Annotated in this window: 43 protein-coding genes and 2 pseudogenes; 22 read left to right on the forward strand and 23 right to left on the reverse strand. The window is 69.6% G+C overall.

Annotation, left to right across the window (positions count from 1 at the left end):
• From ACRDTB_RS14255 to ACRDTB_RS14270, 4 genes and pseudogenes are all read right to left on the reverse strand, one after another.
• Window positions 1–2,219: pseudogene (locus tag ACRDTB_RS14255) on the reverse strand (hypothetical protein); the annotation flags it as partial.
• Window positions 2,220–2,708: 489 nt separating this feature from the next.
• Window positions 2,709–2,786 (reverse strand): 50S ribosomal protein bL37, encoded by a 78-nt coding sequence (locus ACRDTB_RS14260; protein ID WP_431430748.1) that lies wholly within the window; start codon window positions 2,784–2,786, stop codon window positions 2,709–2,711.
• A 78-nt stretch (window positions 2,787–2,864) separates the two neighbouring features.
• A complete protein-coding gene (locus ACRDTB_RS14265; protein WP_431430702.1) occupies window positions 2,865–3,527 on the reverse strand; it encodes a response regulator in 663 nt (220 codons plus the stop codon).
• Window positions 3,524–4,651 carry a histidine kinase gene (locus tag ACRDTB_RS14270; RefSeq protein ID WP_431430703.1) on the reverse strand — a complete coding sequence of 376 codons (1,128 nt, stop codon included), beginning with the start codon at window positions 4,649–4,651 and terminating at the stop codon, window positions 3,524–3,526. The genes ACRDTB_RS14265 and ACRDTB_RS14270 overlap by 4 nt, the downstream gene beginning before the upstream one ends.
• 299 nt (window positions 4,652–4,950) lie before the next feature.
• On the opposite strand from ACRDTB_RS14270, the gene ACRDTB_RS14275 reads away from it, so the two are divergent.
• Window positions 4,951–5,286, forward strand: a complete 336-nt coding sequence (locus ACRDTB_RS14275) for a DUF6223 family protein (protein ID WP_431430749.1) — start codon at window positions 4,951–4,953, stop codon at window positions 5,284–5,286.
• 4 nt (window positions 5,287–5,290) lie between these two features.
• Here ACRDTB_RS14275 and lepB read toward each other — a convergent pair whose 3' ends face one another.
• A complete protein-coding gene (gene lepB, locus ACRDTB_RS14280) occupies window positions 5,291–6,256 on the reverse strand; it encodes a signal peptidase I (protein WP_431430750.1) in 966 nt (321 codons plus the stop codon).
• Between the two features lie 536 nt (window positions 6,257–6,792).
• Between lepB and ACRDTB_RS14285 the strand changes: the two genes are divergently transcribed.
• Window positions 6,793–7,140: a hypothetical protein gene (locus ACRDTB_RS14285; RefSeq protein ID WP_431430704.1), complete on the forward strand. Its 348-nt coding sequence runs from the start codon at window positions 6,793–6,795 to the stop codon at window positions 7,138–7,140.
• 63 nt (window positions 7,141–7,203) lie between these two features.
• On the opposite strand, the gene ACRDTB_RS14290 is transcribed toward ACRDTB_RS14285, so the two are convergent.
• The 4 genes and pseudogenes from ACRDTB_RS14290 to ACRDTB_RS14305 form a co-directional block, all read right to left on the reverse strand.
• Window positions 7,204–8,229, reverse strand: a complete 1,026-nt coding sequence (locus ACRDTB_RS14290; protein WP_431430705.1) for a putative sugar O-methyltransferase — start codon at window positions 8,227–8,229, stop codon at window positions 7,204–7,206.
• 19 nt (window positions 8,230–8,248) lie between these two features.
• The gene (locus tag ACRDTB_RS14295; protein ID WP_431430706.1) at window positions 8,249–9,346 is read right to left on the reverse strand and encodes a hypothetical protein; all 1,098 of its coding nucleotides are present in this window, start codon (window positions 9,344–9,346) and stop codon (window positions 8,249–8,251) included.
• Window positions 9,347–9,357: 11 nt separating this feature from the next.
• Window positions 9,358–9,603 (reverse strand): annotated as a pseudogene (locus tag ACRDTB_RS14300) (UGSC family (seleno)protein); the annotation flags it as partial.
• 12 nt (window positions 9,604–9,615) lie between these two features.
• On the reverse strand, window positions 9,616–9,927 hold the full coding sequence (locus ACRDTB_RS14305) for a hypothetical protein (RefSeq protein WP_431430707.1): 312 nt from the start codon (window positions 9,925–9,927) through the stop codon (window positions 9,616–9,618).
• A gap of 191 nt (window positions 9,928–10,118) precedes the next feature.
• Here ACRDTB_RS14305 and ACRDTB_RS14310 point away from each other — a divergent pair, with 191 nt between their 5' ends.
• The 12 genes from ACRDTB_RS14310 (at window position 10,119) to ACRDTB_RS14365 (ending at window position 23,582) form a co-directional block, all read left to right on the forward strand.
• A complete protein-coding gene (locus tag ACRDTB_RS14310) occupies window positions 10,119–11,492 on the forward strand; it encodes an MmgE/PrpD family protein (protein ID WP_431430709.1) in 1,374 nt (457 codons plus the stop codon).
• A 50-nt stretch (window positions 11,493–11,542) separates the two neighbouring features.
• The gene (locus ACRDTB_RS14315) at window positions 11,543–12,781 is read left to right on the forward strand and encodes a CaiB/BaiF CoA transferase family protein (RefSeq protein ID WP_431430710.1); all 1,239 of its coding nucleotides are present in this window, start codon (window positions 11,543–11,545) and stop codon (window positions 12,779–12,781) included.
• Entirely contained in the window at window positions 12,778–13,917 is a 1,140-nt protein-coding gene (locus tag ACRDTB_RS14320; RefSeq protein ID WP_431430711.1) for an FAS1-like dehydratase domain-containing protein, read from the forward strand. The genes ACRDTB_RS14315 and ACRDTB_RS14320 overlap by 4 nt, the downstream gene beginning before the upstream one ends.
• A gap of 144 nt (window positions 13,918–14,061) precedes the next feature.
• Entirely contained in the window at window positions 14,062–15,075 is a 1,014-nt protein-coding gene (locus tag ACRDTB_RS14325; RefSeq protein ID WP_431430712.1) for an isocitrate/isopropylmalate family dehydrogenase, read from the forward strand.
• 75 nt (window positions 15,076–15,150) lie between these two features.
• Window positions 15,151–15,945: an IclR family transcriptional regulator gene (locus ACRDTB_RS14330; protein WP_431430713.1), complete on the forward strand. Its 795-nt coding sequence runs from the start codon at window positions 15,151–15,153 to the stop codon at window positions 15,943–15,945.
• A gap of 165 nt (window positions 15,946–16,110) precedes the next feature.
• Window positions 16,111–16,659, forward strand: coding sequence for a UGSC family (seleno)protein (locus tag ACRDTB_RS14335; RefSeq protein WP_431430714.1), 549 nt, complete (start codon window positions 16,111–16,113; stop codon window positions 16,657–16,659).
• The gene (locus tag ACRDTB_RS14340) at window positions 16,656–17,738 is read left to right on the forward strand and encodes a hypothetical protein (protein WP_431430715.1); all 1,083 of its coding nucleotides are present in this window, start codon (window positions 16,656–16,658) and stop codon (window positions 17,736–17,738) included. The genes ACRDTB_RS14335 and ACRDTB_RS14340 overlap by 4 nt, the downstream gene beginning before the upstream one ends.
• Before the next feature lie 88 nt (window positions 17,739–17,826).
• Window positions 17,827–19,479, forward strand: a complete 1,653-nt coding sequence (locus ACRDTB_RS14345; RefSeq protein ID WP_431430716.1) for a UGSC family (seleno)protein — start codon at window positions 17,827–17,829, stop codon at window positions 19,477–19,479.
• 155 nt (window positions 19,480–19,634) lie between these two features.
• On the forward strand, window positions 19,635–20,678 hold the full coding sequence (locus ACRDTB_RS14350; protein WP_431430717.1) for an ABC transporter substrate-binding protein: 1,044 nt from the start codon (window positions 19,635–19,637) through the stop codon (window positions 20,676–20,678).
• The gene (locus ACRDTB_RS14355; RefSeq protein ID WP_431430718.1) at window positions 20,675–21,517 is read left to right on the forward strand and encodes an ABC transporter ATP-binding protein; all 843 of its coding nucleotides are present in this window, start codon (window positions 20,675–20,677) and stop codon (window positions 21,515–21,517) included. Before ACRDTB_RS14350 ends, ACRDTB_RS14355 begins: the two co-directional genes overlap by 4 nt.
• A gap of 2 nt (window positions 21,518–21,519) precedes the next feature.
• On the forward strand, window positions 21,520–22,374 hold the full coding sequence (locus ACRDTB_RS14360; RefSeq protein WP_431430719.1) for an ABC transporter permease: 855 nt from the start codon (window positions 21,520–21,522) through the stop codon (window positions 22,372–22,374).
• Between the two features lie 2 nt (window positions 22,375–22,376).
• On the forward strand, window positions 22,377–23,582 hold the full coding sequence (locus ACRDTB_RS14365) for an acetyl-CoA hydrolase/transferase C-terminal domain-containing protein (RefSeq protein WP_431430720.1): 1,206 nt from the start codon (window positions 22,377–22,379) through the stop codon (window positions 23,580–23,582).
• Window positions 23,583–23,609: 27 nt separating this feature from the next.
• On the opposite strand, the gene ACRDTB_RS14370 is transcribed toward ACRDTB_RS14365, so the two are convergent.
• The 8 genes from ACRDTB_RS14370 to ACRDTB_RS14405 form a co-directional block, all read right to left on the reverse strand.
• Window positions 23,610–24,386, reverse strand: a complete 777-nt coding sequence (locus ACRDTB_RS14370) for an ABC transporter permease (RefSeq protein ID WP_431430722.1) — start codon at window positions 24,384–24,386, stop codon at window positions 23,610–23,612.
• 83 nt (window positions 24,387–24,469) lie between these two features.
• Entirely contained in the window at window positions 24,470–25,528 is a 1,059-nt protein-coding gene (locus tag ACRDTB_RS14375; protein ID WP_431430723.1) for an ABC transporter substrate-binding protein, read from the reverse strand.
• Window positions 25,529–25,581: 53 nt separating this feature from the next.
• Window positions 25,582–26,397 (reverse strand): ABC transporter permease, encoded by an 816-nt coding sequence (locus ACRDTB_RS14380; protein WP_431430725.1) that lies wholly within the window; start codon window positions 26,395–26,397, stop codon window positions 25,582–25,584.
• Window positions 26,398–26,459: 62 nt separating this feature from the next.
• Window positions 26,460–27,257 (reverse strand): ABC transporter ATP-binding protein, encoded by a 798-nt coding sequence (locus ACRDTB_RS14385; protein ID WP_431430726.1) that lies wholly within the window; start codon window positions 27,255–27,257, stop codon window positions 26,460–26,462.
• Window positions 27,250–28,971, reverse strand: coding sequence for a hydantoinase B/oxoprolinase family protein (locus tag ACRDTB_RS14390; RefSeq protein WP_431430727.1), 1,722 nt, complete (start codon window positions 28,969–28,971; stop codon window positions 27,250–27,252). Before ACRDTB_RS14390 ends, ACRDTB_RS14385 begins: the two co-directional genes overlap by 8 nt.
• Window positions 28,968–31,100 (reverse strand): hydantoinase/oxoprolinase family protein, encoded by a 2,133-nt coding sequence (locus ACRDTB_RS14395; RefSeq protein ID WP_431430729.1) that lies wholly within the window; start codon window positions 31,098–31,100, stop codon window positions 28,968–28,970. The genes ACRDTB_RS14390 and ACRDTB_RS14395 overlap by 4 nt, the downstream gene beginning before the upstream one ends.
• Complete coding sequence (locus ACRDTB_RS14400) at window positions 31,097–33,259, reverse strand: acetate--CoA ligase family protein (RefSeq protein WP_431430730.1); 2,163 nt, start codon at window positions 33,257–33,259, stop codon at window positions 31,097–31,099. Before ACRDTB_RS14400 ends, ACRDTB_RS14395 begins: the two co-directional genes overlap by 4 nt.
• Before the next feature lie 501 nt (window positions 33,260–33,760).
• Window positions 33,761–34,750 carry an HpcH/HpaI aldolase/citrate lyase family protein gene (locus tag ACRDTB_RS14405; protein WP_431430731.1) on the reverse strand — a complete coding sequence of 330 codons (990 nt, stop codon included), beginning with the start codon at window positions 34,748–34,750 and terminating at the stop codon, window positions 33,761–33,763.
• 115 nt (window positions 34,751–34,865) lie between these two features.
• Here ACRDTB_RS14405 and ACRDTB_RS14410 point away from each other — a divergent pair, with 115 nt between their 5' ends.
• From ACRDTB_RS14410 to ACRDTB_RS14420, 3 genes are all read left to right on the forward strand, one after another.
• On the forward strand, window positions 34,866–35,672 hold the full coding sequence (locus tag ACRDTB_RS14410; protein ID WP_431430732.1) for a glycosyltransferase family 2 protein: 807 nt from the start codon (window positions 34,866–34,868) through the stop codon (window positions 35,670–35,672).
• 107 nt (window positions 35,673–35,779) lie between these two features.
• The gene (locus ACRDTB_RS14415; RefSeq protein WP_431430733.1) at window positions 35,780–36,187 is read left to right on the forward strand and encodes a YciI family protein; all 408 of its coding nucleotides are present in this window, start codon (window positions 35,780–35,782) and stop codon (window positions 36,185–36,187) included.
• An 8-nt stretch (window positions 36,188–36,195) separates the two neighbouring features.
• Complete coding sequence (locus ACRDTB_RS14420) at window positions 36,196–37,341, forward strand: RNA polymerase sigma factor (protein WP_431430751.1); 1,146 nt, start codon at window positions 36,196–36,198, stop codon at window positions 37,339–37,341.
• A 51-nt stretch (window positions 37,342–37,392) separates the two neighbouring features.
• Here the strand turns inward: ACRDTB_RS14420 and ACRDTB_RS14425 are convergent, their stop codons facing one another.
• From ACRDTB_RS14425 to ACRDTB_RS14440, 4 genes are all read right to left on the reverse strand, one after another.
• Window positions 37,393–39,945, reverse strand: a complete 2,553-nt coding sequence (locus ACRDTB_RS14425; protein WP_431430735.1) for an AMP-binding protein — start codon at window positions 39,943–39,945, stop codon at window positions 37,393–37,395.
• A gap of 126 nt (window positions 39,946–40,071) precedes the next feature.
• Window positions 40,072–41,100, reverse strand: coding sequence for an ABC transporter ATP-binding protein (locus tag ACRDTB_RS14430; RefSeq protein WP_431430736.1), 1,029 nt, complete (start codon window positions 41,098–41,100; stop codon window positions 40,072–40,074).
• Window positions 41,097–42,665 carry an ABC transporter permease gene (locus tag ACRDTB_RS14435; protein ID WP_431430737.1) on the reverse strand — a complete coding sequence of 523 codons (1,569 nt, stop codon included), beginning with the start codon at window positions 42,663–42,665 and terminating at the stop codon, window positions 41,097–41,099. Before ACRDTB_RS14435 ends, ACRDTB_RS14430 begins: the two co-directional genes overlap by 4 nt.
• Window positions 42,666–42,672: 7 nt before the next feature.
• Window positions 42,673–43,683, reverse strand: a complete 1,011-nt coding sequence (locus tag ACRDTB_RS14440; RefSeq protein ID WP_431430739.1) for an iron ABC transporter substrate-binding protein — start codon at window positions 43,681–43,683, stop codon at window positions 42,673–42,675.
• 177 nt (window positions 43,684–43,860) lie between these two features.
• Between ACRDTB_RS14440 and ACRDTB_RS14445 the strand changes: the two genes are divergently transcribed.
• Window positions 43,861–45,021: an MFS transporter gene (locus ACRDTB_RS14445; protein WP_431430740.1), complete on the forward strand. Its 1,161-nt coding sequence runs from the start codon at window positions 43,861–43,863 to the stop codon at window positions 45,019–45,021.
• Between the two features lie 18 nt (window positions 45,022–45,039).
• On the opposite strand, the gene ACRDTB_RS14450 is transcribed toward ACRDTB_RS14445, so the two are convergent.
• Complete coding sequence (locus ACRDTB_RS14450) at window positions 45,040–45,891, reverse strand: nitroreductase/quinone reductase family protein (protein ID WP_431430741.1); 852 nt, start codon at window positions 45,889–45,891, stop codon at window positions 45,040–45,042.
• Between the two features lie 419 nt (window positions 45,892–46,310).
• Here ACRDTB_RS14450 and fadE16 point away from each other — a divergent pair, with 419 nt between their 5' ends.
• From fadE16 to ACRDTB_RS14470, 4 genes are all read left to right on the forward strand, one after another.
• Window positions 46,311–47,426, forward strand: coding sequence for an Rv1679 family acyl-CoA dehydrogenase (fadE16, locus tag ACRDTB_RS14455; protein WP_431430742.1), 1,116 nt, complete (start codon window positions 46,311–46,313; stop codon window positions 47,424–47,426).
• A gap of 21 nt (window positions 47,427–47,447) precedes the next feature.
• Window positions 47,448–48,260 carry an Rv1680 family SBP-like protein gene (locus tag ACRDTB_RS14460; protein ID WP_431430743.1) on the forward strand — a complete coding sequence of 271 codons (813 nt, stop codon included), beginning with the start codon at window positions 47,448–47,450 and terminating at the stop codon, window positions 48,258–48,260.
• Window positions 48,254–49,246: an Rv1681 family radical SAM protein gene (locus ACRDTB_RS14465; RefSeq protein WP_431430745.1), complete on the forward strand. Its 993-nt coding sequence runs from the start codon at window positions 48,254–48,256 to the stop codon at window positions 49,244–49,246. Before ACRDTB_RS14460 ends, ACRDTB_RS14465 begins: the two co-directional genes overlap by 7 nt.
• Window positions 49,247–49,512: 266 nt before the next feature.
• A complete protein-coding gene (locus tag ACRDTB_RS14470) occupies window positions 49,513–50,193 on the forward strand; it encodes a glutaredoxin domain-containing protein (RefSeq protein ID WP_431430746.1) in 681 nt (226 codons plus the stop codon).
• Here ACRDTB_RS14470 and ACRDTB_RS14475 read toward each other — a convergent pair.
• Window positions 50,168–51,505: hypothetical protein (locus ACRDTB_RS14475; protein ID WP_431430747.1), on the reverse strand; the 1,338-nt coding region annotated here is incomplete at its 5' end. The genes ACRDTB_RS14470 and ACRDTB_RS14475 overlap by 26 nt on opposite strands.

Here is a 51,505-nt window from a genome sequence, read left to right on the forward strand (position 1 = left end):
CCACCACCCAGGTCGCCACCGCCACCCAGGTCGCCGCCACCACCCAGGTCGCCGCCACCACCGAAGTCGCCGCCACCACCGAAGTCGCCGCCACCACCGAAGTCGCCGCCACCACCGAAGTCGCCGCCACCACCCAGGTCGCCGCTGAGGCTGCCTGAGCCGTCAGGGTTTTCGGAACCAAGGCTGTCCGAACCAAGGCTGTCCGAACCGCCGGAGTCGCTAATGGTGCCGTCCGCCGGCGCCTCGGACTGAACCTCTTGAGTGGGCGCCTCGGGCTGAACCTCCGGCGTCGGCGCGGGCTGAACCTCCGGCGCCTCGGGCTGAACCTCCGGCGTCGGCTGCTGGTCGTTGTCCGTCGAGGAGCTGCCGAAGGGGTTCAGCGAGCTGGCCGCGTCGCGCACGGATTGGTAGACGTCGCTCGCGGTCTGATAGACCTTGGCCGGGTCCACCGTGGCCTTGAAGCCGGTCTTTCCGCCGACCCCCAGGGCCAACCCAGCGTCAGCGCCGATGGTGTACTTGCCGTCCTCGGTCCGGCCGAACGTCGCGTTGGCCTCCGCGCCGACACCCGCCCATGCCTCACCCGTGACACCGGCGCTCAACCCGCCGACGTCGGCGTGCACTTCGCCACTGGCCCGCGCGCCGGCGAACGCGTTCGCACCCAACCGCGCCCCGTTGGGCCCGATCGAGCCGTTCACCCCGGCCTCGACGCCGACGTTGCCCTTGGCCGAGCCGCCCACCGCGACGGGGCCGTACTGCGCCGAGCCCTGCGCGGACACCTGCCCGAGGTAGGCGTTGACCGTGGCCTGCGCGTTGGCCCCGTCGTTGCTGTTGAAGCCCGCCCTCGCGGTCGCCTCGCCACCCAACGCCCTGGCGTCGGCACCGCCGGTGACGGTGACATCGCCGAGCTGGGTCGCGCCGGTCGTGCTCGCGTCGTACACGCTGCCCTGGACCTGGTCGCCGACAAGCGTGGCGTCGACGCCGGGGCTCGCGGGCTTGGCGGATTGCTCGCCCCACTGGCCGTACTGGGCGAACCGGCTGCCGGCCGCCTGCTGGCGCTCGGCCTTCTCGGTCCAGCTCTCGGACTGCCTGAAGTCTACGGAGACACCCGGCTGCACCTGGTCCAGTTGCACCTGCGCGGGTTCAGCCGGCTGCACCTGCTCCGGTTGGGCCGCCTGCTGGTCCGGAGAAAGCGGGTTCGTCCCGGGAGCGTTGACCGGCTGGACTTCGCCAGCCGAAACCTGCGGCTGCTGGCCATAGGTCGCCGGCAACGCGACCGGGGCCGCCATGGACTTCGGCACTCCGCGGACGATCCGACCCCGCGCGTCCGTCGGGTGGCCGCCGAAGTTGTCCCGCTCGGCCAGCTCGGCGGCGTTGTACTCCATGGCGGTCTGGTTGAACTGCGCGATCGCGGCGTCCTGGTCCTGCGTCGTCCTCGCGTTGTGGATGTCGTCGATGCTCTGGTTGAACCGGTCCCGGAAGCCGTCCCGGACGTCCTTGTTGTACTGGTCGTTCATGAAGGACTGGCGCATCTGCGCGTTGACCGCGTCCTTGTCCAGCGACCCGCGCACGTCCGCCGGCAATGTCGTGGCACGCAACGCCTTCGGCGAGAACTGGCTGACGTAGCCCGGCGGCTCCGCCTTGTCGATCACCTCCCGCAGCGCGTCGATCCGCTGTTCCGAATAAGGAAGATCGACGCCGGGGATGCTCGTCGCGCCGGGCTGCCTGGCCGACGGATCCTGCGGCTTGGGCGGTGTCGGCGCCGGCTGCGGCGCCAACGCCGGCGGCGTGGGATACAGCAGCTGCGGCCGGGCTTGTGCGACGTCCGTCGGCGGCAGGACCGGGATCGGCGCGAACGCCCCGGGGCTCCCGCTGACGGTCAGCCGGTATCCGTCGGGCAGCGAGTCGTTGCGGTCCGCCCCCTGCGGCAGGGTCGTGCCAGGGGCCGCCGACGCGATCCCCGGGACCACCATGCTGGCGGCCAGCGCCATTCCGGCTGCTGCCGCCGCCCGCTTGGACAGGAAACGACGCTGGCGACGATCCGGCTGGTCCTCGTCCTCGACGTCCGCGGCGACGTTGGTGGCGGTGTGGTCGCAGGCGATCCGGGGGGTGAGCCTGGCTTCGGTGGCCGGACCGGTGTCGGCCAGCATCTGGCTGGCGAACCAGTCCAGCCAGGTCTGGTTGACTGCGTCAGCCGCCGCGGGCCGTCGGTTGGCATTCATGCGGAGGTCCCTCCCTGCTCGGACACGACGAGTCCCCCCGGACCGGCTGGATCAGGATGTGGTCGGGCATCGCACCGGTGCCAACAGCCGGCGCGACCCGGAGACGACGCCACGGAATTCGGGCGCACACCTCGGCCTGATCAGGCCTTTTACCCCTGAGGATGTGCATGCCCGCTTCCCTCGTGCCGAAGCACGGACGTCGTGAGTAGTTGCCGCGACACGCGATGTTAAGGATGCGATCTTGGCCGGGTCAACGAACTTTCGGCGGGACTTTCCGGATTTCGCACGAACTCAACGACCGGCGGCTCGGCAGTACGCCTTCGTGGCGACCCGGACAGGCTGATCGACGCCTACCAGGATCACCCGTTCGACCCGCATGCGATCGCCGCCCTGCGCCCAGTCACCTACCGCCGCGCGGGTCACCATGTCCTATGTGGACAACCTGCTCGGCTGGGGGACGTGCTGTTACGCCGGCGCGCGGCGCGTCGGTCAGGAGCCGTTCGGGCGCTTGCCGTGGTTCGCCGACTTCTTGCGGCGGGTCGCTCGCTTGCTCGTGCGCTTGGACATCGTGGTCCTCCCGTGCGGCTTGGCTGTGGCGCAGCGTACGCGGGTTCGTGGGGGCGGTCCGCACCCGGACCGTGGGTATCAGACGTTGCGCGGGGCTATCAGGCCGGATTCGTAGGCGAGGACGACGAGTTGGGCGCGGTCACGGGCGTGGAGCTTGGTCATGGCTCGGTTGACGTGGGTTTTCGCGGTCAGCGGGCTGATCACCATGCGGGCGGCGAGCTGGTCGTTGGACAGGCCCTGTGCGACCAGGGCGACGGCCTCGCGTTCGCGGTTGGTCAGTTCCCCGAGCCCCTCGCCGGCGCCGGTGTTGAGCGGCTGGGTGACGTACCGGTTGATCAGCTTGCGGGTGATCGACGGTGCGAGCAGGGCGTCGCCGCGCGCGGCGACGCGTACGGCGTGCAGGAAGTCCTCCGGCTGGATGTCCTTGACGAGGAACCCCGCCGCGCCGGCGCGCAGCGCGTTGAACACGTACTCGTCCAAGCCGTAGTTGGTCAGGATGACGACGTGCACCGGAGCCAGGGCCGGGTCCGCGGCGATGCGCCGGGTCGCCTCGATACCGTCGACGACCGGCATCTGAACGTCGATGAGCGCGACGTCGGGCACGTGCTCCCTGGCCAGCGCCAGGCCCTCGCTGCCGTCGGCGGCCTCGGCCACCACCTCGATGTCGTCCTCTACGTCAAGGAGCGCGCGGAACCCGCTGCGAATGAGCGGCTGGTCGTCGACCAGCAGGACACGGATCATGACGACTGATCCACGGGAAGTTCGGCCTGGACGGTGAAGCCGCCCTCGCTGCGTGGTGCCGCCCGCAGGTGACCTCCGAGGGCGGTGACTCGTTCGCGCATCCCGAGCAGCCCGACGCCGGGTACCGGCGCGGTGTCCGGCGTGGCCTTGCCGTCGTCGTCGACCCGGATGACCAGGGCGTCGGGCCGGTAGTCGATCCGGACCGACGCGGTAGCGGCGGCGGCGTGCCGGGCGATGTTGGTCAGCGACTCCTGAACGATCCGGTAAGCGGTCCGGTCCACCGCGGCCGGCATGCCGTTTCGTTCTCCCTCGATCGTCAGCTTCGCCTCCAGACCGGCCGTCCGGGCCCGCGCCACCAGCTCCGGAACATCGTCGAGCCCGTGCGGCGGGTTCTTGTCGTCCGGGTTCTTGTCGTCATAGCGAAGCGCCTCCAGGGTTGCCCGCAGTTCCCGGGCCGCCTCACGACCGGCCTCGCGGATCGCCAGCAGGGTCTCCGGCACCTGTTCACCCCGCTTGCGGGCAAGGTGGACGGCGACTTCGGCCTGCACCTTGATCACCGAGATCTGGTGGGTGAGCGAATCGTGCAGCTCCCGCGCGATGTGCAGCCGCTCTTCGTCGGCGCGGCGCCGCGCGGTCTCCTCGCGGGTGCGTTCGGCCTCGTCCGCCCGCCGCTCGGCCTGTCGCAGCGCCTCACCCGCCGCACCGGCGGCGATCAGCCAGGCCAGTTCGAGGACATCCCGGGACTGCGTGAACGACTCGCCCACGGGCCAGTCGTGTGGAGAGACCAAGATCGCGAGCGGAAGAGCAGCCAGCATGATCACCGAACCCGCCACCGTGACGATGCGGTGTCCGGCCCGCACCGCGGCGTACACCGCGAACAGAAACGCGACGACAGGCACGTCGAACCCGACGGCTTGGTAACCCAGCGCGCACAACCCGGTCACGGCCAGCACGGTGACCGGAGCCCGGCGGCGCGCGGCCAGCGCCAGGCCGCCGGCTGTCAACAACGCGTAACCCAGCGGGTCGAGACTCGTGGCGGAGTGTTGCCCGGACAGCCCGGCGACCAGCAGGGACGCCGCCACGCCGACGGCGATCGCCCAGTCTCCGATCCGTACCCTGCGCACACTTTGCACACTAACCGGATGTTCGCGCGGGGAAGTCCTGCGCGCGGATGATCGGCCGCCTACCGCGGGCGCGGTAGGTTCGCGGTTCCCGCGGCGTCCGCGGTAGCCCGCTACGGCATCGACGGCAGCGCGAACTGCCCGCGCCAGCAGGACGACCGGCGGTGGGCCGGCGGACATGATCAGGTGACGTCCAGTCGTAGGAGAAGGAGCACCTCATGTCCGTCCGTCACCTGCTTGCCGCCGCCGCAGCCGCCCTGCTCGGGGTTGTCGCGCTTGCCACACCGGCAGCCGCGCACGTCCTGGTCCAGCCGGCCGCCGCCGATGCTTACACCTTGACCTCCGGGCGTCTCTGGTCCGTCGTGGCCGCGCTGCTCGGGCTGGCCGGCGCGGTCATCGGCGTGCTGACGCTCGCCCGCGCCGGTCGAATCGGCACCGGCACCGGGAGAAGGGGCGCCATCGTCTCCCTGGTGACCGGCCTGGCCGGCGTGGCCATCGGCGGGCTGGTCGTGGCCGCCGCCGACGGTGGTCCCGGCACCGGCTACGGAATAGTCGGGGGCTTCGTGGCCCTGGCGGTCGGACTGATCGCCATGGTCCTCGGTGGGCTGGCGCTGGCCCGCTCCCGCCGCATCGTCTGACCGCCTACGGCCTGGTCGACCTCGGCGGGTCGGTTCGTCGAGGCAGCCGGATCGCCCAGGTTATTCGCCGGCCGAGCCACAGCATCGGCCACGCGGCGAGGAGACCGACACCGGCCGGTAGGCCCTGCTGCCACTCGGACGCGCCCATCGCGACCTGGATGCCGCCCTGCGGGTTGTGGTCGCCGACGCCCTGCCAGCGCGCGGTCGGCAGCACGATGTAGCGCGCCTTGCCGATCACGTTGTCGATGGAAACGACGCCGCGGACGCCGCCACCGCCCTGCACACGGGAGTCCTTCGAGTTGTTGCGGTTGTCGCCCATGACCCAGAGCGTGCCCTCGGGCACGACCACCGGGTCGAAGCGCTGCTGAGCATTCGGCTTGCCGTTCTGCCAGTAGACATAAGGCTCGTCGAGCGGGCGGCCGTCGACGAGCACCCGCATCCTGTCGTCGCAGCACTGGACGGTCTGGCCACCGACCGCGATCACCCGCTTGACGAAGTCGCGCTCATCCGGCGGCGCGAGGCCGACCAGGGCACCGACCTGCTGCAGCGCGTTGGTGACGAAGTTCCCCGACGGCTCCTGGTACTCGTCTTCCGTCCACGTGTTCGGGCCCTCGAAGACGACCACGTCGCCGGGCTCGGGATCGGTGAACGCATAGTGGAGCTTGTCCACCAGCACGCGGTCATTGTCGCAGCCGGGGCAGCCGTGCAGCGTCTTCTCCATCGAGCCGGACGGGATCAAGTACACCCGGCCCAGGAAGTGCTGGATCAGGAACGTCAACAGCAGCGCGACCGCCAGCAGGGTCAGCAGCTCCCGCCGGAGCCGCCTCTTCCGTAGCGGGCGGCGACGCCTGCCCCGCGGGGGCGTCGCGCCGGCACCGGGGCGTCCGCGCGCCGGACGAATGTACGCGTAGCGGCCATCGGGACGGCCCGGTGCGCCCGGCGATGCCCTCCTGTCGGTGAGCTCATCGATCCGGGGGATCAGGTCGGTGCGCTCCGGGTCGTTCTCCGGCCACTGCGCGTGCACGGGGAAGGCCACGGGGCCAGGTTACGGGAAAGCAACGCAGGCCGGTGTTAAGTCGCGACCGAAGGAGGCCGGCGGGCGTCAGGTGTGACCGGGGCACCGCCAGGCTCCGGCCGCGCGCGGGGTCCGCGGCTACTCCCACGTGCCCAGTCGATTAGTGCATTTGCCTCCCGATTCATGCCGAAGGAGCATGGTCGCCGCCGTGTGGCGGCAAAACCGATACGGCGATCGCTCGGGCCGCCCGGACGACACACTTTACGATTCCGTATCGCACGGGCATCATCCTCGTCATTGACCAGCGCAAGCTCTGAAATTGACCGCGGGGATTTCTGCTGAAAGAAACTCTCGAATAACGCCATACACAACAGCAGGGGTGATCGAGCGGTGAGCCCATACCTGACCAGCGCCGGAATCGAGCCAGTGATGGTCGATACTGTTCACCAGAACGCGACGGACAGCGCACAGGGCAGAACCTGACTCCAGTCGTGTACAGCGAAACAGCGCCGGTCCAGAGCCTGTCGGCCGGCGAGGTGAACATGCCGGGCGGTCACATTTCGCGCGCGCATGTCCATAACGAATCCGAGATGCTGCCCGAACTGATCATGGCCCTCGGAGACGTCCTCGTCGCGCCAGACGGCGGCACGGTGACGCTTATCGACGTCGGTCAGCGGATCGTGTTCGAGAACCAGCATGTTCGCGTGTGGGATCTGATGCTGGAGCCTGGCGAGCGACAGGCCTGGCACGAGCATGATCATCCTTACCTCGTCATCGGATTGGAGGCCGCGTCACCAACCGCGGCACGACGCGCTACCGCAGCCGAGTCGTCGAGTTGAAGGCCGTCGCCAAGAACGACTGAAACCCGAAAATGGACGTGCCGGCGCCGCTGCCGCCACACGTCAGGCGCGCTTGAGTACCACCAGTTCGCCGGCGCTGTGGATGAGCGGCTCGCCGTAGCGGCCGCACACGGTGTACCCGCGCCTGCCGAACCACTCGACGATCAGGTCGGAGGTGACCGGATCGAGCACGCCGCCCTCGGTTCCGGCGGCGGCGCGGCGCTTGCCGTCGCGGGAGTTCAGCGACACCACGTGGGTCACACCGAGGTCGGCGACCATGCCGACGTAGTGGTCGACCACGTGCGGCTCCATCTCCTGGAAGGAGAACGAGTTGACGAACACGTCGAACGGGCCGCGCACGTCGGGCAGTCGCCAGTTGGGCAGGCAGGCGGACGCGGGAAGGTGCGGCGGGCCGGCGACGTCCAGGGCGTCCGGAGTCAGCACCCGATCGCCGAACAACGTGGTCAGGTAGTACGAGGCGACCGTCAGCAGCGGCGGGATGTCCAGGTTGACGTAGCGGGCGTGCTGGTCGCGCCACATCAGGATCTCGCCGAGCACACCGAAGCCGCCGCCGATCTCCAGGAAGTGCCGCGGCGGGCCGTCGACGTGCCGGGACAGCGCGGCGAGGCACAGCAGGTAGTTCAGGTACGGCTTGCCCCACCGGATGGTGTCCGACCCGGTCAGCGCGTAGTGACGAACGGGTTGGCCCACGGCGCTCTCGCCGAAGCCCTCCAGGTCGAACGGCCAGCGGGACTGGTCCCAGGCCAACCGCGCCGCGTCGAAGTCCCGCACCGCCTCGTGAAAGCCGTTCAGGGAGCGCAGCCACCACAGCCTGGGCAGCCCGGGATTCGTCTCGACCGCGTGCTTGAAGGTCTTGTCGATGGTGCGGGGCGCCAGGGGCCTGCCGTAGCTCGGGTAGAACCAGTAGCCGGCCGTCGGCCAGGACTTGAACACCTCCAGGCCGCGCGCCTCGAGATCGGCGAGGATGTCCCGCAGCCCCGGTGTCCAGAAGTTCGTCGGACGGTAGATCGGGTCGCAGTCGCGGACACCCTCGAGCAGTTGCTTGGTCATGCCGGTCCAGTCGGTCACGTCGCGACACTATGCCGCGTCAGGCGATCCGCCGGCTCGTCGGTGGGCCCTGGAGGTGGTTCTGCACGAAGCCCTTCGACTGGTTGCGGTCCGGATCACCACTCACCACGATGCCGACGGACTCGGGGTCCAGCAGCGCGGGGAGCAGCCGCTCGGGGTCGGACGACGCCGCGTACTCGGCAGGCAGCCGGCCCTGCTCGACGAGCCGGTCCAGCCGGAACTCGGTGATCCCGACGTCCCACGCGTACCGCTCCAACTGCCGGGCTCTCAAGTGGACACCGCGGCCGAGGAACCGCCGGATGTCGTCCTTGGACGCGCCGTCGCCGGCGATCTTCTCCGCGACGTTCGGAGTCATCACCAGCAGAGGGTGGAAGCGCCCGAACCACATGCCCACCCACGACCAGTAGGCCCAGCAACCCTGGCCGATGACCTCGGCGATCAGCTCGGCGTGCGATTCCCACCGCTCGCCGGCGCTGTAGGTCGGCATGCTCGCCGCGACGACGCTCTGCACAGTGACGACGCTGTCGTCCACCGCGAACCCGACGTCCACATTGAACGGTGGCCAGCCAATCGCCCGCACGGCCTGGTGGTTCTCCGCCAGCGTCACGAAGAAGCTCTGCCCGAACGTGCCCTTGTCGGTGGCTCCCGGCGGGCCCTTGAGCCCTGCCACGTTCCGCAGGTACAGCTTGAGAAACCGGCCGATCGTGGTGTTCGGCTGCGGGCCGACCCGCAGCGCGCCGGTGCCGCAGTTGAAGTCGAGCTCACCCACGATCGGCCCGCTGACGATCACCAGCGGCTCCCAGCCCGGGGTGCTGCCGGCGTCCTGGATCCGGAACTGGGGATCGGCGATCGCGTCGACGATGCCGATCAGCACCGGCATGTACTCCGGCCGGCAGCCGGCCATCACCGCGTTGACCGCGATGCTCCACACGGTGGCGTCGACGTTCGCCGGCAGCAGCACCCCGAGCGACTCGTCCGGGTCCCGCGCGGTCCGCTCGAGGAACCGCTCTATCCGCTCGATCGTCGGCGGCACGATCGGCAGCCCGTCGGTCCACAGCTGCCGGCGGAACTCCTCCTGGACGTCGTCGAACGACCCCGTGAACACCGGCGATTCCATTCCGCCTCCGTCTAGTCGCCGCGCAGGCGTGCCTCCAGGATGGAGACGACCGGGTCGACCAGGTGGTCGTTCACCTTCTTCACGACCGTCTCCGGGGAGTCGTGCAGGATCATTCCCGGGTACACGATAATGGCCAGTTCCCGGTCCATCAGCGTGCGCACCGTGGCCTTGGCCAGCTCGTAGAACCCGCTCACCACGATCGAAACCGTTGGCACACCCGCGGACTCCGCCCGGACGCTGGCCCGCAGAACTGCGGGCGTGCACGCTCCTCAAGCGCCGACGCCGACCACCGCCACATCGGCGCCGGTGGCGTCGAGCCGGCCGGGTAGCGCCTCGACCAACGCGGTCGCGTCGGGGCCGTGGATGTCACCGAAGTTGTCGTACCCGACGAACCCGGCCCCGGGACGGGCACGGCCGAGGGAGTCGCGGAGCGTCGAGAACACCTCGTCGCCGCGGAACCGGTAATCCCAGACCTCGGCCACCTTCGCCTCGGCGAGCGAGGAGACGACGCGCTGCCGGTCGATCGCACGCACCTTGGGAACCGGCCGACCTTCCGGAGAGAACACCTCGAACGTCGTCACGCGTGCTCCTCTCGCCGCCAGCAGCAGCCTGATTCTGCTAGCAGAACAGCGTATCGCCTATTGCATCGACGCTATGCATGCCCCACGGCGAAGTCAAGGGCGAGGCGACCGCTTGAGCGGGACGTTGACTTCCGGGAACTCGAAGCTATTCTACTGATAGAGCTTTGTTCCATATATGAAACAGGCAACGGATGAGACTGGAGACGGCGCTCGCCACGCAGGCGAGCCGGGTGGAGTACGACCAGCTCCCGCAGGAGACCGTCGAGGCGGCCCGGCGAGCGGTGCTGTGGACGGTCGGCTCGATGATCGCCGGCAGCCAGGACGCCGGCTCGGACAAGGTGCTCGCCTTCGCCGCCGCGCAGCAGGCGGACCGCCGCGGACCGGCCACGATCATCGGCGGAGGCGGCGGCTTCTCGGTCGCCCTCGCCGGCTACGCCAACGGGGTCTACGCGAAGGCCCTGGAGTACGAGGACAAGTTCTGGATCGGCAACAGCCATGCCTATGCCATCGCGGTGGCCACGGTTCCGGCGGCGTTCGCGGCCGCGGAACACCGCGCGGAAACCGTGTCCGGCCAGGACCTGCTCACCGCGGTCGCCGCCGGCACGGACGCCGAGATCCGGATGGTGGCGGCCGCGCCGCACGCCATCGACACGCCGTTCAACTCCACCTACCTGTTCGGCCATCTCGGCGCCGCCGCCGCGGCGGGCCGGATCTTCGGGCTGAGCGCCGAGGCCATGCTCGACGCGCTCGGGCTGGCCTACACGCAGATCGCCGGGACCTACCAGGCCCACCACGAGGGCAGCCTCGCCGTGCGCATGCAGATGGGCGCCTGTGTCCGAAATGGACTCCAGGCCGCGCTGCTCGCCGGCCACGACGTCGACGGCCCGCACGAGTTCCTCACCGGTACCGACGGGCTGTACCCGACGTTCTTCCGGGAGTGTGAATCGGCCGAGGTGCTCGACGGCATCGGGCGGGACTTCCGCGTGACCCGGCTCGGGTTCAAGGGCTACCCGTGCTGCGCGGCGATGCACCAGGCCCTGGACGCGGTGTTGGAGCTACGAACCAAGCACGGCATCCGGCCCGAGCGGGTGGCCGCCGTGCGGGTGCACGGCGCGCCGAGCATGGAGATCACCTGCCGGCCGATCGAGGCGAAGCGGCGCCCGGCCAACCACGTCGAGCAGTCCTTCAGCCTGCCCTGGTCCGTGGCCTGCCTGCTCACCGCCGGCCGGCTCACGCTGGCCGACTTCCGCGAGCGCGCACTGTCCGATCCGACACGAACGGCGTTGGCGCAGATGGTGTCGGCCGAGCTGGACGCGCCGGACGACGGCGTGTACGCCGAGATCGAACTGTCCGATGGCGACACCGTGCGGTCGGCCCCGGTCGGCGCGCCGACCGGGCATCCGGACAACCCGCTGCCCCTCGACCGGCTCGTCGAGCGATACCGGGACTGCTCGCGCAACGGTTTGCCGGGACACACCACGGAGCGAACCGAGCAGGCGCTCGACCTGATGCTGAACCTGGAGAAGGTCGACGACGCGACCCACATCGTCCGGACCCTCGGCTGAGCCGGCCGGATCCGCGCAACGTACCAAGGAAACTCGGGAAGGGATCGCTGATGGTCAAGGAGCAAGTTGCGCCGCCTGGACCGCTCGCCGGCGTTCGGGTACTCGACCTCACCAGGGTGCTCTCCGGGCCGTTCGGCACGTTGATACTCGGTGACCTCGGCGCGGACGTCATCAAGGTCGAGGAACCCGGTGGCGGGGACCGGGTTCGCACGATCGCCCCGTTCCACGACGGCGACCTGAGCCACTACTTCCTCGCGGTGAACCGCAACAAACGCAGCATCGTCGTCGACCTGAAGAGCGAGCGCGGGCGTGACCTCATCCTGGAACTGGTGGCGCACTGCGACGTGCTGATCGAGAACTTCCGGCCGGACGTGATGTCGCGGCTCGGGCTCGACTTCGACGTGATCAAGGCTCACAAGCCGGACATCGTCATGTGCTCGATCAGCGGTTTCGGCCGGACCGGGCCGATGCGCGACAAGCCGTCGTTCGACCTGGTCACGCAGGCCCGCAGCGGGGTCATGTCGATCACCGGCGAGCCCGAGGGGCCACCGACCAAGATGGGGCTGCCGATGGGCGACCTCGGCGGCGGGCTGTGGTCGGCGATCGCGGTGCTTTCCGCGCTGCACCACCGGGACCGCACCGGCGAGGCCCAGCACATCGACCTCAGCCTCCTCGAAGGCATGATCGGCATGATCGGCTACCTCGGCCAGCTGGCACTGCTCACCGGCCGCAGCCCCGGCCGGGTCGGCAGCGGCCACCACAACGTGGTGCCGTACGGACGGTTCGAGGTCGCCGACGGCTATCTGGTGCTGGCCCTGCATGTCGGGAACTTCTGGCGCAGGTTCTGCATCGCCATCAACCGGCCGAATCTGGTGGAGGATCCCCGTTTCCGCACCACCACGGACCGGCGGGACAACCGCGACATCCTGGTGCCGATCATCGAGGAGATCCTGCGGACCAAGACCAGGGACGAGTGGAGCACGATCTTCGACGAGGCCGACCTGCCGTACGCCCCGATCCTCGGCGTCGCCGAGGCGCTCGAACAGGAGCAGTTGCAGGAAAGGGAAATCCTCCGCACCGTGTCGCATCCGACGGCCGGCGAGGTGAACATCGTCCGCCCGCCGGTCCGGTTCCCGGAGAACGACTTCGAGCCCCCGCTGCGCCCGCCGCCACTTCTCGGCGAGCACACCCGGGAGGTGTGCCGGACGATCCTGGGCTGGGACGACGCCAGGATCGACGAGCTCATCGAGGAATTCGAGAACGGACGGGTAGGGGGGAGGCCAGCGTGAGCAACGCTGTGGACGGACAGATCACGGAGCAGGAACTCGACCGCCTGCGCGCACGGCTCGGTGAGGTGGTGAAGGTCTCCGACCCGCCATACCTCACCGAGGCGACCTCCGACGCGATCCGGCGTTGGGCGCAGGCCACCGGCGACCGCAACCGCCTCTACCACGACCCGGACTACGCGGCCACGACCAGGTTCGGCTCGGTGATCGCACCGCCCTGCCTGCCGTACGCGCTGAGCCGGCTGTCGATCGGCTACCGCGGTGGGCTGCCCGGCGTGCACTCGATGTTCGGCGGCTCGCACTGGAAGTGGTTCGAACCGCTGCCGGAGGGTGCCAAGACCTCGTCGGAGACCCGGTTCACCGACCTCGTCGAGCTGTCCGGACAGTTCTCCGGCCGGATGTTCAAGCAGGTCAGCACGACCACCTTCACCAATGCCGGCACCGGCCGGCCGTTCGCCGAGATCCAGGGCTGGGGCATGCGCACCGAGCGGCAGTCGGCCCGCAAGCGCGGCAAGTACAACGACATCACGAGCGCGAAGACGTCCTACGACAGGGACGCGCTCGCGGCGATCGCCGAGGAGTATGCGGCCGAGCGGCCGCGTGGCGCGGACGTTCTCCACTGGAACGACGTCGCCGTCGACGCGGCGGTGCCGTCGATCATCCGGGGTCCGTACTCGCCGACCAGTGCGGTGGCCTTCGAGCAGGCGTGGGGTGGGTTGTTCATTCATGCCCACGGTTTCTGGTTCGACTTCCTGCGCGAGCACCCGGCGATCGGGCTGTCCAACGCGTTCGGCGTGCCGGAGCCGCCCGAGGCGGTGCACTGGGACGGCGACCTGGCTCGCCGGGCCGGCGTGCCGGACGCCTACGACTACGGCCCGGAGCGGATCTCCTGGCTGAGCGTCATGCTCACCAACTGGATCGGCGACCACGGCTTCCTCGAGGAGCTGTACGCCGAGATCCGCGGCTTCAACCTGATGGGCGACCTGTCCCGGTGCCACGGCACGGTCGAGGGCAAGACCGAGCCCGACCAGGACGGCAACGGCCGGGTCCGGGTACGCATCTGGATCACCAACCAGCGCGACCAGACCACCGCCAAAGGGTGGGCGGTCGTCCGGCTGCCGGCCGGTAGCGCGCCATGAGCGAGCTTGCGAGCGAATCATCGACACAGGGCGACCGCGAGCGGCGTCACCGAGCCTGCCAGGGGACGCCATGAGCGAGCTTGCGAGCGAATCATCGACACAGGGCGACCGCGAGCGGCGTCACCGAGCCTGCGAGGGGACGCCATGAGCGGCAAGGCTTCCGCCGCGCTGGTTCGCGGCGACGGGATCGGACCGAGCATCGTCGACTCGGCGGTGAGCGTGCTGGCCGCGGCCGGCGCGGAGATCGACTGGATCCCCGTGCCGGCCGGCGAGGATGCCTTCCGGGACACCGGAAGCGCGCTGCCGGAGCGGACGGCGGAGACGATTCGGGACACCGGGCTCGCGCTGAAGGGGCCGATGACCGTACCCATGTCCGGCTATCCCAGCCCGAACGGCGGGATGCGGGACATCGTGCGCGCGTACGTCAACGTCCGCGGCGTGCGCTACTACCCGCACCGGGGACACGCCCGCTACCCGGGCCTGGACGTGACCATCGTCCGGGACGTCACCGAGGACCTGACCCGTGGGGCCCAACAGGAGACGGACGCGGGCGAGGCCGGGATCGCGTTGAAGGTGATCACCCGCGCGGCCTCCGAGCGGCTGGCCCACTTCGCGTTCGAGTGGGCGATCAGCCATGGCAGCGACACCGTGCACGTCGCACACCTGGCCCCGGCCCAGCGGACCACCGACGGGCTCTTCCTCACCTCCGCGCTGTCGGTCGCCGAGCGGTACCCGGCACTGCGGGTGGTGGAGGAGGCCATCGACCCGGTCTGCGTGCACCTGCTCCAGGACCCGTCGCCCTACCGGATCGTGCTCACCCCGAACGTCTACGGCGGCATCCTGTGCGGCGTGGTCGCCGGGCTCGCCGGCACCGTGGGGGTGATGCCGGGTGGCAACTTCGGCCCGGGCGGCGCGGTGTTCGAGGCCGGTCACGGCAGTGCGCCCCGGTACGCGGGGACCGACACGGCGAACCCGGTCGGCTTGATCCTGTCCGGGGCGATGCTGCTCGACCACGTCGGTCAGCACGACATCGCCGAGCGGGTGCGGCAGGGGGTGTACGACACGATCGCCGAGGGCGTGGCACTCACCCGCGATCTGGGCGGCGCCGCCACGACCACCGAGTTCACCGCTCGATGCTGTGCACTGACAGAGAAGTAGGCGGGGCCGTCGACCAACGAGGGCCGGGTAGAGTTTCGAGAAGCGGCCCACAACCTGCCATGAGAGGTAGAGGCAATGCCCCGGACGTCAACGAGCCGAGCGACGGGCTCGCCCACTCCGGCGGTCGACCGCGCATTTCAGATTCTGGAGTATCTCGCCACGATCTCGCCGGAAGCAGGGGTCACCGAAATAGCCAACGCGCTCGATATCAACAAGAGCACGTGTTACAACATTCTGCAGTCGATGGCAGCCACCGGAGTCGTCGTCCGGGATTCCCGGTTCCCGGTGTACCGGTTGGGCCCGAAACTGGTCGAGCTGGGCACGGCCAGCCGGCGCAACTTCAACCACCGCGACGACGTGAAGCAGATGGTCCGCCCGCTGGTGGAGAAGTTCGGCATCACCTGCCTGATCGCGCAGCCGCTGCCGGGCTACCGGGGCTTCGTGGTGACCGACCGCTACCTGCCGCGGGGCGAGGACATACTCAGCGCGCCGATCGGCCATGTCTACCCGGTGAACGCGCCGGCGATGGGCCGGGCCTTCCTCGCCTTCGAGGACATCCACGGCAGCGCGCTCGCCCCGGCCGACTTCGGGCTGCGCACCAAGGCCCAGCTGGACGCGTTGCTGCGCGGCGCCGACGAGGCCCGCGAGGACGGGTACGGCCGCTCGGTCGGCGAGCAGAACGAGGGAGTCAACGCGGTCGCCGCCCCGGTCCGGGGCACCGACGGCCAGGTGAACTTCCTTTTGTGCATATTCGGCTACGCAGAGCACTTTCCCGATGATCAGATCGTTGAGGTCGGGACCGCGTTGCGGGCATTGGCCGATCAGATCTCGTACCGCGTTCAGGGTCTGGCGGGGTATTCCGACCGCTGATCGAATGGATCTGATCGATTCAGATCGGTCGGCACGTCATGCCATTTCCAGACCGAGCCGCAATTTCAAGATCCTGATAATTAGTCATGCGAAAGACCTAGACGTCGTTCGCTCACTGAACTATCGTTTTCTCTGTAGATCATCCCTTTGGTATGGAGGGTGGCAATGCAGCCGACTACCAGGTACCCGCAGAGCCCGCTCATGGTGCTCAGCCCGGCACCGTCCCGCCCCGAGGACAACCGCACCAGCGCCCCCCGACCCGCCGACCTCGGCGGCTTGACCGTTGGCCTGCTGGACAACAACAAGCCCGGCGCCTCGGTGATCCTCAAGCACCTCGGCGAACTGCTGCGCGGCCGCGGCGCCGCGGAGGTCAGGTACTGGTGCAAACCACACCCGTCCGGCCCGAGCCAGTACGTATCCGAGGCCGCCAAGGAGGCGGACATCGTGATCTCCGGAGTCGGCGACTGCGGCTCCTGTTCGTCGTGGAGCCTGCGCGACGCGCTGGACGTCGAGGCCCAGGGCCGCCCGACGGTCACCCTCGTCTCCCAGCCGTTCCTGCAGAAGACCCGGATCGAGGCGGACGCGCTCGGTCTGGCCGGGGCGCCGATCTTCGCCGTAGAGCACCCGATGGCCACCCGGCCGGACGACAACCTGCGCTCGGAGGCGGAGGGACTGCTGGAGGCCATCACGACGTCCCTGGTGCGTGCCGGATGACCGCCACCCTGACCGCCGAGCGCCTCGAGGTCCGCGACTTCGACGACTTCCAGGCGCTCGCGCTGAGCAAGACCTGGCAGGACGGCCTGCCGCTGGTTCCGCCCACCGAGGACCGGGTGGCGGCGATGCTGACCTACTGCGACCGGGACCCGTCCTTCTCGTACGGAACCGTTGCGCCCTACTACGGGGACGCCACCGTGGAGAAGCTGGCGATCATCGCCGTGATGGCCGGATGCGCGCCGGAGTACTTTCCCATCCTGTGCGCCGCGGTCGGGGCGGTGGTGCAGCCCGAGTTCAACCTGTACGGACTGCAGGCGACCACCAGCCCGGTGACGCCGCTGCTGATCGTCAGCGGCCCGCTGGCCGACGAGATCGGCATCAACGGCGCGGACGGCGCGTTCGGGCACGGCAATGTCGCCAACGCCACGATCGGCCGAGCGCTACGCCTGGTCATGATCATCCTGGGCGGCGGGACGGTCGTGCCGCAGGTGGACCGCTCGACGCACGGGTTCCCCGGCAAGTACAGCTTCTGTGCCGCCGAGAACGAGGCGGCCACCCCGTGGGATCCGTTCCCGGTGCAGCGCGGGTTCGACCGGTCCACCTCGACGGTGTCGGTGTTCGGCGTGCACGGCTTCCACAGCATGGTCGACATCGTGAGCGACGACGCGGCCGACCTGATGCTGACGCTGTCCGCCGGCGTGGCGGCCACCGGCACGAACAACATGACGCACGGCGGTGAGGCGCTGCTGGTCATGTGCCCGGAGCACGCCGCGATCGTCGGCCGGAGCGGCTGGTCGGTTTCCGACATCCAGCACTTCCTGTTCGAGCACGCCCGGATCGACATGACCCGACTGCCCGAGGGGTTCCGGACCTACCTGCGCTCACGGCGACCGAAATGGGTCGACCAGGACCGCTATCCGGTGGTCGATCGCCCGGAGCAGCACCAGGTCCTGGTGGTCGGCGGCACGGGCATCCACAGCGTGTACCTGCCCAGCTTCGGCTCGACCACGGCGGTCACCAGGCCGGTGCTCGACGCGTCCGGCGCTCCGGTGGCCAACCTCGCCGCGCTGCGGTCCTGAGCCGGTTCCCGTTGGACACCGGCGCGCATCTGTCCGAAATGGACCTCACTGGTGCCTCCTCTCGCCGCCGCATCGGAGGGATACCGCGATGAGTGACCGCACGCTGACCGTCATCGACCCCCGGTCGTCCATGGCCGTGTCGCGGGCGTCGGTCGCCGCCCGGCCGTCCTCGCTCGACCGGCAGCGGGTTCTGTTGCTGGACAACGGGAAACTGGATCCGTCCTTTGGCGGGTACGCCGCGGTCTTCGAGGTGCTGCGGCGGGTTCTGGTGGACGACGGGCACGCGGTGGTCGAGTCGGACACCGCCCACCTGCTCGACCACACCCTCGAAGACCTCCGCGTGCTGGCCGAGAAGATCTCCGGCAGCGGCGTGGCGGCCGCGGTGCTGGCCATGTGCGACACCGGGATCTCCATGCCGACGGTCGTGCTGGCAACCGAACTGGAGGCGCGCGGGGTGGCCACCGTCGCGGTCTGCCACGGCATCGGATACACCACCGCACGAGCCACGGTCGACCGGCTGCTGCCCGGGATGCCCCTGGTCGAGCTGCGCTCCGACCGGACCGCCCCGGTCGACGCGGTCCGGGCCGAACTGCTGGACGGCGCCGCCGACGCGGTACTGCGCGGCCTGCTCGCCAGCGCGGAGTCGCCGACCGGCACGGGGTCCGGCCGGCGTTCGGTGCCGAGCCGACACCTGGAGCTGCCGGTCGACGACGCCGTCGCGGCCTTCACCGTGCGGCTGCGGGAAAGCGGGTTCGGCGACGGCCTGCTGTTCACCCCGCCCACTCCGGAGCGGGTCGCCGCGATGGTGGCGGCGATGGGTGAGCCGGCCGACGCGGAGATCTGGCCGGCGCTGATCCCACGCGGAGCGCCGGTCACGGTCGAGGACATCGCGGTGGTCGCGGTGATGGCCGGGTGCACGCCGGTGCTCGGCAGGCTGGTGCTCGCCGCGTACCGGGCCATGGCCGAGGACGAGTTCCGGTTGTTCCAGGCGGCCATCACCACCCACCCGAGCGGGACCCTCGTCCTGGTCAGCGGTCCGGAGGCGGAGCGGGCGGGCCTGGTGAGCGGGTTCGGCGGGATGGGTCCGGGCAACTGGGCGAACGTCGCGCTCGGGCGCGCGGTCGCGCTGTCCTACAACCTCCTGCTCGGGGTCCGGCCCGGAGCCGGGGACCTGAGCCTGCAGGGCAGCCCGGCCGAGTTCAGCTACTGCGTGGTCGAGAACCTCGCGGACAGCCCGTGGCCGGGCTACCACGAGCAGCTCGGCGCACCGTCCGACACCGCGGTTCTCGTGCTGAAATGCGAGGGCCCGCACAACGTGCTGGACAATATCAACACTAATGCGCGCGGTGTCGTGTCCACGGTCGCGCACGCACTTCACCGGGTTGGCCTGAACAATTGCTACAACCCGTCCGCGCAAACAATCGTATTCCTCAATCCGGAACACGCGAAAATCGTCGCGTCCGATGGCTGGACCGTGGACGACGTCCGGTACTTCCTCTACGACACGGCACGGTCGCCACGGGTGGACGTGCTGGCCAGCGGCATATCGCCGAGCTGGCCGAGCTGGTTCTGGGCCGCCGACCGCATTCCGATCGTCACCAGTCCAAACGACATCATTGTCGTGGTGACCGGTGCACCGGGGCCGCAATCACAGGTAGCGGTGCCATGGGGTTATTCACGCGGCGTGGTCGAGTTCGTCTCGGGCGACAGCAATTCTTCGCGGGTCGGAACCGATCATTGACACTCCTGTTGCGCGAGTCTACCGTGTCGTTCTATATAGCATAGGTTGTTCTCCTTGTAGAACGCCACGTTCACGGAGGTCACCTGATGTTCTCGACTGCCTTACGGAGCACTCCTTCCCGGCCATCGAGCCGGCGACTCGGCCGCACGGTGCGGTTGACCAGCCTCGCCTGCACCGCGGCCGTGCTGCTCGCGTCCTGTGCCGACCGGGGTTCCGCCGGGGGCGGTCAGGAAGGCGACACGATCCGGGTGGCCATCGGCGCCCGGGTGCTGAGCATGATGCCGGCCCTGGCACCCGCCGAGCAGGGCGGCTACGCCGCGGACGGGATGAAGGTGGACGTGTTCGACAGCGGTGGCGGGGCCGCGGCTCTGCAGGCGCTGATCAGCGGTGACGTGCTGCTCGGCGGCTCCGGCGGGCCGGAGGCGGTCAACTCCGCGGTGAAGTCCAAGCAGACCAAGGTGGTCGCCACCCTCGCGGTCAACATCGGCACCGAGATCGTGGTGAGCAAGAAGCTGGCGCAGGGCGGCCTGACCCGGGATCTGCCGCTGGCCCAACGGGTTCAGGGGATGAAGGGCAGGAAGATCGGCATCACGTCCTCGGGCAGCACCACGGACCAGCTGGTCCGCGCGCTGATGATCGACCAGGGGCTCAACCCGGACACCGACGCGTCGATCGTCGCGCTCGGCGGTGGCGAAGAGATCGTCGGCGCGCTGCGCGGTGGGAGTGTCGACATCGTGGCGCTCTCCCCACCTACCGGCCAGATCGTGGAGAAGGAAGGCATCGGCGAGGTCCTGATCAGCCCGCCGCGCGGGGACGTGGAGTCGATCAACGGGATGATCTACATCACCTTCTCCGCGCGCAACACGGACCTGGAGAACGACGAGACCCGGGCGAAGATCGTCACCTTCGTCAAGGGCATCGCCGGCTACCTGCGGCTGGTGAAGAGCGACACGGACGAGGCGAAGGAGCAGGGACGCAAGACGTTCCCGAAGCTGGAACCCGACGTGTACGACGCGGCCTGGGACGTGGTCAACCCGGGCTTCCCGGACGACCCGACGCCGACCGAGGAAAGCATCCGGATTGCCCTGGACTTCCAGGAGAAGTACAGCGATACCGGGCCTGTCGACTGGACCTTCGAAGACGTCGCCGACCCGTCCATCGCCGAAGACGCGATCGCCGCCCTGGACTCCACGGGATGAGCTCGATGATGCCGGCCAGTGAATCGATCGCCGAACGGCACAACGGTGCGCGGTCCGCCGCGCTGGCATTCCAGAACGTGCGAAAGCATTTCTGGAAAGACGGGCAGTGGGTGGAGGCGATCCGGAACGCGACCTTCGACGTCCAGGACGGTGAGTTCGTCGCGGTCATCGGGCCGAGCGGCTGTGGGAAGTCGACGCTGCTGAACCTGGCCGCCGGAATCATGGATCGCACGGGTGGCGAGTTGGAACATCGCGGCGTCCCGGTGTCCGGGTCGGCGGTCACCTCCGGGGTCGGCTACGTCACGCAGAAGGACACCCTGCTCCCGTGGCGGTCCGCGATCGACAACATCCAGCTGCCGCTGGAGATCCGCGGGTTGCCGAAGCGGGAACGGATGGAGCGGGCCGCGGAGCAGATCGATCTGGTCGGACTGACCGGATTCGAGAACCACTTTCCGCACGAGCTGTCCGGCGGGATGCGCAAGCGCGTCGGGTTGGCCAGAACACTGGTCTACGAGCCGCAGACCCTGCTCATGGACGAGCCGTTCGGCGCACTGGACGCGCAGCTCACGCTGGTCATGGAGGAGGAGCTGCTGCGCATTCTGGAGCAGCAGCGGCGCACGGTTCTCTACGTCACGCACGACCTCGACGAGGCCATCACGATGGCCGACCGGGTCGTGGTCCTCGCGGCCAGGCCGAGCACTGTCCATCTGGTACAGGAGATCGACATTCCCCGACCCCGGGACGTACACAAGGTTCGGTACACGCCGCGTTTCGGGGAGCTGCACGACATTCTCTGGAACGTGATTTCCGGTGACATCCGGAAGGGCGAGGAGATGTGAACATGAGCACCAGCGTGGATCCACGCCGCGGGCTGGAGCTCACCGGTCCGGATTCGGACCCGGCCGACCTCCCGCCGCCGCCGACGGTCGGGTTGGCCGGCTGGCGGCTCCTGGCCGTCCGGATGCTGGTGATCGCCGCGGTGCTGGCGAGCTGGCAGTTCGCCTCCGGCCGGTGGATCGATCCGTTCTTCGTGGGCAGCCCGACCGCGATCGGCGCGCGGCTGTGGGAGTGGGTGTCCACCGGCTACATATTCAGCCACCTGCTCATCACGTTGCAGGAGGCGGCGCTCGGCTTCCTCGCCGGTGCGTCGGCCGGGATCATCGTGGGCTACCTGCTCGGCCGCTACGTCCCGCTGGCGAAGATACTCGACCCGATCGTGTCCGCGCTCAACGCGCTTCCCCGGTTGGCGTTGGCGCCGCTGTTCGTGGTGTGGTTCGGCATCGACATCGAGATGAAGATGGTGCTGGGTGGCGTGATCGTGTTCTTCCTGGTCTTCTACAACACCGCACACGGGGTGCGCGACGTCGACCAGGAGTTGCAGGATGTGGTGCGGGTGCTCGGCGCCAACCAGCGGCATCTGGTGTGGAAGGTGATCGTGCCGTCGGCGCTGCCGAGCATCTACGTGGGCCTGCGGATGGCGCTGCCGTACTCGCTGGTCGGTGCGGTGGTCGGCGAGATCGTCGCCGCCAACCGCGGCCTCGGCTGGCTGATCTCCTACTCCGCCGGGCAGTTCGACACCAACGGCGTGTTCGCATCGCTGGTGATCCTGATGATCGTGGCGGTGGCGCTGAACGCGGTGCTGGGCATGACGCAGCGCCGGGCGCTGAAGTGGCGGCCCGCGTTGGTGGGCGGCTGAGCATGGCGGGTGGGCTGACCGAGCTGGTCCGCGACGGCGACCGGCTGCTGATCGCCACCGGGCCGGCCGAACCACGCGACCTGCTGGCCGAGTTGGTCGGCGAGACCGCGCACAGACGTAGGAACCTCGAGCTGATCCAGGTGACCACCGGATCGTCCGGTCTGGTACGGCAGGCGGCCGCGGCCGGGCACCGGGTCCTGTCCCCCGCCGGCGGCCACGAACCGGAGGTGCGCGCCCTGCCGTCGTCGATGATGCAGCTCGCCCGCGACATCACCAGTGGCGCGCTGCGCATCGACGGGGTGCTGTTCTCGGGCATCGAGGCCGGCGACGAGGTCGCACCGGGACTGTGCGTGGACGTCGTCCCGGCGGCGTTCGAGGTGGCCAGGTTCCGTGCGGTGGAGTACAACCGGTGCCTGCCCGAGCTGCGGGCACGACCGCTGCTGCCGAGGTCCGCCTGCGAGCTGGAGCACCGGTCCGAGCACGCCCTGCCCGAGTTGGCGCCGGCCCCGGTCGGCCCCGCGGCCAAGGCCATCGGCGAGTACGTCGCCGACCTGATCCCGGACGGCGCCGCGGTCGAGCTGGGCATCGGCCGTTCGCTGGCCGGCCTGGCGCCCGCGCTGATCGAGCGAGGCCGCCGTCTGTCTGTCCACTCCGGACTCATCAGCGACTGGACCAGGTCGCTCGTGCGGGAGGGGGTGGTCGACCGGCCACTCGACTGTGCCGGCGCCGCGAGCGTGGTCACCGCGACCGCGATGGGCTCCGCGGAGTTCTACCGGTGGCTGCACGACAACGACGACGTCCTCGCGGTCGACTCGTACCACGCGCACAACCCCGCGCATCTCGCCGCGCTGCCCCGGTTCGTCGCCGTCAACGCGGCGTCCAGAGTGGACTTTTCTGGCCAGGTCGGGGTGGCCGGGCGGGACGCTGACCGCCGCGGGATCGGCGGCTTGCTGGACTTCTCGGTCGCCGGCAGCTACGCCGGCGGCTCGATCGTCGCGGTCGAGTCGATGGACGGGCGGGGCGGGAGTCGCATCGTCGCGTCCCTCACGGACGTGCAGCTGCCGAGCCAGCTGGTGACCCACGTGGTGACCGAGCACGGCATGGCCCGGCTGGCAGGCCGAACCTGGCAGCAGCGACGCCGGGAGATGATCGCCGTCGCGCACCCGGATCACCGCGCCGACCTGCGCCGCGCGGCCGAGCCGCGTTGAGCGGCCGGTCCGGTTCGGACATCAACCTCAGATGACGCTGGCATCCGATCGCCACGCACCGGCCCTTGCCCGGCCCCACGTGACGATCGCGTTGACGATGGTCGACAGCAGTACGATGATCACGATCGCGGCCAGGACTTCGGCGACGTCCAGCGTCCGTGCGGCGTCGCGGACCAGGAACCCGAGTCCCTGTTGCGACACGATCATCTCACCGCCCACCGCGCCGATGAACGCGCTGGGCACCGAGATCTTGAGTCCGTCCAGGATCCACTCCCACGTCGACGGCAAGATGACGTGGCGCAGCAGCTGCCCGCGCGAAGCGCCGATGACCTGCACCGCCTCGCGGATGTCGACGTCCACGGCCCGGACGCCGTTCAGCGTGTTGTAGAAGATGAAGAAGAAGACGATGATCGCGACCAGGGCGATCTTCGAGACAAGGCCGACACCGAACATCAGCACGAACATCGGCGCGAGCGTGATCTTCGGTAGTGCGTAGACCGCGGTGACCGCCGGATCGAGCGTTTTGGCCAGGAACGGGAAAATGCCGAACAAGGCGCCGATCGCGATTCCCAGCGCTCCCCCGATCAGGTAGCCGACCGATGCCTCGAAGAACGTGACGCCAACATGCGGCAGCAGTTCCAGGGGTTCGCTGATCCAGCCGATGAGAACGGACCAAACCTCGCCGGGGCTGCTGACCATGTTGGTCGGAAGCACCGGTCCGGACAGGAGCGACCAGACGATCAGTATCGTGGCGAGCACGCCGAGTCGCTCGAGGTTGATCCGCCATCGGCTTGGATTCGACATTGCACAGTCCCCTTGGCGGTCTCGGTGCGACGAGCGAAGACCCTGACGAGACAACGCCTTCGCTCGTCGCGAACCGGTCGACGCTACGGCTTGAAATCCGCGACGGCTTCCTGGGCTTCGGTGGCCAGGTCGTTCGTGTAGACCTCGTCGGGCCCGACCGCCGGCTCGTTCCCCGCGATCTCCCGCTCCAGCGTGTAGTAGCTGTCCACGGCTTCCTTGTCGATGACGACGTCCGCCGGAAGCCCGGCCTTGAGGGTCTCCCAGGCCGCGCCGAAGACCTCCACGTCCAGATCCGGATCCACATACTGGTGAACGAACTTCTCGGTCTCGTCCGGGAACTCCTGCGCGTAGATCATCGCCTTCGCGATGGCCCGCAGGAACGCGACCAGCTTGTCCCGACTCCCCTCGATCAGGGCGTCGCGCGCGATCAGGGCCGAGTGGAGATACCCACCATCCGTGGCCAGCTCGTCGGCGCCGATGAAGACCGAACCGTCCGAGGTCGACGCCAGGATGTCGACGTCGGGGTGGCTTCTGGCCACCGCGTCGATCTGCCCCTGCTGGAAGGCGGCCTGGTTCTCGCCCATTCCACCGAGGGCGACCAGTTCGAGCTGGGAGTCGCAGTCGACGCCGTACTCCTTGCACAGCCCCCGCATGAAGGTGTCCGTGCCGGAACCGGCCGAGCTGATGCCCACCTTCGCGCCATGTTCGGCCAGCGCCGCCATCCTCTCCTCGGGAGAGGCGCCGTCGTCGAGGCCCAGCTTCGCTATGACGTCGTTGCGGACCACCAGCGAGACGGCGTTGATCTCCATGATCGGCGCGATCGCGCGAAGGTCCAGGCCCTGCTCGCGGGTCGCGATCACGTTGCCCAGCGTGGCCTGGATGACGTCGGCGTCGCCGCTGACCAGCGCGGCCGTCACGTCCTGCCCGCCCGCCGTCCCGCCGAGCAACTCGACCTTCACGCCCTCGTCCTCGAAGTACCCGCGTTCCTGGGCGAGATGGGTGGCGAAGTAGATGATCCCCACGCCGGCGTCCAGGACCCGGATCGTTTCCAGCTCCTGACCGGGTTCCGCGTCACCGCAACCACCCGACAACATGGCAAGCGCGACGGCGGCCCCCGCGCCGACCGGCTTCTTCCAGTTCATAACGTCCTCCTAGATGTCCGGGTACCCGAGGCGCGCGAGGCGACTGACGTGTCTCAGCGCGTGGACGGCACCCACCGCTGAAGCAAGTCGATCAGTGCCACGATCGCCAGGGCGACGATCATGATGACGACGAGCGCGGCGATCATGGCGCTCATGTTGTAGGTGCCCCGGGCCGAGGCGAGCAGATATCCCAGCCCGTTGTGGGACGCGATCAGCTCACCGATGATCGCCCCGTGCAACGCATAGGGAAACGACAGCCGGAGACCGTTCAGGATCTGCAGGCTCATCGTCGGCAGGATGACCCGCCGGATGACCGTCCACCGTGTACCGCCGAAGAGGTACACCTGGTCGGTGAGATCCTTCTCCACCTCCCTGACTCCGGCGACGCTGGTGTGGAAGACGAGGAAGAACGCGATCGCGGCCGCGAGCACGACCTTCGGCGTCAGGCCGAGCCCGAACCAGATGATCAGCAGCGGCGCTATCGCGATCTTGGGGACCGAGTACCCGGCGTTCAGGAACGGGTCGAAGACGCGATACAGATGACGGTTCGTGCCGAGCAGGATGGCGAGCGGAACCGCCACGGCGGTCCCGATGAGGAAGCCCAGCACGGTGGCCGACAGCGTGTACCGGATATGGCCGAAGATGAAGCCCGATCCGACCCAGTCGACGAGAATGTCGTACACCCGCCACGGATTGCCGACGAAGAACTCGGCGACGACCTCGCGCCGGACGAAGTCCCAGCCGACGAGGAACAGCACCAGCACGACGATCCGTGCCGCCCACACCACTGGACGGCGCTGGTGCAGGCGGCGACGGCGCGTTCGGTTCACCGGCTTGACGACGCCGGCAGGCGCTTCCAGCGTGTACATCTACCCACCCCGTACTCGCGGCCGGTCCGGAGCCGGGACGGTCGCCGGGCTCATCGCCGGGGTCATCGCAACGCTCCCCGCTCGGTATCCTCCAGATCCGCGCGGAGTGCCTCCCACAGCTCGTGCGCGAGCCGCTGCGGCTCCCCCGACTCGAGTCCCAGTTCGACGACGTTGCGGGGCCGCGGGATGGGCACGTCCATTTCGAGCTTCACGGTGCCCGGCCGACCGGAGATGACGACCACCCGGTCCGAGAGCGCGATCGCCTCGCGGAGGTCGTGCGTCACGAAGACGACGGTCTTGCCCGAGCCCGACCAGATGCGCAGCAACTCCTGCTGCATAACGGCTTTGAGCTGCGCATCGAGGGCGCCGAACGGCTCGTCCATGAGCAGCGTCGTCGGGTCGTAGATCAGGGTACGGATGAGCGCGGCTCGCTTGCGCATACCGCCGGACAGCTCCCGCGGGTAGTGCTTCTCGAAGCCGGTCAGCCCGACGCGATCGATCTGCTCCCGGATCCGCGCGGCGCGTTCGACCTTCGGAACCCGCTGGATCTGCAGCGGGAGCTCGGTGTTCTCCCAGACGGTACGCCACGGTAGGAGGGTGTCCTTCTGGGTGAGATAGGCGACCTGTGTGTTGATCGCGGTAATCGGCGTGCCGCGGTAGTGAACAGATCCGCCCTCCGGGCTGATCAGTCCGGCCGCCAGGTTCAGCAGCGTGCTCTTCCCACACCCGGAGGGACCCAGCAAGCTGACGAACTCGCCCTCCTGCACCTGTAAGTTGACGTTCCGGAGCACTTCGACCTCTGCGTCGTCCTTTGTGAACGACTTGTCGACCGCACGCCATTCGAGGTTGAACTCACTCATGAGCGCTCCTGAGGGCCTCGGTCGCCTCGGTGTTCAGCTCGAGCGTCGCGGGGTCCACGACGACGCCGTACTCCCGCCGGGCGTAGTCGACCGAGATCTTCTCGTTCCGCACATCGAGGGCCACGGCCTCGGGCTCGCGCAGGAACGGGTCGCCATAACCGCCGGAGCCGGGCGTGACGTAGAGGACGCGGTCGTGCTTGTTCATGTTCAGTACGAACTTCGCCGGCAGTCGCTCCTCGTCCGCGGAGCCGGAGTTCTTGACGTTCTTCGAAAGCGTGCCGTCCTTGCCGCCCAGGACCCCCCATGGCGCGTGCAGGAAGCGGTCGGAGCGCTGCTGGAATATCACGTCGTCGACCAACAGCTCCCACTCACGCATCAGCGCGAGGCCACCCCGGTACCTCCCGGCACCGCCGGAGTCGGGCACGAATCCGTACTTGTTGATCCGAACCGGGAACTCGGCCTCCACGACTTCGACCGGCTGGTTGGACAGGTTCTGGCCGGGGTTCACCAGGCCCTCGACCCCGTCCTTGTTCGGCCGGCCGCCCCGGCTGCCGCACACGACTTCCTGCAGGATGAACCGTTTCCCGTCCGGCTGGCTCCCGGAGATGCGGCTGGAGCAGTTTCCCCCCTCGCTGGCCGCGGGGATCTTCTCGGGAAGCGCGACCGCGAACGCCCCGAACAGGGCGTCGTCGAGTCGGTGCCCGGTGACACCTCGGGCGGCGCAGGCGGCCGGGTACGTCGCGTTCACGAACGAACCTTCCGGCGCCACCACGGTCACCGGCCGAAACGCCCCGTCGTTGTTGGGAGCGTGGCGCGGCAGGATGCTGCGCAGGACCGTGTACACGGCGGACAGAGTCCACGCCATGACGGAGTTGATGGCGCCCGGAGTCTGCGCCGAGCTGCCGGCGAAGTCGATCTTCAGGTCGTCGCCGGAGACGGTCAGCTCAACCTGGATCTTGAGTGGCTCGCCGGTCACCCCGTCGTCGTCTACGTAGTCGGTGAACGAGTACGTCCCGTCCGCGATGCTCTGGATCGCGCCTCGGCACAGCCGTTCGCCGTAGTCGATGAGCTCGTTCCAGTACAGGTCGATCATTTCCCGCCCGTACTTGTCGAACATCGCCCGGACCTCCCGCTCGCCGATCCCGCAGGCGACGATCTGGGCCCGAAGGTCGCCCATCAGCATTTGCGGCAGCCGGACGTTCTTGCGGATGATCGACGTGAGCGCCTCAGCCTCCACTCCGCGCTCGTACAGCTTCAGTGGCGGGATTCGCAGGCCCTCCTCGTGAATGCTCTTGCTGTCCGCGGCCATCGATCCCGGCACCCGGCCGCCCACGTCGATGTGGTGTGAGCAGTGGCAGGCATACGCGACCAGCTCGTCTTCCCAGAAGATCGGCTTGACCAGGTAGATGTCGGGAAGGTGGGTGCTGCCTTCCCACGGATCATTGGTGATCACGATGTCGCCGGGTTCGAGCGTGTCGCCGAACTTCGCCCGCACGGCTTCGATCGCACCGGGCATCGCGCCCAGGTGGTGCGGCATGGCAACGCCTTGGGCGATCATCCGGCCGTCCCGATCGCAGAGGGCCGCGGAGAAGTCCATCAGATACTTGATAGACCCCGAGTACCCGGTGCGCCGGGTCGTGATCATCATTTCGTCCATCACTGCCGACAGCGCGTTGTTCAGCAGTTCCAGTGTCACCGGATCGGTCTTGGTCACTGGTCGTCGCCTCCAACTCGCGCCATGATGATGTTGCCCGCGGCATCGAGGCGAGCCGTCCAGTCCGGTGGAATCAGCGTCGTGGAATCCAGTTCCTCCACGACGCACGGGCCACGGGTGCCGTCCGGATCGAGGAGCGACCGGTCGAGCAGGACCGTGGTCTGCAGGTAGCCGATTTCCCGGCCGAAGTACGCCTTGCGGATCTCCTCGTCGGCCGGAGCGGCTCCGGCCGACGCCGACAGCTTGCGGCGCATCGCGTCGAACGGAAGTCCGCGCCGCTGGACGGTGACCACCCGCACGCCGGCCAGCTCGACTTCGCTGTCAAGTGCGTGGTGACCGTAGGTTCGCTCGTGCTCGGCATGGAATGCGGCGACGATGCCGTCGGTGGTGATGGCCTCCAGCGCGTCGTCTTCGGCGTGTATCGGAATCTCCAGTTCGAACCGTTGTCCGACATAACGCAGGCTCAGCGTGATGTCGGTGGCTATCGCCTGCTTCTCGTGCTGCTGGAGGAACTCCCGGACATTCGCGCGAGCCGCCGCGATGATGGACCGCAGCGATGAGCTGGGCAGCTCGCTCAACGGCTCGCGAATGCTCAGCGCGTGGTGATGGGTGGCATCGGCGCCCAGCAGACCGACCACGCTGAACACGCCCGCCCACTGCGGGACGATCACCCGACGCATGCCCATCGCGGAGGCGATCTCGGCACCGAACAGTGGCCCGTTCCCGCCGAACGCGAGGAGATCGAAGTTGCGCGGGTTGCGGCCGCGCTCGACCGATACCGCCTTGATGGCGCGGATCATGTTCGCGGCCGCGATGAGGTAGACGCCGTGCGCGGCCGACTCGATCGGCTCCCGGAGGCGGGCGGCGACCTTCTCCTCCATCGCGCGGCGGGCCAGTCCGGCGTCGATGTCGACAGTTCCACCCGCGATGCTGCGCTCGTTCACGTAGCCGAGGACCACGTTGGCGTCGGTGACCGTCACCTCCTCGCCGCCGCGGGCGTAGCAGATCGGGCCGGGCACCGAACCGGCACTCTCCGGTCCCACGTGCATGCCGCCGGCCTCGTCGAACCAGACGCACGAGCCGCCGCCGGCGCCCACCTCCGTGAGCTTGATGACGTTCGACCGGACCGGATACCCGCCCGCACCAAGCAACTCGTTGCCGAACGACATGTCCCCGCCGACTTCGAGCTGCGGGCTGTAGCTGATCGCGCCGTTCTCGATCGTGCTCGCCTTCGCCGTCGTGCCACCCATGTCGAAGGTGATGAGATCGCCGTAGCCGACCGAGTCGGCCAGCGCCTTCGCCGCGATCACCCCGGCTGCCGGCCCGGACTCGATCATCAGGGCGGGCTTCTGCCGGGCCGGGCCGACCTCCATCAGCCCGCCGCCTGAGCCCATGACCGAGAATGTGCCGGCGAACCCCAACCCGCGCAGGTTCGCGTCCAGGTTCAGCAGGTAGTTCCCCACGATCGGCATCACGTAGCTGTTCACCACGGCCGTGCTGGTTCGTTCGTACTCACCGATTTCCTGGAGCAGCTGATGCGACAGGGTGACGTCGAACTCACCGTGGTGCTGCTCGATGAGCCGGCCGAGCGCCAGTTCGTGCACCGGGTTGACATAGGAGTTGATCAGGCACACCGCCAGCGCCTCGATGCCGGCCTCGGACAGCTTGTCGAGCAGCTCCGTCGCGTGCTGCTCGTCCAGTTCGACCAGCACGTCGCCCTGGCCGTCCACGCGCTCCCGCACCTCGAGGCGCCACTGACGTTGCACCAGCGGGGGCGGCTTGTCGTACTGCAGGTCGTAGAGCCTGGCGGCTTGGATGCGACCGATCTCCAGGACGTCCCGGAAACCCTCGGTGGTGAGCAGTGCGGTCCTGGCGCCCTTGCCCTCGAGCACCGCGTTCGTGGCGACCGTCGTCCCGTGGTTCAGCTGGCTGATCGTCTCGGGCGGCAGGTCCAGCCGTGCCAGCAGCTCGCCGATCCCGTCCCGAATCGCCACCGAGTAGTCGTCCGTTGTGGACCGCACCTTGACCACGTCCACCTGGCCGTCCGGGCGAACCAGGACGATGTCGGTGAACGTGCCGCCGATGTCGACGCCGACCAAGGCTTCCGCGCTCGTCGCGTTCGCTGTCATGGCCGGCCCACCTCGGCAGGTTCCCGGACCCGTTCGTCGCTACCGACGGCAAGGGCGTCGACCGCCCTGACCCCCGATCCTTCCTCGCCCACCAGCAGCGGGTTGATCTCCAGTTCGGCCAGCGACTCGGGCTCTCCCGCGAAGATCTCACTGAACCGGACGATGGTGTCGGCCAGCGCGTCCACGTCGCATCGCGGCCGGCCTCGATGGCCCTCCAGCAGCGGTGCCCCGTTCAGCCCGCGGATCATCGCGTGCGCGGTGCCCGTGTCCACGGGTGCTGGCCGGAACACTCGGTCGCGCAGGAGTTCCACCAGGATTCCGCCGGATCCCAACATGACCACCGGACCGAAGATGGGATCCCGCACACCACCGAGAATGACCTCGACCTCGCCGGCGACGAACTCCTGCACCAGCAGCCGGGGTGGTTCCCCGCGCCGGTCGAGAAGATCGGTCAGATCCTCGTATGCCTGCCGAAGTTCCGCACGATCCGCGATCCCGACACGGACTCCGCCCAGCTCGGTCTTGTGCGCGACGCCCGGCGAGTGGATCTTGACGACGATCGGGAAGCCGAGCTGCTCGGCGGCCGCCACGGTCGCCTCCCAGTTCTCGGCGACCATGCTGCGTGCGACCGGAATCCGCTCGGCGCCAATGCTCTCCAGCAGGTTGTCCGGCCGCAGCAGAGCGCTGGTTCCGGCGGCGGACTCGGCCTGCGGTGGCCCGGTGATCATTCGCGGGAACGCGGCCGGATCGGCTTCCCGGATGCGGCGCCGATACAACTGCCGTAGAGCTCGTGCGCACTTCCTCGGTTCTTCGAAGACCGGGATGCCGGCGTCCAGGAGGATCTGCATGCCGGAGTCGTCGGCAGTGGCCTTGCCAGCCGTTTCCAGATCTCTTGACGATGCCCAGAGAACCACGATGGGCGTCTTCGTCGTCTGCTGGGCGGCGACGATGTTGCGGGCGATCCCGACCGCGTACGGCCCGGAAGCCGACGGGGTGATCCCGATGACCGTGAGGTTCACGTTCTCGTCGCGGTCGTACGCGGCGATCATGTCGCGTAAGGTGTCGCGCTTGATGTGACCGGTGATGTCCGCGGGGTTCGCGGCGCTGCCGAAGCCCTGCAGGATCTCCTGCAGGGTGTCGACAGTCGTCTGGTCGATGGACGCCAGGGTGAGCTCCTCGACGCCGCAGAGGTCGGCGAAAAGGGAGTTCAACCCGCCGGAGTTGCTGAGCACGCCGATGCCGCCGTGCCCGCTCATGCCGCCGGTCGAGGCGATCAGGCTGCCCGTTTGCCACAGCTCGTCGAGGTCGTTGACGCGGACCACGCCGGCCGCCTCGAAGCAGTCGTCGTAGATGGCGTCGTCACCGGTCAGCGACCCGGTATGGCTGGCGGCCGCGGCCGCTCCCTGGCTGGTCCGGCCGATCTTCAGCGCGAGCACCGACTTGCCGGAGTCGGCACCCCGCTGGGCGGCCTCCAGGAATCGCCTACCGTCGCCGGGCAGCAAACCCTCGAGCAGCACGCTGACCACGCGCGTTTGATCGTCGTGGTCGATCAGGTATTCCAGAAAGTCCACTATGGTCAGATCGGCCTGGTTCCCGACGGTGGCGATCTTTCCGATCCCGACGTGGTGCTCGTGGGCCCGGGCGAGAACGGAGTTGAAGGCCATCGCGCCGCTCTGCGACACGATGGAAACGTTGCCGGGCCGTAGTCCGGACAAGTCCCAGGCCAGCGAACTGGCGGACGCGAACACCCGCTCGGTCACGTTCGCGATGCCGAGGCAGTTCGGCCCGGAGAAGCGGATTCCGTACTCGCCGGCTATCGCCAGGATCTCCCGCTGCAGGGCGGCACCTTCGTCGCCTCGCTCGGCAAAGCCGGCCGAGACGATACAACAGGCGGGAACGCCTTTCTCACCGCATGCTCGCATGATGTCGGGAATGATCTCGGCCCGGACGACGAGCACCGCCAGGTCGACCGGCAGCGGCACGTCCCTGATGTCGCGGTAGGCCTTCAGCCCCTGAACTTCCTCGTACTTCGGACTGACCGGAACGATGTGGCCGGTGAACCCGGCGCGCACCAGGTTCCGGACGACCCGGCCCCCGTATCCCCCGTAGCCAACGTTCTCGGAGGCGCCGACCACGGCCACGGTCTGAGGATTGAACATGCTTGAAAGGGATGCCTGATCGACAACCTGCATAGAGGTGCTTCCTCTCCAGAGCCGACTACCGCACGTCAAGATGTAATGGGAGAGTTCGGGCCGGGATTTCCAACGAGCCATGTTCGGGCTCGTTGTCAGAATGGCCGCCTACTTGTGCCGCACACGGCTGCGCAGGTGCGGTTCGACGGTCGCACGCCGCGCGGACGAACCCGGCGCGTACCTGTGTGGTCGATCAGAGGTGCACGGGCTTCGACTTGTCTCCTGGCTGCCGTCCGAGCGGGCAACCGTCGAGTGGGGACCGCGGAGGGTGGCCGACCGGTCCGAGGTCGTCCGCCTCGTTGCGGGTGTCGACATCTGCCACCCTCCCCTTGCCGGCGGCGTCGGCTGGACTCACCGGACGACCAGAATACAGCAGTCTTCTATATACTATATTAGTTCAGTGACTTGTCAAGGCCCTCACCTGGGCAAACTGGCCGCATCAACGTCGTGTCTGGGCCAGGCGGTTGATCAAACTCCCGCATGCGCCGTGTCCTTGCGCGCTATCGCGTCGGCCCGCATCAAGATCAGGCGGGCACGCTTGGCCGTGGGGATGTCGATCATCTTGCCGTCCAGAGTGGCCGACGCTCGCCCGCGCGACTCCGCTTCCTCGTATGTGGTGATCACCCGGCGGGCATGGTCGATCTCGGCCTCATCGAGTGAGAACTCGCGGTTGAGGATCGGGATCTGGTCCGGGTGAATGGCCGTGGACCCCTTGAAGCCGAAGCTCTTGGCGTCGCGGATGGTCGATGCCCAGGCGTCCAGGTTGGTATAGTCGGCGACATTTCCGAGCCGGCCATGAGCCTGAATTCCGGCGTGTGCCGCGACCATGACCATGCGTGCATTTCCGTAGAATCGCTCCCTGCCTTCGGCGGTGGGCTCGATTCCCAGCTCGAGTGTGACGTCCTCCGATCCGAATGTCATGGAGACGATACGTTCACTGGCCGTGGCAATTGACACCGCGTTCGTCAGTCCGACGGCGCCTTCAACCGGCAGACCTAGCTGCAAGGTGCCGAGCGGAAGTCCTGCCTTCAGTTCTCGCTCCGCGATCAGCGCATCGAGAATCATTACCTCCCGGGCGGATTCCACCTTCGGGAAGAAGATTCCGGTCAGACCCTGACAAACCACGGCATCGAGGTCGCGGACCGCCAGTTCGAACGGCTTGTTGACACGGACGAGAATATCGGCTCCCCCGCGACCGACGTGCGAAATCGCCTCCCTGGCCATTTCTCGCGCCGCGGCCTTCTCATCATCGGGAACCGCATCCTCCAGGTCGAGCATCACCGCATCCGCCCCGCGCAGGTGCGCCTTCTCCACGAAGCGCGGAACATTCGCCGGCACTATGAGAGTCGACCGACGAACGAGGGTCATGGCATTCGCGACCCGCTCGGACCGGTACGCCAGCCGCTGTCCCTCACGGCGCGACGCCCAACCACTGTCCTGCCCGAGATCGTTCTGCACGTAGAACCCCCTCGTTTGTCCGACTAACAGTATATTATAGTGTCTGCTCGGATAAGGCCAGGCATTCCCGCGTACTCGGCAGGAGCGGTGCCGGCCCGCGTGGCAGAGTGGCCGGATGCCGCTGGTTTCGGTCATCACCCCGACGCAGGCGCACAACGCCACCCACGTCAGGGCGCTGTGGCGTTCGCTGGAACGCCAGGTGCTCGCGCCGGGTTGGGAGTGGGAGTGGCTGGTCCAGGAGGACGGGACCCAGCCGGCCGTGCGCGAGTCGCTGCCCGACGACCCGCGCATCCACTACGACGCGCTCGGCGTGCAGCTCGGCGGCGCCGCGACCCGCAACACCGCCCTCGCCCGCGCCCGCGGCGACCTGATCGCCGGGATGGACCACGACGACTACTACCAGCCGGGCGGGCTGGCCATGCTCGTGGAGCCGCTCGCCGACGATCCGGCGGTGGCGTGGTCGTGCGCACGGATCGAATGGCGCAACCCGGACGGAACCACCTGGGTGAAACCAGACGTGTACCCGCCGGGCCGGATCGAGCCCGGCAGCATCGCCGAGACCTTTGTGCGCAGCAACGACTTCCCGTTCCCGGCCGCGATCACCACATACCGGCGGTTGCACCTCATCGCACACGGCGGCTGGCCCGCCGTGGCCCGCTCCACCGACGCGGCGCTCCTGGCCGCCTTCGCCACCCGATGGCGCGGCGTATGGGTGGACCGGGTCGCCGCCACCTACCGCCGCTGGCCGGCCCAGCACACCGTGCAACCCGCCGACATCGCCATCCGCGACCTCCCCCACGTCCGTGGAGCGATCGCCCAGCGCCTGGCCGCCGAGCACACGCTGGCACGGCAGGTCTCCTCGACCTCCCCCGGCACGACGAGTCGGAGCAGTGCCCGCCGACCTGCCCGGGACACCGTCTGAAAACCGTCCGAAAAAAAATGGGGCGGTGATGTCGAGACCCCGTGACCGGCTCCGTCCCCGCGGTGAATGCGACCAGAATGGGTCGCACCAGCACTAGGAGAACCACGATGGCCAAGTACCTGCTGCTCAAGCACTACCGCGGCGCCCCGGCTGCCGTCAACGACGTGCCGATGGACCAGTGGACGCCGGAGGAGATCTCGGCTCACGTGAAGTACATGAGCGACTTCGCGGCTCGGCTCGAGGAGACCGGCGAGTTCGTCGACGGTCAGGCGCTCGCCCCCGAGGGGACGTTCGTCCGGTACGACGGCGAGGATCGCCCGCCGGTCACCGACGGCCCGTTCGCCGAGACCAAGGACCTCATCGCCGGCTGGATGGTGATCGACGTCGACAGCTACGAGCGTGCGATCGAGCTGGCCGGGGACCTGTCGGCCGCCCCCGGGGCGGGCGGGAAGCCGATCCACGAGTGGCTCGAGGTGCGCCCGTTCCTGACCGAGCCGCCCACCATCACGGAGTGAGCTCTCAGGTGAACGAGGTCCTGCTACGGAGCCTCACGCCGAGCGTGCTCGGGATCCTCGTCCGCCGCGGAGCCGACTTCGCGGCGGCCGAGGACGCCGTGCAGGACGCGCTGGTCGAGGCGCTCCGCGTCTGGCAGGCCGACCCGCCGCGGGACCCGAAGGGCTGGCTGGTCACCGTGGCTTGGCGCCGGTTCCTCGACGCGACCCGGGCAGACGCCGCCCGGCGTCGGCGTGAGGATCTCGTCGATGAGGAACCGGCGCCCGGGCCCGCGCCAGCGGTGGACGACACGCTCCAGCTCTACTTCCTGTGCGCCCACCCGTCGCTGACGCCGTCGTCCGCGGTCGCGCTCACGCTGCGCGCCGTCGGCGGGCTGACCACCCGCCAGATCGCCCAGGCCTACCTGGTGCCCGAGGCGACCATGGCGCAGCGCATCAGCCGGGCCAAGCGCACCGTCTCCGGTGTGCGGCTCGACCAGCCCGGCGACGTCGCCACCGTGCTGCGCGTCCTCTACCTGGTCTTCAACGAGGGCTACTCCGGGGACGTCGACCTCGCCGCCGAGGCCATCCGGCTCACCCGGCAGCTCGCGGCCGCGATCGACCACCCCGAGGTGGCGGGGCTGCTCGCCCTCATGCTGCTCCACCACGCCCGGCGTGCCGCCCGGACCACGCCCGACGGCAGCCTGGTGCCGCTCGCCGAGCAGGACCGCGGCCGGTGGGACACCGAGTCGATCGCCGAGGGCGTCGAGATCCTGCAGGCGGCCCTCGCCCGCGACCGGCTGGGCGAGTTCCAGGCCCAGGCCGCCATCGCGGCACTCCACGCCGATGCGCCCACCGCCGAGGAGACCGACTGGGTGCAGATCGTCGAGTGGTACGACGAGCTCGCGCGCCTGACCGACAGCCCGGTCGTCCGGCTCAACCGCGCGGTGGCCGTCGGCGAGGCCGACGGACCACGCGCCGGGCTGGCGGCGCTCGCGGCGCTGGACGACTCACTGCCCCGCCACGCCGCGGTGGCGGCGTACCTCCACGAGCGCGACGGCGACCTGGCGACGGCGGCACGGCTGTACGCCGAGGCGGCCCAGAAGGCACCCAACCTCGCCGAGGTCGGCCACCTGACGCGGCAGGCCGCCCGGCTCAACACCCGCCGGTCTCGCTGACGGTGTCGCTGGTCGAGACCAGCCGCACGACGCGTCGCGGCTCGCCCAGGCTCATCGACGAAGAGCCGTCGAGGTCCGCGGCCACTCCCCCCACCGAGCAGACCGCAGGAGGTCGCGGGCGCCGCGGGTGGCCGCTTCGGCTCCGAGCCAGATCACGATGCCGATGGTCAGGGCGATGCCGGTCGCCAGCCACGAGCCGACGGCCACCGGCACCTGCGGGATCAGCATGTAGTGGGTCAGGTAGATGTAGAGCGACGCGCTGGCGACCAGCCCGATCGGGCGGGCCAGCAGCCGGGGCAGCCGCGTCCGCGGGATGAACAGCACGGCGGCCAGTCCGACGAGCACGACGCTGTTGCGCCACGGGTCGGTGAAGTAACCGAACATCATCACCACGGCGGCGGCCAGCACCAGCAGTTGTTCGGTGACGGTCCGGGTCCGCTGGGCCAGCCACCCGAGCGCGAACACCCACAGCACCTGATGCGTCAGCCACCACAGGACCGCGCCGGGCGGCAGGAACCCGACCAGGCGCAGCACGCACCCGGCGGCCAGCACCAACAGCGGTAGCGCGAGCCGGTGCCGCTGGTCGAACCGGCGCACCGCCGGCACCGCGAACAGCAGGCTCAGCGCCAGCAGGATGTGCACCAGCACCTCGATGTACCAGTACGCGATGGTCCACGGCTTGCCGACGTAGCCGCTGACCAGCAGCGCGCTGACCACGCCGGTGTCCCACTGGCTCGTGGCCCGCCACGCGATCCAGAGCATGCTGGGCACGGCGACGCGCAGCATGCTGCGCGCGATGCGGCGGCTCGGCGCGCCCTCGGCCTCTCCACGCGGCACGCAGAACCGTCCGAAGCTCCAGCCCGCCAACACCAGGAGCAGATGCGCGCCGCCCATCAGGTGGTACAGGCCCAGGTGGGTGCCGATCACCAACAGGATGGCCAGTGCACGCAGGACGATGCTCGTCTCCACCGCGGCGAACAGACCGCGCCGGGGCGCGCGTCGCTCGAGCTCGGCCACCGTGGTCGTCGGCCACGTCGCGGGCAGGTCGCCCAGCAGGCGTTCCAGTCGCAGTGCGGCTTGCACGTAGTGGAGGGAATCCCCGCCCAGACCGACGAAGGTGTCGTCGTCCCGCACGGTCGCGGGTTCGAGGTGCAGCACGCGGGCGTACACCCGGCGGACCGTCTCGCGCCTTCGGACCCGCGGCGTCACGACCGGGGGAACCGCGGCTCGCAGGGCGGGATAGTCGACCTTGCCGTTCGCGGTGCGCGGCAGCTCGGGCCGCGCCAGCACCAGCACCCGGTCGTCCGGCAGTCCGAGCTGCCGCGCGATCCGCCGCCGCACCACCTCGGGTTCCGTCTCGGGCTCCGTCTCACTGGACGCCTGTGGGGTTTCGAGTCCGATGACGAGCCGTTGGTCGTCGCCGGTGCAGGCGGCGCGCAGGCCGCCGGCGGCCAGGCCGCGCTCGAGCCCGTCGAGGTCGACCCGCAGGCCACAGATCTTGACGAAGCGGCTGACCCGTCCGGTGATCTCCCACAGCCCGTCCGGCCCGCGCCGCGCGAGGTCGCCGGTCGCCAGGACGTCCGCCGTGCGGCCCGCGGCGAGGTCCGCGGGCGACGTGGCGTAGCCCAGCATGACGTTCGGCCCGCGGTAGAGCAGTTCGCCCTCGTCGCCGCCACCGGCGATCTCGAACGACCCGCCGGGGATCGGCCCGCCGACCGCGTCCGGCCGCGTGGCCGCCAGTTCGGGGTCGAGGTAACCCATGCGGGCCGTCGCCTCGGTCTGGCCGTACATCACGAACAGCCGCCAGCCGTGCCGCCGCCCGAGTTCGGCGAACGCCCGCACTCGCTCCGGCGCCAGCTTGCCACCGGCCTGCGTGACGTAGCGCAGGCTGGGCAGCGCGAGGTCGGCGAACCCGCTGCTTTCCAGCAGCTCGAACGTGTACGGCACGCCGTGCAGGCTGGTACCGCCGTGGGCGCGCAGGAACTCCCAGAAGTCCTCGTCGACCACCGAGGCGTCGGTGAGCAGGAGCCCGGCGCCGGCCAGCAGGTTGCTGTTGATCACCGACAGGCCGTAGCAGTACTGCATGGGCAGCGTGGTCGGCGCGCGGTCGTCCGGCCGGATGCCGAGGTACTGACCGATCGCGCCGGCGTTGGACTGGAGGTTCTCGGCGGAGAGCCGCACCAGCTTGCGCGAGCCCGTCGACCCGGACGTCGAAAGCAACACCGCGAGCTCGGGATGCGGCTCGTGGGCCGATTCACTGCGCCGGACCTCGAGCCCGGACGCGCCCGCGAGAACGTCCGGGTCGTAGGCCGCCGCCAGTTCCCGCGACGACGCGGGGTCGTCCGCACCCGTCAGCACGATGGGATGCCCGCCGGCCAGCGCGGCGAGGTAGGTCACGAGTGAGTCGAGGTCGTTGCGGGCGGCCAGCAGCACCAGTTTGCGCCCGGACCCCAGCTCCGCGGCGACGGCGTCGACCCGGTCGGCCAGCTCGGTGTAGGTCAGCACACCCTGCGAGCCGGCCACCGCGATTCGCCCGCCGTGCGACCGGAGCTCTCGGGCGAACGGGACACCCGTGGTGGCCGGCAGGCTCAGCTCAAGGCTCACGGTGATGATCTCTCAGGGTCGGCCGCGTCAGCTCCCCTCCCCGCAGGTGAGCATAACCTAATGAAGGTAAGACTAACCTACGATCAAGCGCGAGTTGTAGACCTTGGAGCTGATCCGTCGCCGGGGTCACGCGGCCGGATAGGCGACCCCGTGGCCGTCGACCTTGATGCGGACCTCGCCGTCGACGGCCGACGCACGGTGTCCGGCGATCCGAGCGGTGACCGGCACCCGGTCCGGCAGCACGTCGAGCCGCACCGTGGCGTCATGGCCGAAGTAGCTGACGTCGCGGATCCGGGCTGGCACACCGTCGTCGCACAGGATCAGCTGCTCGGGCCGCAGCAGCAGCCGTGCGGAGCCTTCGGTGGTGGCGGACACGACCGGCACCGGCCCGAGGACGCACTCGGCGACGCCGTCGCGCACGGTGGCCGGCAGCAGCACGGCCTCGCCGAGGAACCGCGCCGTGTCGGTGTCGGCCGGAGTGCGGTACAGCTCCGCGGGCGGCCCGAACTGTGCGAGCCTGCCGTGCCGCATGACCCCGACCTGGTCGGCCAGCGAGAGAGCTTCGGCCTGGTCGTGGGTCACCAGGATCGCGGTCGCCGCGGTGGCCAGCAGCGCGCCGCGCACCGCTCGCCGGGTCGACTCGCGCAGGCCCGCGTCGAGCGACGAGAACGGCTCGTCGAGCAGCACGACGGCCGGTTCGGGAGCCAGCGCGCGGGCCAGCGCGACGCGTTGCTGCTGGCCGCCGGAGAGCTCGTGCGGGTGGCGCCGGGCGAACTCCGCGGGCAGCCCTACCAGGTCGAGCAGTTCGCTCACCCGCTTCCCGGCCCGCCGCTGACGGCGCGGCAGGCCGAAGGTGATGTTCGCGGCGACCGACAGATGCGGGAACAGCGCGCCCTCCTGCGCGACGTAACCGACGCGTCGGTGCCGCGGTGCGACGGTGCGGCGTGGTCCGAACACCTCCTGCTCGCCGAACGCGATGGTCCCGCCGTCCGGGTCGGCGAAACCGGCGATGAGCCGCAGCAGCGTGGTCTTCCCGCAGCCGGACGGGCCGAGCACGGCGGTCAGGCTGCCCTCGGGGACCCGCAGGTCGATGCCGTGCAGGACGCGCGTCGAGCCGAAGGCCTTGGTCAGCCCGGCGACGGTCACCTCGGTCACGAAGACGCCTCCCTGTTCAGCTGCCGGGTCAGCAGGTACGTCGCCGGTGCCGAGATCAGCACCATGATCGTCGCGTACGGCGCCGCGGCGGCGTACGCGACGCTGCTGCTGTGGCTCCAGAACTGCGTCGCCAGCGTGACCGTCCCGGTCGGCGCGAGCAGCAGCGTCGCGGTCAGTTCGGTCACCACCGCGAGGAACACCAGCGCCGCGCCCGCGCCGAGGCCCGGCGCGATGAGCGGCAGCGTCACGCGCCGCAGCACACCGACGCGGTTGTGGCCCAGCGCGGCGGCGACGTCCTCCAGCACCGGAGGCGCCTGCGCGAGGGATGCCCGGAGGCTGACCATGGCTCGCGGGATGAACAGCATCGCGTACGCCGCGATCAGCACCGACGTGGTCTGGTAGAGGTCCGGCAGCACGCGGATGACGATGGTCACCAGGGCGAGCGCCACGACGATCCCGGGCAGCGCGCTGCTGATGTAGGTGGCGCGCTCCGTGGCCGTGCTGAGCCACCCGCGGCGGCGGATGCTCAGCCAGGCGATCGGTATCGCGGCGGCCGTGGTGACCGTCGCGCCGACCAGCCCGAGTCGCAGCGACGTCGCCGTCGTGTCGGCCAGCAGCCCGATGTCGAAGTCCGCCGAGCTGCCCGTGGCCATCCAGTACGCCAGGCTCGCGACCGGCACCCCGACGGCCAGCAGGACGAGCACGGTGAGCAGTACCCATGCCGGTGCCGCGAAGGCGCCCAGCCGCGTCCGGACCATGACCCGGGCCGCCCCGCTGCCGGTCCGCGCGTAGCGGGTGCGGCCGCGCAGCCCCAGCTCGGCGACCAGCAACACCAGGCAGCAGAGCACCAGCACGCTGGCCAGCATGTTCGCGGCCGGGCCGCTGAACGTCGACTGGTACTGGTCGTAGATCGCCGTGGTGAAGGTCGGGAACCGCAGCATCTGCAGCGCGCCGAACTCGGCGAGCAGGTGCAGCCCGACCAGCAGGCAGCCGCCGAGGATCGCGGGCCGCAGCTGCGGCAGCGTGCAGCGGACGAAGGCCCGCACCGCGCCGTGCCCGAGCGTCTGCGCGGTCTCCTCCAGCGCCGGGTCGAGCCCGCGCAACGCGGCCGCGACCGGCAGGTAGACGAACGGGAAGTAGGACAGCGTGACGATCAGCAGCGCGCCGCCGTACCCGGTCGCCGACGGCACCAGCGACACCCACGCGTAGCTGTTGACGAACGCCGGGATGGCCAGCGGCGCGACCAGCAGCACGGACAGCACTCGCCGCCCCGGCACGTTCGTGCGTTCCGTGAGCCATGCCGCCGCGACGCCGAGCACCGCGCAGGCGACCATCGCACCGACGGCCAGCCGCGCGGTGTTGCCGAGCAACTCGCCGACCCGCGGCCGGAACACCAGCGCGCTGGCCTGATCCCAGCCGATCTCGATGGTGTAGCCGACGACGAACCCGAGCGGGAGCAGCGTGACGAGAGCGACCAGCGCGCCGATGGAGGTCATCCCCCACGCGCGGCCGCCGTGGTCCTCCCGCCGGAGTTCGCGGGTGGATGGCGCGCCCGCCTTCGTCACGCGCGGCTCACAGCAGTCCGGCGTTCTGCATCAGCTCGACCACCTTCGGGCCGTTGAGCTTCGCCACGTCGATCTCCGGCGCGTCCAGCTCGGCGAGCGGCTTGAGCTTCGAGTTCGGCGCGACGTCGCTGGCGATGGAGTACTCCAGCGCACCGCCGTCGGACATGATCTGCTGCCCGGCCTCGCTGGTCAGGTACTTCACCAGCCGCTGCGCGTTCTGCTGGTCGTCGCTGGCCTTGACCACGCCGATGCCCGAGACGCTGAGGAACGCCCCCGGGTCCTTGCCGCCGAAGTACTTCAGCTTGGTGTTGGCACTGTTCTTGCCGGACTCGGCCTGGTCCTTGTACCAGTAGTAGTGGTAGATCACCCCGGCGTCGATCTCGCCCGCGTTGACCGCCGTCATCGTCGCGATGTTGTGCTCGTAGATACCCGCGTTGGTCTTCAGGCCGGACAGCCACTTCGCGGTGGCGGCCTCGCCCTCCACCTCCAGCACCGCGCTGACGATGGCCTGGAAGTCCGCGCCCGCGGCGGCCACCCCGATCCGGTCGCGCCACTCCGGCCGCGCCAGATCCATGATCGACTTGGGCAGCTCCGCCTCGGTCAGGGCGTCGGTGTTGTAGACCAGGACGGTCGCGCGGGCGGCGAACCCGGTCCAGTTCCGGCTCGACGGCACGTATTCGGTGGGCACCTGCGCCACGGTGGCGTCGTCGAGCCTCGCGAAGCCGCCCTCGCTGTCGACCAGGCTCATCGCCGGCGAGTTCTCCGTGGCGAACACGTCCGCGGGCGACGCATCGCCCTCCTGCACGATCTGGTTGGCCAGCTCGAAGTCGGCGCCCTGCCGGAACTCCACCCGGATGCCGGTCTCCTCGGTGAAGCCGTCCACCATCGACCGCATCAGGTCCTCGTGCTGCGCGTTGTACAGCGTCAGCACCGGCCCGTCCCCGGCAGCGTCACCGCACCCGGCGGTGAGCAGCGCCAGGCCGGACACCACCGCGACCCATCGTTTCGACCAGCCCATACCCACTCCCTTTCGACAACCACGCGAACCGGACACCGCACGCAAGAATGTAGGTAAGGGTAATCTAACTTCCGCGATTGTCGATCTGCGGAGCCGGTTCGACCGAGCTGTCAGCATCCGCGGGAACACTGGGCCATCCCAGGCCGGTGCTTGTCGAGGAGATGGCATGTCGCGATCGTGTTCGACGGTTACGACCTCATCGTCTACGGGTCGGCCGTGCCCGCGCTGCTCGCGCAGCCGGGGTGGGACCTCACCCCGGCCGAGGTCGGCGCCATCGGCAGCTATGCGCTGCTGGGCATGCTCGTCGGGGCGATCAGTGCGGGCTGGCTCACCGACGTGCTCGGCCGCCGGCGGTTGTTCATCGGCTGCCTCGCCTGGTTCTCGCTGATGATGCTGGGCGCCGCGCTCGCTCCGGGACCGGAGATGCTCGGCGTGTTCCGGTTCCTCGCCGGGCTCGGCTTCGGTGGCATCGCGCCGACGGCGATCGCGCTCGTGGTCGAGGTGGCGCCCGCCGCGCGGCGGAACCTGCTCAACGCCGTGATGCTCGCCGGCTTCCCGGTCGGCGGGGTGCTGGCGGCGATCCTCGCGGTCGGGCTGCTCGAGCCGTACGGCTTCCGGCTGCTGTTCGGACTCGGCGTGCTGCCGCTGGTGACGCTCGTGCCGCTGGCGTTGTGGCTGCTTCCGGAGTCACCGCAGTTCACCCGCGCCCGCACGCGTCCCGCCAACCCGCTGCGTGGCGACGTGGCGACGTCGGCGCTGCTGTTCGCGGTGGCCAACTTCTGCGGGTTCCTACTGGTCTTCGGGCTCAACACGTGGCTGCCCCAGCTCATGCGGCTCGCCGGCCACGACCTCGGCTCGGCGCTCGGGTTCCTGCTGGCGCTCAACGTCGGCGGCGTGCTCGGCGGCCTCGCCGGCTCCGGGTTGGCGGACCGGTTCGGCGCGCGCTGGGTGGCGACCGTGCTCTTCGTCGTGGCGGCGGGCTCGCTCGGGCTGCTCGCGATGCCGCTGCCGATCGTGCTCGTGTACCTCGTGGTGGCGGTCGCGGGCGCCGCGTCGGTGGGCAACCAGATCGTCGTGTACGGCTACGTGGCCACCCACTACCCGGCCGGCTTCCGGGCGACCGCGCTCGGGTTCACGTCCGGGATCGGCAGGCTGGGCGCGGCTTCGGGCCCGCTGCTCGGCGGGTTGCTGATCGCGGCCGGGTTCGGGCTCGGCGCGAACGTGGGCGTGTTCGCGGCCGTCGCACTCCTCGGCGCGGTCGTCTCGGCGTGCGTGCCGCGCCTCGCGCGCCGGGTGGCGCCGCCGGTCGCGCCCCTCGGCCAGATGCAGTACGGATGACTTCTCCCCGCCACCGCACTAGGAAGTGATCGCGTCCAGCACCGGGATCAGGTGCCGCTCCTCGTGGTCGAGGTGGTCCTCGAGTTCGGTGGTCAGCCGTTCCACCTCGGCGAGCAGCACCGCGGGCTCGACGGGATCGGCACCGTGATCAGCACCGTCGGCGAGGAGGGTCTGGAGGTCGTCGAGCAGCCGCGCGATCGTCCGGTGCTCCGCGCGCAGCAGGGCCAGGGGCTCGGCCAGCTCGGGATGCCGCTCGTCGAGGGTGGGGAACATCGTCTCGTCCTCGATGGTGTGGTGATGGCGCAGGCCCTGGCACACGGTGAGGCAGTTGATTCGCAACTGTGCCCCGATGCCTGGTCCGGACTCCGCGACCTCCTTGCGGATCAGCGCGAGCTCGCGGCGAAACGCGTCGTGGATCGCCTTGAGTGCCGCGCCCATCGACGCCGCGCCCACGTTCGGCGGGCCGGGGATCTCGTGCAGGGCCACTACCGGGATCACCCGAGTGATCTTGGCCTGGTAGTCACCCCACCCCGGGTCGGCCTCGGCCGCACGGGCGAAGATCCGGTCGCGCTCGGCGCCGTCGACGACGACGGCTCGGGCGTCGTAGGTGAAGGCCCCGTCCTCGACTGTCACCCGCGGCTGGGCCACCAGGTTGTGGAACCAGTCCGGATGCCGCGGCGCGCCACCGGCCGAGGCGATGACCAGGATCCGGTCGCCGTCGGGTAGGTAGCCGACCGGTGTGGTGTGGCGGGCGCCGGTCCGCGCGCCGGTGGTGGTCAGCAGGATCAGCCGGGCGCCCTCGAACAGGCCGACCCGGCCCTGGTTGGCGCGAAACTCGTCGACGATCTGCTGGTCGAAATCCGGGGGCATGCTCTTCTTTCCTATCAGGACAGTCTCTTGTGGACAGCATGAATCGACGGGCGGCGCGACCTCATGGCACGCCACAACCCGTTCACTGACAAGGGAAACCGGAGACACGAAAGCCACAACTGGCATCGCGTGAAGAAGAAGAGAGGGGCGGAGCCCTGGCCCGCCCGGCCATCACGTCGTGGCCGGGAACCTCACTAGCTCATGGCGCTTGGCCGACCCGGCAGTCACGAGCCGACACTAACACAGCGGCACATGACCGACTACTGGGTTGACGTCGTCGCGCGAGGTCGCCTGCCACGTAAGCAGTCCGTAAGGCGTCGGCGAATTGTGCGGCCCCGGTCGATGCACTTGCATGGTCCGTGTCGAAAGGAGTGCGACGACCCTTCGAGAAACCTCCCCCTGACCGAAAGGGAAAACCCGTGGACCTCTCCGCACGCCTCGAACCGGTGCTCGCCGTGACCGGCGAGACCGCACGCGCGGTCGATGCCGACGCCAGGTTCCCCGACGAGGCCATCGCCGCGCTGCGCGAGTCCGGCCTGCTCGGGCTGACCCTGCCCACCGACGTCGGCGGGCTCGGTGGCGGGCCGCGCGAGCTGACCGAGGTGGTAGGCGCGCTCGCCGGGGCGTGCGGGTCGACCGCGATGGTCTACCTGATGCACGTCAGCGCCGCCATGTCGGTGGCCGCGGCACCCCCGCCCGGGCTGCCCAAGCTGGTCGAGGAGCTGGCCGGCGGGCAGGTGCTGGGCTCGCTGGCGTTCTCCGAGCCCGGCTCGCGGTCGCATTTCTGGGCGCCGGTGTCCCAGGCTTCGCACGACGGCGCCGATGTGCGGTTGCGGGCTCGCAAGAGCTGGGTGACCTCCGCCGGCCACGCCGACGTCTACGTCACCTCGACGCTGACGCCCGGGGCGGACACCATCGACGTGTTCGCCGTGCCGGCGGGGCATCCGGGTGTCGAGGTGGCCGACCGGTGGCACGGGCTCGGCATGCGGGGCAACGCCTCCTCCCCCATGACCTTCGACACGGAGGTGCCCGACGGGTACCGGCTCGGCGCGGCCGGCTCCGGGTTCGACCTGATGCTGCAGACCGTGATGCCGTGGTTCAACCTGGGCAACGCGGCGGTCTCGCTCGGCCTCGCCCGCGCGGCGGTCGATGCCGCCGTCCGGCACACCAGCGCCGCGCAGCTGGAACATCTCGACCAGAGCCTGTCCGCGCTGCCCACCATCCGCGCCCAGCTGGCCAGGATGTCGATCCAGCTCGCGGCCACCGACGCCTACCTCACCCAGGCCGCCGCACGGATCGCCGAGCCGGCCGAGGACACCGTGCTGCACGTGCTGGGCATCAAGGCCGCGGCCAACGACGCGGCACTGTCCATCACGGACGCCGCGATGCGGGTGTGCGGCGGCGCGGCGTTCTCCGAGCACCTGCGGATCGACCGGTTCTTCCGGGACGCCCGGGCCGGCCACGTGATGGCCCCCACGGCGGATGTGCTGTACGACTTCTACGGCAAGGCGATCACCGGACAACCCCTGTTCTAGAAGGCCGTCCTGGGAGGCGATGTGAACAAGCCGCTGCTGGTGGGTGCGGTTGCCTACACCCCGAACGTGGTGACCATCTGGGAGGGCATCCGCGACTACTTCGCCGGTGGCCCCGCGGAGATGGACTTCGTGCTGTTCTCCAACTACGGCCGGCAGGTCGACGCGCTGGCCGACGGCACGATCGACATCGCCTGGAACACCAACCTGGCGTGGGTGCGGACGGTCGCCCAGACCGACGGCGACTGCCGCGCGTTGGCCATGCGGGACACCGACACGGTGTTCCGCACGCTGTTCGTGACACGCTCGGGCAGCGGGCTCGACGGCCTGGCGAGCCTGCGCGGCCGGCGGCTGGCGCTCGGCTCCAAGGACTCCGCCCAGGCCGCGATCCTGCCGGTGCACTACCTCGGCCAGGCCGGGCTCGGACCGGACGAGGTGACGCTCGTACGGATCAACAGCGATGTCGGCAAGCACGGGGACACCGGGCGCAGCGAGCTGGACGCGCTGCGCGCGGTCCTCGACGACCGGGCCGACGCCGCCGCCATCGGGATCAACACCTGGGAGGCGATCGGCCGCGACGAGCTGATGCCGGGCGCGTTCGAGGTGCTCTGGACCTCGCCGGCCTACTCGCACTGCAACTTCACCGCTCTCCCCCGGCTGACCGACGACCGGGCGACCCCGTGGGTCGAGCAGTTGCTGGCGATGGACTGGGACAACCCGGACCACCGGACGATCCTGGAGATGGAAGGCCTCAGGAAGTGGGTCCCGCCCCACCTGGACGGCTACGCCTCACTGTTCGAAGCGGTGCGGGAACAGCAAATCCCCGCACGATGGTGAACCACCGGTGGGTGCTCGACCTGGTCGAGCGGATCGGCGCGGTCGCACGCGGCGCCACCGTGTCCGTGCCGGTCGACCCGGCCGATCCCGACGCGGTCGCCGCGTGGTGCGCGCGCACCGGCAACGAGCTGGTCGAGGTGCGCGACGGCGTGGCGACCGTGCGGCGGGGCCGGCTGCCCGACCCGATCGCCGAGCTGGACCCGGCTCAGGTACCCGGCACCCGGGTGTGGCTGTACACCAACTTCGACTGCAACCTCGCCTGCGACTACTGCTGCGCACGATCCTCGCCACAGGCGGCCCGCCGCGCGTTCGGCGCCGACCGGGTGCGCCGGCTGGCCGCCGAGGCCGTCGACGCCGGCGTCACCGAGCTGATTCTCACCGGTGGCGAGCCGTTCCTGCTGCCGGACATCGATGAGCTGGTGGCCACGTGCACCGCCGCGTTGCCCACGACGTTGCTCACCAACGGAATGCTCTTCCGCGGCCGCCGGCTGGAGGCGCTGCGCCGCATGGACCCCACCCGGCTCGCGCTGCAGATCAGCCTCGACTCGGCCACCCCGGAGCCGCACGACCGGCACCGGGGCCGCGGCAGCTGGGCTCGTGCCGTAGCCGGCATCCGCACCGCGCGCGAGCACGGCTACCGGGTACGCGTGGCCGCCACCCTGCCGCCCGAGCAAACCCCGCAGCTGCAACCGTTCCACACGTTCCTGGACTCGCTCGGCGTCGCCCGCGAGGACCAGGTGATCCGCGCGCTCGCCCACCGCGGAGTGGCCGACCACGGCCTGGAGCTGACCCTCGAGTCGCTCATCCCGGAGGTCACCATCACCACCGACGGCGTCTACTGGCACCCGGTCAGCGCCGACCACGACGACCAGCTCGTCACCAGAGACATCTTCCCGCTTCGCGCCGCCATCGACGAGGTACGCCGGCGGTTCACCGAGCAGCGCGCCCGCGCCACCACCGCCGCACAGTGGTTCCCCTGCGCCTGAGCGGTCCGCGTCTGGGCTTCCGCCACGCGCAGCCGTGTGGGGGGTGAGGAGGCCGTCGGCGACATCGACCAGGTCGGCTCCGATCACGTCGGCCGGTGCGAAGATGGTGGCGTGGTGGCCTTCCAGGCGGCTGGCCCAACCGGTGGTGAGCCCGGCGCGGTGGCGCCGTGACAGTGAAGGCGACGACACGAGGACGGACACGGACCATGCCGACTTGATGGCCGTGCACACCGGTCATCGCCCCACCAGAGCATCATGAAGGCATCATGACCGCACAGCACGCCACCACCGTCTACTGGCGCCCCGGCTGCCCGTACTGCTCGCGGCTGCTCGGCGACCTCGGCCGGACCGGCCTACCCATCCGCAAGGTCAACATCTGGGAGGACCCCGCCGCGGCCGCGACGGTCCGTTCCATCGCCAACGGCAACGAGACCGTGCCCACCGTCGTCATCAGCAACCACACCGGCGACCACGGGATGGTCAACCCCCGCGCCGCCGACGTACTCGACGCCGTGCGCGACCACGCGCCGGACCTGCTCGACGACCTCGACCCGAAGGACATCGCGGCCGCCGCGACCGGACCCTGGTGGGCCGGCCTGGTGGTCACCCTCGCGGTGACCGTCGGCTGGTTCGTCGCGGCCACCGGCAACCCGACCACGACCTACCACTTCGCGCCGGCCCTGGTCGCCGCGGCCTGGCCGGTCGGCCGGCGACTGCGGGCCGGGCGGGCCCTACCCGTCGGCACCGCGCTCGCGACCACCGCGGGCAGCGCCGCCCTCGCCGGCGTCACCACCCTGCTGCTCGCCACCGGAGACGCGCTGGCCGGCCCCACCCTGTTCGGCATCCCCACCGCACTCACCGAAACCCTCGCCAGCATCGCGACCGGCACGGTCGTCGGCGTCGGACTCGCGATCGCCGGAATCACTGGCCGCCGACGGCGACCGTGACAGTGAACGCCATCAGCACCACCAGGGTCCACACCGCGGGCGCGGAGCTCTCCAGCGCCGCGCGACGTGCGGCCACCCGTGCGGACAGCGCCGCGCTGCGCGGCAGCCACCACGGGTCGTAGCGGACCTCGAGCAGGTAGAACGTCAGCCCGAGGCCGGTGCCGTACGCGAGGTGGCCGACCAGGCTGGGAAAGGTGCTCGCGACCTGATCCGCGTTCCACGTCGGATCACCGCCGAGAAACACCGGCAGCAGGGTCAGTGCGCCGAGCACCCACCACAGGAAGCCGTACGCGGTCCCCCACCCCAGTGCGGACGAGGCGTCGTGAGTCTGCCTGCGAAACAGCAGGCCGTACGAGGCACCGATGATCAGCGAGATCATGAGGTGCACGATGAGCCCGGTCGTCGCGGAGCTGGCGCCGACCAACCCGGCGACCGTGGGGAAGAACCCGATCTGCGCCATCACCACGGTGAACAGGAGGCCACCGACGCCACCGGCGACCGCACCCCGGCCGACCGCGCGCAGCGTCCTGGCACCGACGCCCTCGTCGGTCGCGGCCCGCTCGACCGGCGCGGTGAACAGCAGCCGCCAGGACCGGTCCACCCAGTTGTACCCCAGCGCGACGGCCACGCCGAGCAACAGGTACGCCGGCAGCGTGGGAAACACCCGCCGCACCGCCTCCGCCGACCAGGCCAGCTCCCCCCGCTCGACCAGCGGCACGATCGTCAACCCGAGCACAGTCCACAACAGGAAGCCGTAGCCCGCACCGCGGACCAGCGACGGCCCGGACGCGTCCGGCGCGCGCGGGTACAGCACCGCGAAGCCGACGCCGGCCACGATCCCCAACCCGAACACCGCCGCCGCGACCATGCCCCACGGCCGCTCCATCATGGTCGAGGAGACGGCGAGCGGCCCGAAGCGCTCGCCGACGACCAAGGTGAGCAGCAATGCCGGAATCACCCCGGCGACCACACCACGCACCAGCAGACCGACGCCGAGGCCCCGCGGCGCCGGGCCGCCCCGCCGCAGGAAGGCGAGAACGAAACCGACCGTCGCGCCGTAGAGCAGGTGTCCGATCAGGCTCGGAAACGCGTCCCGCGCACCCGCCGCGGTCCAGCTCAGCTCGTCCCCGAGCAACAAGGGCAACAGGGTCAGCGCGCCGAGGTACCACCAGAACATCCCGTAGGCCAGGCCCCAGAACACCGTCTCCCCCGCGCCGGCGCTCTGGTGCCGAACCAGCACACCGAACAGCGCGCCGACGACCACCGAGATCACCATGTGCACCGCGAACCCGGCAACCGCGGACTCGACCCG

The sequence above is a fragment of the Actinophytocola sp. genome (assembly GCF_050699935.1).
Classification (GTDB): Bacteria; Actinomycetota; Actinomycetes; order Mycobacteriales; family Pseudonocardiaceae; genus Actinophytocola.

Bases quoted from the DNA above. Each gene is read 5' to 3' on its own strand.
- ACRDTB_RS14260 (WP_431430748.1), bottom strand. From the start codon at position 2,786: ATGTCCAAGCGCACGAGCAAGCGAGCGACCCGCCGCAAGAAGTCGGCG.
- ACRDTB_RS14265 (WP_431430702.1), bottom strand. From the start codon at position 3,527: ATGATCCGTGTCCTGCTGGTCGACGACCAGCCGCTCATTCGCAGCGGG.
- ACRDTB_RS14295 (WP_431430706.1), bottom strand. From the start codon at position 9,346: ATGGAATCGCCGGTGTTCACGGGGTCGTTCGACGACGTCCAGGAGGAG.
- ACRDTB_RS14310 (WP_431430709.1), top strand. From the start codon at position 10,119: ATGAGACTGGAGACGGCGCTCGCCACGCAGGCGAGCCGGGTGGAGTAC.
- ACRDTB_RS14315 (WP_431430710.1), top strand. From the start codon at position 11,543: ATGGTCAAGGAGCAAGTTGCGCCGCCTGGACCGCTCGCCGGCGTTCGG.
- ACRDTB_RS14325 (WP_431430712.1), top strand. From the start codon at position 14,062: ATGAGCGGCAAGGCTTCCGCCGCGCTGGTTCGCGGCGACGGGATCGGA.
- ACRDTB_RS14330 (WP_431430713.1), top strand. From the start codon at position 15,151: ATGCCCCGGACGTCAACGAGCCGAGCGACGGGCTCGCCCACTCCGGCG.
- ACRDTB_RS14335 (WP_431430714.1), top strand. From the start codon at position 16,111: ATGCAGCCGACTACCAGGTACCCGCAGAGCCCGCTCATGGTGCTCAGC.
- ACRDTB_RS14340 (WP_431430715.1), top strand. From the start codon at position 16,656: ATGACCGCCACCCTGACCGCCGAGCGCCTCGAGGTCCGCGACTTCGAC.
- ACRDTB_RS14345 (WP_431430716.1), top strand. From the start codon at position 17,827: ATGAGTGACCGCACGCTGACCGTCATCGACCCCCGGTCGTCCATGGCC.
- ACRDTB_RS14355 (WP_431430718.1), top strand. From the start codon at position 20,675: ATGAGCTCGATGATGCCGGCCAGTGAATCGATCGCCGAACGGCACAAC.
- ACRDTB_RS14360 (WP_431430719.1), top strand. From the start codon at position 21,520: ATGAGCACCAGCGTGGATCCACGCCGCGGGCTGGAGCTCACCGGTCCG.
- ACRDTB_RS14365 (WP_431430720.1), top strand. From the start codon at position 22,377: ATGGCGGGTGGGCTGACCGAGCTGGTCCGCGACGGCGACCGGCTGCTG.
- ACRDTB_RS14370 (WP_431430722.1), bottom strand. From the start codon at position 24,386: ATGTCGAATCCAAGCCGATGGCGGATCAACCTCGAGCGACTCGGCGTG.
- ACRDTB_RS14375 (WP_431430723.1), bottom strand. From the start codon at position 25,528: ATGAACTGGAAGAAGCCGGTCGGCGCGGGGGCCGCCGTCGCGCTTGCC.
- ACRDTB_RS14380 (WP_431430725.1), bottom strand. From the start codon at position 26,397: ATGTACACGCTGGAAGCGCCTGCCGGCGTCGTCAAGCCGGTGAACCGA.
- ACRDTB_RS14385 (WP_431430726.1), bottom strand. From the start codon at position 27,257: ATGAGTGAGTTCAACCTCGAATGGCGTGCGGTCGACAAGTCGTTCACA.
- ACRDTB_RS14395 (WP_431430729.1), bottom strand. From the start codon at position 31,100: ATGACAGCGAACGCGACGAGCGCGGAAGCCTTGGTCGGCGTCGACATC.
- ACRDTB_RS14400 (WP_431430730.1), bottom strand. From the start codon at position 33,259: ATGTTCAATCCTCAGACCGTGGCCGTGGTCGGCGCCTCCGAGAACGTT.
- ACRDTB_RS14410 (WP_431430732.1), top strand. From the start codon at position 34,866: ATGCCGCTGGTTTCGGTCATCACCCCGACGCAGGCGCACAACGCCACC.
- ACRDTB_RS14415 (WP_431430733.1), top strand. From the start codon at position 35,780: ATGGCCAAGTACCTGCTGCTCAAGCACTACCGCGGCGCCCCGGCTGCC.
- ACRDTB_RS14440 (WP_431430739.1), bottom strand. From the start codon at position 43,683: ATGGGCTGGTCGAAACGATGGGTCGCGGTGGTGTCCGGCCTGGCGCTG.
- ACRDTB_RS14450 (WP_431430741.1), bottom strand. From the start codon at position 45,891: ATGCCCCCGGATTTCGACCAGCAGATCGTCGACGAGTTTCGCGCCAAC.
- ACRDTB_RS14465 (WP_431430745.1), top strand. From the start codon at position 48,254: ATGGTGAACCACCGGTGGGTGCTCGACCTGGTCGAGCGGATCGGCGCG.
- ACRDTB_RS14470 (WP_431430746.1), top strand. From the start codon at position 49,513: ATGACCGCACAGCACGCCACCACCGTCTACTGGCGCCCCGGCTGCCCG.